51 protein-coding genes and 1 other RNA gene (2 of these 52 cut by a window edge) are annotated in these 56,526 nt (G+C 69.6%); 23 read left to right on the top strand and 29 right to left on the bottom strand.

From position 1 onward, the window contains the following. Window positions 1-780: the beginning of a S8 family peptidase gene (locus J7357_RS02785; protein WP_209244897.1), read on the bottom strand. 1,692 nt of this gene lie to the left of the window's left edge; only the first 780 of its 2,472 coding nucleotides appear in the window; the start codon lies at window positions 778-780; its stop codon lies beyond the left edge, outside the window. Between the two features lie 341 nt (window positions 781-1,121). On the opposite strand from J7357_RS02785, the gene ssrA reads away from it, so the two are divergent. Beyond that, window positions 1,122-1,473, top strand: a transfer-messenger RNA (tmRNA) gene (gene ssrA / locus J7357_RS02780). Window positions 1,474-1,853: 380 nt separating this feature from the next. Here ssrA and J7357_RS02775 read toward each other — a convergent pair. From J7357_RS02775 to J7357_RS02765, 3 genes are read right to left on the bottom strand one after another with little or no spacing between them, the layout of a single operon-like run. Further along, complete coding sequence (locus J7357_RS02775; RefSeq protein WP_209244735.1) at window positions 1,854-2,657, bottom strand: SDR family oxidoreductase; 804 nt, start codon at window positions 2,655-2,657, stop codon at window positions 1,854-1,856. 38 nt (window positions 2,658-2,695) lie between these two features. Then, entirely contained in the window at window positions 2,696-4,219 is a 1,524-nt protein-coding gene (locus tag J7357_RS02770) for a GMC family oxidoreductase (protein ID WP_209244733.1), read from the bottom strand. After that, window positions 4,216-5,574 carry an alpha/beta fold hydrolase gene (locus J7357_RS02765; protein WP_209244731.1) on the bottom strand — a complete coding sequence of 453 codons (1,359 nt, stop codon included), beginning with the start codon at window positions 5,572-5,574 and terminating at the stop codon, window positions 4,216-4,218. Before J7357_RS02765 ends, J7357_RS02770 begins: the two co-directional genes overlap by 4 nt. 222 nt (window positions 5,575-5,796) lie before the next feature. On the opposite strand from J7357_RS02765, the gene J7357_RS02760 reads away from it, so the two are divergent. From J7357_RS02760 to J7357_RS02745, 4 genes are all read left to right on the top strand, one after another. Further along, window positions 5,797-7,650 carry a glycoside hydrolase family 15 protein gene (locus J7357_RS02760; protein WP_209244730.1) on the top strand — a complete coding sequence of 618 codons (1,854 nt, stop codon included), beginning with the start codon at window positions 5,797-5,799 and terminating at the stop codon, window positions 7,648-7,650. Then, window positions 7,647-8,540 carry an SDR family oxidoreductase gene (locus J7357_RS02755; protein ID WP_209244723.1) on the top strand — a complete coding sequence of 298 codons (894 nt, stop codon included), beginning with the start codon at window positions 7,647-7,649 and terminating at the stop codon, window positions 8,538-8,540. Before J7357_RS02760 ends, J7357_RS02755 begins: the two co-directional genes overlap by 4 nt. Window positions 8,541-8,967: 427 nt before the next feature. Beyond that, window positions 8,968-9,141, top strand: a complete 174-nt coding sequence (locus J7357_RS02750; RefSeq protein ID WP_010344278.1) for a hypothetical protein — start codon at window positions 8,968-8,970, stop codon at window positions 9,139-9,141. A 511-nt stretch (window positions 9,142-9,652) separates the two neighbouring features. Then, window positions 9,653-10,645, top strand: coding sequence for a GGDEF domain-containing protein (locus J7357_RS02745; protein ID WP_209244721.1), 993 nt, complete (start codon window positions 9,653-9,655; stop codon window positions 10,643-10,645). Window positions 10,646-11,025: 380 nt separating this feature from the next. Here the strand turns inward: J7357_RS02745 and J7357_RS02740 are convergent, their stop codons facing one another. From J7357_RS02740 to J7357_RS02715, 6 genes are all read right to left on the bottom strand, one after another. Further along, window positions 11,026-12,486, bottom strand: coding sequence for an efflux transporter outer membrane subunit (locus J7357_RS02740; RefSeq protein ID WP_209244719.1), 1,461 nt, complete (start codon window positions 12,484-12,486; stop codon window positions 11,026-11,028). Then, window positions 12,480-13,214 carry an SDR family oxidoreductase gene (locus J7357_RS02735; protein WP_010344281.1) on the bottom strand — a complete coding sequence of 245 codons (735 nt, stop codon included), beginning with the start codon at window positions 13,212-13,214 and terminating at the stop codon, window positions 12,480-12,482. The genes J7357_RS02740 and J7357_RS02735 overlap by 7 nt, the downstream gene beginning before the upstream one ends. Before the next feature lie 31 nt (window positions 13,215-13,245). Further along, on the bottom strand, window positions 13,246-16,416 hold the full coding sequence (locus tag J7357_RS02730) for a multidrug efflux RND transporter permease subunit (protein WP_209244716.1): 3,171 nt from the start codon (window positions 16,414-16,416) through the stop codon (window positions 13,246-13,248). A 135-nt stretch (window positions 16,417-16,551) separates the two neighbouring features. Further along, window positions 16,552-17,760 carry an efflux RND transporter periplasmic adaptor subunit gene (locus J7357_RS02725; protein ID WP_209244709.1) on the bottom strand — a complete coding sequence of 403 codons (1,209 nt, stop codon included), beginning with the start codon at window positions 17,758-17,760 and terminating at the stop codon, window positions 16,552-16,554. After that, window positions 17,757-18,530 carry an SDR family oxidoreductase gene (locus J7357_RS02720; protein ID WP_209244707.1) on the bottom strand — a complete coding sequence of 258 codons (774 nt, stop codon included), beginning with the start codon at window positions 18,528-18,530 and terminating at the stop codon, window positions 17,757-17,759. The genes J7357_RS02725 and J7357_RS02720 overlap by 4 nt, the downstream gene beginning before the upstream one ends. After that, window positions 18,527-18,751 (bottom strand): hypothetical protein, encoded by a 225-nt coding sequence (locus J7357_RS02715; RefSeq protein ID WP_209244705.1) that lies wholly within the window; start codon window positions 18,749-18,751, stop codon window positions 18,527-18,529. The genes J7357_RS02720 and J7357_RS02715 overlap by 4 nt, the downstream gene beginning before the upstream one ends. 126 nt (window positions 18,752-18,877) lie before the next feature. On the opposite strand from J7357_RS02715, the gene J7357_RS02710 reads away from it, so the two are divergent. Then, window positions 18,878-19,975, top strand: coding sequence for a LysR family transcriptional regulator (locus J7357_RS02710; RefSeq protein WP_209244703.1), 1,098 nt, complete (start codon window positions 18,878-18,880; stop codon window positions 19,973-19,975). A gap of 90 nt (window positions 19,976-20,065) precedes the next feature. Here the strand turns inward: J7357_RS02710 and J7357_RS02705 are convergent, their stop codons facing one another. From J7357_RS02705 to J7357_RS02695, 3 genes are all read right to left on the bottom strand, one after another. Next, complete coding sequence (locus tag J7357_RS02705) at window positions 20,066-20,773, bottom strand: OmpA family protein (RefSeq protein ID WP_209244701.1); 708 nt, start codon at window positions 20,771-20,773, stop codon at window positions 20,066-20,068. Between the two features lie 91 nt (window positions 20,774-20,864). After that, window positions 20,865-22,319: a wax ester/triacylglycerol synthase family O-acyltransferase gene (locus J7357_RS02700; RefSeq protein ID WP_209244699.1), complete on the bottom strand. Its 1,455-nt coding sequence runs from the start codon at window positions 22,317-22,319 to the stop codon at window positions 20,865-20,867. Window positions 22,320-22,414: 95 nt separating this feature from the next. Continuing rightward, window positions 22,415-23,836 (bottom strand): deoxyribodipyrimidine photo-lyase, encoded by a 1,422-nt coding sequence (locus tag J7357_RS02695; RefSeq protein WP_209244697.1) that lies wholly within the window; start codon window positions 23,834-23,836, stop codon window positions 22,415-22,417. Between the two features lie 499 nt (window positions 23,837-24,335). Between J7357_RS02695 and J7357_RS02690 the strand changes: the two genes are divergently transcribed. Next, complete coding sequence (locus J7357_RS02690; RefSeq protein WP_010344426.1) at window positions 24,336-24,830, top strand: hypothetical protein; 495 nt, start codon at window positions 24,336-24,338, stop codon at window positions 24,828-24,830. Window positions 24,831-24,916: 86 nt separating this feature from the next. Here J7357_RS02690 and J7357_RS02685 read toward each other — a convergent pair whose 3' ends face one another. The 6 genes from J7357_RS02685 to J7357_RS02660 form a co-directional block, all read right to left on the bottom strand. After that, complete coding sequence (locus tag J7357_RS02685; protein WP_209244695.1) at window positions 24,917-26,335, bottom strand: replicative DNA helicase; 1,419 nt, start codon at window positions 26,333-26,335, stop codon at window positions 24,917-24,919. A gap of 267 nt (window positions 26,336-26,602) precedes the next feature. Continuing rightward, the gene (locus J7357_RS02680; protein WP_209244693.1) at window positions 26,603-27,157 is read right to left on the bottom strand and encodes an NADPH-dependent FMN reductase; all 555 of its coding nucleotides are present in this window, start codon (window positions 27,155-27,157) and stop codon (window positions 26,603-26,605) included. 52 nt (window positions 27,158-27,209) lie between these two features. Continuing rightward, window positions 27,210-27,887 carry a glutathione S-transferase family protein gene (locus J7357_RS02675; RefSeq protein WP_209244691.1) on the bottom strand — a complete coding sequence of 226 codons (678 nt, stop codon included), beginning with the start codon at window positions 27,885-27,887 and terminating at the stop codon, window positions 27,210-27,212. A 37-nt stretch (window positions 27,888-27,924) separates the two neighbouring features. Next, window positions 27,925-28,464 (bottom strand): GNAT family N-acetyltransferase, encoded by a 540-nt coding sequence (locus J7357_RS02670; protein WP_209244689.1) that lies wholly within the window; start codon window positions 28,462-28,464, stop codon window positions 27,925-27,927. Between the two features lie 49 nt (window positions 28,465-28,513). Then, on the bottom strand, window positions 28,514-29,689 hold the full coding sequence (locus J7357_RS02665) for an acyl-CoA dehydrogenase family protein (protein WP_209244687.1): 1,176 nt from the start codon (window positions 29,687-29,689) through the stop codon (window positions 28,514-28,516). A 98-nt stretch (window positions 29,690-29,787) separates the two neighbouring features. Continuing rightward, entirely contained in the window at window positions 29,788-30,603 is an 816-nt protein-coding gene (locus tag J7357_RS02660) for a glycine zipper 2TM domain-containing protein (RefSeq protein WP_209031238.1), read from the bottom strand. A gap of 172 nt (window positions 30,604-30,775) precedes the next feature. On the opposite strand from J7357_RS02660, the gene J7357_RS02655 reads away from it, so the two are divergent. From J7357_RS02655 to J7357_RS02645, 3 genes are all read left to right on the top strand, one after another. Further along, entirely contained in the window at window positions 30,776-31,012 is a 237-nt protein-coding gene (locus tag J7357_RS02655) for a DUF6116 family protein (protein ID WP_209244685.1), read from the top strand. A gap of 6 nt (window positions 31,013-31,018) precedes the next feature. Then, window positions 31,019-31,813: a TatD family hydrolase gene (locus J7357_RS02650; protein WP_209244683.1), complete on the top strand. Its 795-nt coding sequence runs from the start codon at window positions 31,019-31,021 to the stop codon at window positions 31,811-31,813. A gap of 470 nt (window positions 31,814-32,283) precedes the next feature. Next, window positions 32,284-33,723, top strand: a complete 1,440-nt coding sequence (locus tag J7357_RS02645) for an EAL domain-containing protein (protein WP_019800172.1) — start codon at window positions 32,284-32,286, stop codon at window positions 33,721-33,723. Here J7357_RS02645 and J7357_RS02640 read toward each other — a convergent pair. Continuing rightward, window positions 33,720-34,532, bottom strand: coding sequence for a tRNA threonylcarbamoyladenosine dehydratase (locus J7357_RS02640; protein ID WP_019801736.1), 813 nt, complete (start codon window positions 34,530-34,532; stop codon window positions 33,720-33,722). The genes J7357_RS02645 and J7357_RS02640 overlap by 4 nt on opposite strands. Window positions 34,533-34,648: 116 nt before the next feature. On the opposite strand from J7357_RS02640, the gene J7357_RS02635 reads away from it, so the two are divergent. Next, window positions 34,649-35,083, top strand: a complete 435-nt coding sequence (locus tag J7357_RS02635; protein WP_209244681.1) for a hypothetical protein — start codon at window positions 34,649-34,651, stop codon at window positions 35,081-35,083. Window positions 35,084-35,392: 309 nt separating this feature from the next. Continuing rightward, complete coding sequence (locus J7357_RS02630; protein ID WP_010344410.1) at window positions 35,393-35,875, top strand: glycine zipper 2TM domain-containing protein; 483 nt, start codon at window positions 35,393-35,395, stop codon at window positions 35,873-35,875. 87 nt (window positions 35,876-35,962) lie between these two features. Here J7357_RS02630 and J7357_RS02625 read toward each other — a convergent pair whose 3' ends face one another. After that, window positions 35,963-36,181 carry a cold-shock protein gene (locus tag J7357_RS02625; RefSeq protein ID WP_019801734.1) on the bottom strand — a complete coding sequence of 73 codons (219 nt, stop codon included), beginning with the start codon at window positions 36,179-36,181 and terminating at the stop codon, window positions 35,963-35,965. Window positions 36,182-36,420: 239 nt separating this feature from the next. Between J7357_RS02625 and J7357_RS02620 the strand changes: the two genes are divergently transcribed. Both J7357_RS02620 and J7357_RS02615 read left to right on the top strand, forming a co-directional pair. Continuing rightward, complete coding sequence (locus J7357_RS02620) at window positions 36,421-36,906, top strand: DUF456 domain-containing protein (protein ID WP_209244679.1); 486 nt, start codon at window positions 36,421-36,423, stop codon at window positions 36,904-36,906. 142 nt (window positions 36,907-37,048) lie between these two features. After that, entirely contained in the window at window positions 37,049-38,200 is a 1,152-nt protein-coding gene (locus tag J7357_RS02615) for a phospholipase A (protein WP_043092216.1), read from the top strand. Window positions 38,201-38,254: 54 nt separating this feature from the next. Here J7357_RS02615 and J7357_RS02610 read toward each other — a convergent pair whose 3' ends face one another. The 4 genes from J7357_RS02610 to J7357_RS02595 form a co-directional block, all read right to left on the bottom strand. Continuing rightward, complete coding sequence (locus J7357_RS02610; protein ID WP_209244677.1) at window positions 38,255-40,309, bottom strand: TonB-dependent copper receptor; 2,055 nt, start codon at window positions 40,307-40,309, stop codon at window positions 38,255-38,257. A gap of 35 nt (window positions 40,310-40,344) precedes the next feature. Beyond that, the gene (locus tag J7357_RS02605) at window positions 40,345-40,749 is read right to left on the bottom strand and encodes a DUF2946 family protein (RefSeq protein WP_209244896.1); all 405 of its coding nucleotides are present in this window, start codon (window positions 40,747-40,749) and stop codon (window positions 40,345-40,347) included. Window positions 40,750-41,114: 365 nt separating this feature from the next. After that, window positions 41,115-41,750: a glutathione S-transferase family protein gene (locus J7357_RS02600; RefSeq protein WP_209244675.1), complete on the bottom strand. Its 636-nt coding sequence runs from the start codon at window positions 41,748-41,750 to the stop codon at window positions 41,115-41,117. Between the two features lie 109 nt (window positions 41,751-41,859). Further along, window positions 41,860-43,380: a fumarate hydratase gene (locus J7357_RS02595; RefSeq protein ID WP_017912810.1), complete on the bottom strand. Its 1,521-nt coding sequence runs from the start codon at window positions 43,378-43,380 to the stop codon at window positions 41,860-41,862. A 100-nt stretch (window positions 43,381-43,480) separates the two neighbouring features. Between J7357_RS02595 and J7357_RS02590 the strand changes: the two genes are divergently transcribed. From J7357_RS02590 to J7357_RS02580, 3 genes are all read left to right on the top strand, one after another. After that, window positions 43,481-44,365, top strand: coding sequence for an RNA polymerase sigma-70 factor (locus J7357_RS02590; RefSeq protein WP_209244673.1), 885 nt, complete (start codon window positions 43,481-43,483; stop codon window positions 44,363-44,365). A gap of 85 nt (window positions 44,366-44,450) precedes the next feature. Beyond that, complete coding sequence (locus J7357_RS02585; protein WP_209244895.1) at window positions 44,451-44,891, top strand: carboxymuconolactone decarboxylase family protein; 441 nt, start codon at window positions 44,451-44,453, stop codon at window positions 44,889-44,891. 301 nt (window positions 44,892-45,192) lie between these two features. Next, window positions 45,193-46,095, top strand: a complete 903-nt coding sequence (locus J7357_RS02580; protein WP_209244671.1) for an arginine deiminase-related protein — start codon at window positions 45,193-45,195, stop codon at window positions 46,093-46,095. A 124-nt stretch (window positions 46,096-46,219) separates the two neighbouring features. On the opposite strand, the gene J7357_RS02575 is transcribed toward J7357_RS02580, so the two are convergent. Next, window positions 46,220-46,480, bottom strand: coding sequence for a hypothetical protein (locus J7357_RS02575; RefSeq protein ID WP_209244669.1), 261 nt, complete (start codon window positions 46,478-46,480; stop codon window positions 46,220-46,222). A 149-nt stretch (window positions 46,481-46,629) separates the two neighbouring features. Between J7357_RS02575 and J7357_RS02570 the strand changes: the two genes are divergently transcribed. The 3 genes from J7357_RS02570 (at window position 46,630) to J7357_RS02560 (ending at window position 49,820) form a co-directional block, all read left to right on the top strand. After that, window positions 46,630-48,513, top strand: coding sequence for an ABC transporter ATP-binding protein (locus J7357_RS02570; protein ID WP_209244667.1), 1,884 nt, complete (start codon window positions 46,630-46,632; stop codon window positions 48,511-48,513). 25 nt (window positions 48,514-48,538) lie between these two features. Continuing rightward, window positions 48,539-48,937: a hypothetical protein gene (locus tag J7357_RS02565; RefSeq protein WP_209244665.1), complete on the top strand. Its 399-nt coding sequence runs from the start codon at window positions 48,539-48,541 to the stop codon at window positions 48,935-48,937. A gap of 103 nt (window positions 48,938-49,040) precedes the next feature. Next, complete coding sequence (locus J7357_RS02560; RefSeq protein ID WP_209244663.1) at window positions 49,041-49,820, top strand: ferredoxin--NADP reductase; 780 nt, start codon at window positions 49,041-49,043, stop codon at window positions 49,818-49,820. Window positions 49,821-50,070: 250 nt separating this feature from the next. Here J7357_RS02560 and J7357_RS02555 read toward each other — a convergent pair whose 3' ends face one another. Continuing rightward, on the bottom strand, window positions 50,071-50,562 hold the full coding sequence (locus J7357_RS02555; RefSeq protein WP_209244661.1) for a glutathione peroxidase: 492 nt from the start codon (window positions 50,560-50,562) through the stop codon (window positions 50,071-50,073). Between the two features lie 331 nt (window positions 50,563-50,893). On the opposite strand from J7357_RS02555, the gene J7357_RS02550 reads away from it, so the two are divergent. Further along, window positions 50,894-53,080, top strand: a complete 2,187-nt coding sequence (locus tag J7357_RS02550; protein ID WP_209244660.1) for a M3 family metallopeptidase — start codon at window positions 50,894-50,896, stop codon at window positions 53,078-53,080. Window positions 53,081-53,258: 178 nt separating this feature from the next. Here the strand turns inward: J7357_RS02550 and J7357_RS02545 are convergent, their stop codons facing one another. Both J7357_RS02545 and J7357_RS02540 read right to left on the bottom strand, forming a co-directional pair. Then, on the bottom strand, window positions 53,259-54,041 hold the full coding sequence (locus J7357_RS02545) for a hypothetical protein (RefSeq protein WP_209244658.1): 783 nt from the start codon (window positions 54,039-54,041) through the stop codon (window positions 53,259-53,261). Between the two features lie 104 nt (window positions 54,042-54,145). Then, window positions 54,146-55,414, bottom strand: a complete 1,269-nt coding sequence (locus tag J7357_RS02540; protein ID WP_244667189.1) for a S8 family serine peptidase — start codon at window positions 55,412-55,414, stop codon at window positions 54,146-54,148. Window positions 55,415-55,558: 144 nt separating this feature from the next. On the opposite strand from J7357_RS02540, the gene J7357_RS02535 reads away from it, so the two are divergent. Both J7357_RS02535 and J7357_RS02530 read left to right on the top strand, forming a co-directional pair. Beyond that, window positions 55,559-56,056, top strand: a complete 498-nt coding sequence (locus J7357_RS02535) for an RNA polymerase sigma factor (RefSeq protein WP_010344386.1) — start codon at window positions 55,559-55,561, stop codon at window positions 56,054-56,056. Then, a protein-coding gene (locus J7357_RS02530) for a hypothetical protein (protein ID WP_244667188.1) crosses the window boundary here: on the top strand, window positions 56,053-56,526 show its 5' portion. 309 nt of this gene lie beyond the right edge of the window; only the first 474 of its 783 coding nucleotides appear in the window; its start codon is at window positions 56,053-56,055; its stop codon lies off the right edge, out of view. Before J7357_RS02535 ends, J7357_RS02530 begins: the two co-directional genes overlap by 4 nt.

Genomic DNA, 56,526 nt, shown 5'->3' with positions numbered 1-56,526 from the left:
CAGCAGCGACACCTCGCAGTCCTGCGGCTGCAACTCGCGCAGCACGTCGTAGGCGATCAGCGACCCCTGGCTGTGCGCGACGATCACGAATGGGCCGCCACCGGCGCGAATGCGCTGCAGCAGGCTGTCGCGCATCTGCTCACGTCGCGCCGGCACGAAGAAGAAATCATGCACGTCCTGCAGCAGCGCCGCGGAAATCAACTTGAGCAGCGCGCGATTGAACACGTCGATCACGCCCTGCGCATGCACCTCGGCAGTCCCCACCGCCGGTGGCGGCGCCGCCGTCTCCACCTCGTCCAGCACCTGGTGCAAGCGCGCGCGCTCGGCGTCGCTGCTGGCCAGAGTGTCGGCGAGCTGGCGCAGATCGGCCAGTTGCGGGGTCACGCCGAGCGCGCTGAGCACGCGCTGCTCGGCCTGGTTCAGAACCGGGCCGCGGTCCTGATCCTGACAGTCTCCAGGCTCCGGCAACGGATAGCGTTCGCGGTTGACCCAGTAGGCCATACGCGTGCGCTCGCCCATCGCGCGGCCGAACAGGGCGCGGTCCCACTGGCAACGCAACACCTCGGCCGGCGGCTTGTTGCCGATGCCATGGATGTAGACGACCGTGCGTGCCGGACCCTGCGCCAGCGAGCCTTCGCCGGTGGCCTTGGGCCGCAGCGCGTTGCGCGCTGGCGGCGTCGCGGCGCGCGCCGCCGAGGCAGGCCTGCCGGCGTCGGGAGCCGAGACGTGGGAGCTGGACGCTGTTGCCGGCCTTGCCGACGCAGCCGCTCCTGCCGGCATCGTCTTCTGCGCTGGCTTGGCAGCACGTACGCCGCCTGCCGCCGTCTTGCGCGCTGCCGCCCTCGGCTTGGCGGCGGATGTCGCCTGCGCCTTGGCCGGCGTCTTGCCGGGCTTGGAGGTCGAGGACGTGACGGGTGCCTTGGGCGCGCGTCCGCTGCTGCTGCGGCCACGCGGCTGTCTGCTTGCCATTGCGCTGCTCCATGCCTGGGGGAATGCCTGGGGGACGGCGGCGTGACGGGCCGGCGTCGCAGTGAAGCCAGCTTAAGCGCGGCCTGTCTCAAGACTTGTGACTGCCCTCCCCGATCCCTACACTGTGCAGGTCAGCGTTTGACGTTGTCCCCGGGGGTGCACTGGTTTCGACGGGGGTTGCAAAATCGCTTGGCGCATGCCGAGGGGGCAGCTTTCCTCGTAAATCCAGCCGCAAACTTATAGTTGCCAACGACGACAACTACGCTCTGGCCGCTTAAGGCCTAGCCCCGAAATCGCTTGTGTCCGTGCTCGCGACGTAGGGTCATTATCACGGAATCGCCGGTGGTGGCTGCCTGTCAGCCATTGGCTAAATCAAGCAGGCTGGTCCCGGGATGCGCTTCGCACATCGTGCTGTTCCGGGGCGAGATCCAACGATGAGCTAAGCATGTAGTGCCGGGGATGGAGTGCCTTCGGACGGCGGTTCGATTCCGCCCACCTCCACCAATGAAGAGACCGAGCAGGTCTGAGAAAAGCCGGGAACCCCCATAAAACAAGGGTTTCCGGCCTTTTTTGTGCTCCGAGCAGCACGACCCAATGCATGCAAGTAGGCGCGTGGCGTCCCGGATCTGGTACCCCCAACCTCTCTCACATGCCACACATCGGCGGACAAAGCGACGCGCATGCAGCACGATGTACCGAGCAGGTATAGCCCACGTTTCGGATAACGACGAAGGCGCCCTACCCGCCAGACGGCTTGGCGCCGGCCCTTGCCGGAGCGAAAGCCGCTGGTCGGCGACTGAGCTCCCGAAAACACCTCCAGCGCCGACCATCCGCTCCCGCGAAACGCGCAGGAGCATCGCCGTCGTCCCGATGTCAGTTCCGGCTCACCCCGCGATGGTCTGCACCGACCCCGAATCGACCCGGATCCCGGCGCCATTGATGAAGCTGGCGCGCTCGGAGCACAGAAACGCGACCGCCGCCGCCACCTCTTCCGGTCGGCCACGCCGCTTCAGGACCATGCCGGGACGCTCCTCGTCGAGGAAAGACGCCACCGCTTCATCGAAGGTCATGCCCTTCTCCTTGGCGCGCTTGTGCATCATCGCGTCGGTCATCGGGGTATGGATGAACGCGGGCGACACCGTGTTGACCAGCACGTTGTCGCCGCCGTACGCCTTCGACAGGCCCTTGGCCAGGCTCAGGATCCCCGCCTTCGACGCGCAATAGGCCAGCTCGTCCACGTAGGGCTGCACAGCGTCCTCGGACGCGAACAGGACGATGCGCCCCCAGCCGTTTCGACGCATCGCGGGAATCGCTTCGCGGCACATCCGCACCGCGCCCATCAGGTTGATGTCCAGCGTTTCCAGCCACCCGGCATCGCTCACGTCGAGGAAGTCGCCGGTCGCGCCGGTGACACCGGCCGCGTTGACGTAGATGTCCGGATCGCCCAGCTGTGCCCGGACCTGCGCCCAGATCTCCGCGACATCGTTCGCACGCGTGACGTCGCCTTCGACGGCGATGACCTCGCCCAGGCCCGACAGCTCGGACAGCGCCTGATCGAGCGTGCCGTCCGCACGGTCGGTGATCGCCACGCGTACGCCGGCCTGCAGCAGTTGGCGGGCGGTCTCCTTGCCCATGCCCGAGTCGGCGCCGCTGATCAGGGCAATCCGCTGGTTGATTCCAAGGTCCATGTCGTTTTTCCTCGTTGGGTGGAAGGGAAGGCAGGCGCCTAGTGCGCGAGAAACCGCTCGGCCGTGCGCAGGCCGAGTGCCATCTGCGTCAGGGCCGGATTGGCCGCCAAGGCGCTGGGAAAGACCGAGTTGTCGCAGACGTAGAGATTGCCGATGTCGAACGAACGGCCATCCGCATCGACCACGGCCTGCGCGGGATCGCGGCCCATGCGGCAGGTGCCGAGCGTGTGCGCCGAGCGCGCGGCGGCGAAGATGTCCTCGGCGCCGGCCGCCGCCCAGATCGCCTGCAGCGTGCGCCTGGCATGGGCATCGATCGCCTGTTCGTTGGGGCCGTAGCTGAAGTCGACCCGCGCCTTGCGCATTCCGAAGGCATCGCGCTCGTCGGCGAGCGTCAGGCGATTGGCGTCTTGCGGCAGGCATTCGCCATTGATGCCGATACCGGCCAGGCGGTTGTAGCGCGTCATGGTCTGCACCAGCGCCGCGCCCCAGCGACCGGCGCCGCGCGCCAGCGTATTGGCGAGGGTCACGGGCTGCACGCCCAGGCTCTGGATCAGATAGCCGCCGGCAAACTCGGCCTGCGCCGGACGCAGCATGTCCTCGCTCATCAGCGACGAGGGGTAGCCGCGGTTCATGCGCATGTCCACGTCGAACGTGCCCCAGACCTGGGTCGCGACATGCGCCATGAAATTGCGCCCGACCTGCCCGCTGGAATTGGCCAGTCCCAGGTTCAGCAGCAAGCGCGGCGTTTCCACGCCGCCGGCGCACAGGAACAAGGCCGCGCAACGCTGGCGCAGCTCGCGCTCGCCCTGCCGGTAGACCACGCCGGTAACCGCGCCCAGGCCGTTGCGCTCGATGCCGACGACCCGACAATCGCTGCGCAGGTCCGCACCGTGCGCGCGGGCCAGCGGCAGCCAGGTCGTGTCCACGCTGACCTTGGCGCCGTTGCTGCAGCCCTGATGACACGCACCGCAGTTGTTGCAGGCCACGCGCATGCCCCAGTGCGGCTGCTCGTGCGTGCGTGTGACCAGCGCGGCCGGTGCATCGGCGGCGGTGATGCCGAGGGCACGGCAGCCGCGCTCCATCGCCTCGGCGGGTGCGTTGCGCTGGGCCGGCGGGAACGCATAGCAGCGCTCGCTGTCCCAGGGGTAGACCGCCGGCCCGGACACGCCGATGAAGCGTTCGACGCGCTGGAGGTAGGACAGCAGCTCCTGGTGCGGGATCGGCCAGTCTTCGCCCTGGCCGGTCTGCGTGCGCAGCTGCAGATCGCGCGGGTCCGGGCGCGGGCAGAACGCGCCCCAGTGCAGCGTCGATCCGCCGAGCCCCGTCCCGGAGTTGTTCGGGCCGAACGCGGTCGGCGTGCGCCCACCGCTGAGGCGTTCTTCCATCCAGTAGATGTCTGTCGCCAGTTCGTCCGCGCGGTGCGCGTGCGGGCCGAACGCGGCGCCGGCTTCCAGCACCACCACCGAGACGCCGGCCTGCGCCAGCCGCGCGGCCAGCGGGCCGCCGCCGGCACCGCTGCCGACCACCACCGCATCCACCGCCGCAGGCGATGCGGCGGTCATGGATGCGCCTTGGGCAGCAGCTGCCAGGCCTCGCGTCGACCGGCGGCGGTTTCCTGATAACCGGGACTGCCCGCGCCCAATCCGCCCACGGCGAACCCGTCGTAGCCCAAGGCGGCCATGGTGACGGGAAGGCTCGTCCAGACCCGCACCGTCTCGGCGCGCACGTCTTCGAACCAGGCGGCGAGTTGCGCCGCGCTCCATCCGCACGCGGGACAGTCGCCTGCCTCGTGCACGGAAATGGCGTGCAGCCAGTGGTCCTGGTCCTGGGCAGGCAAGGCGGCGAAGCCGCCGGACAACGCGTCCAGCGCATCCAGCCCCATCGGCCAGGCGAGACGATCGGGCGGCAGGTCGGCGAACCGCCATCCGTCTCCCACCCCGTTGGCGAGATCGACGTCGATGCGGCGTGCGATATCGCCGGCGTCGCCCGCACCATCCAGGACGCGCTCGATCACCGCGGCAAGCGTGCCGAACTGGCGCTCGCTCAAGATCCCTTTCGCCGCGCGGGACGGCCCGGCATGGCGATGCAGCAGCGTCTTGCGCATCGTCGGGGCGACGCGGTCGGCGTTGAGCAATGCCACGAAGTCGTCGGGCAGCCGGCGTGCCGCGGTGCCATCGACATGCGCGGCGATCAACGCCGCGAGCGCCTGCGGTCGCTCGTAGGGAATCAGGTGCGCTGCCTGCGCCACCACGGTGAGGCGCGCATCGCGGTAATGCGGCAGGTTCCAGCGCCGTTGTGCCGCCTCGTCCAGATCGCCGTCCTCGCTGCCGGCGACGATGAGGGCGGGCACTTCGATGCAGCCGGCGTGCGCCGCGCAATCCTCGCGGCTGCCATGGGTGAGCCAGGCGTTCCATGCGCGCGCGCTGCTGCGCAGGACGTCGTCGACGGCACCGTCGCGCGGCGGCGTCGGCAATGGCGCCGCGCAGTTGTCGTCGATGAACTGCTCGGCCTGCTGCCGCGTGGGGCCGGCACCCTCGAACCACGATAACATGGTCTGCCGCCGGGATTCGTCCATCGGCTCGGGCGCGGGCGGCGATGCCGCCACCAGCACGACGCCGGCCAGGCCGGCGAGTCCGGCCACGCCATCGCGGGCGCGCGAGGCGGTCAGCGTGACGATCTTTCCGCCCATGCTGTGGCCCACCACATACCAGCACTCCGGCCTGTCGCGCGCGACCTCGCCTGCGAACCAATCGACCAGCGCCGCGACATCGGGGCGGTCCAATGCCGGCGCATCACCGAAGCCGGGAATATCCAGTGCGATGCAATCGAAGCGCGCGCCCAGGAGATCGATCACCGAAGACCACTCGCGTCTGCTCGAACCGAGCGCGTGCAGGAAGTACAGGACCGGTGTTGCCATGGCGCACCTCGATGACGGTCACGCACGATGGAACAGCCCTCGTCCACGCCACGTGCAGGCCGCCGTAGGCGCGTGCCGTCTTCACCGGGCCTCGGCGGAGAGGCCACTACCGTCGGGCTGCCCTCCCCTTCGCACCTGCCCCCATGCTTCCTCGACACGTCATGCTGGAATCGACGACGCCCCAGCGCGGCCTTGGCATGTGTTGGCGTGGAACCTGAGCACGTGTCGACGACCGCCCGGCCACGCCGCTCGACCTCCAACGTCGACCGCAGCGAGGGCGTACTGCCGATCGAGCAGTACGGCGCGCTTGGCGAAGGACGCTCGGTCGCCCTGACCGGGACAGACGGATCGATCGATTGGTGGTGCGCGCCCAACATGGACAGCGCGCCACTGTTCGACCGGCTGCTGGATGCCGAACAAGGCGGCTACTTTATCCTCGCCCCGGACCAGCCGTTCCGCACCGAGCGGCACTATCGCAAGGACAGCAATGTCCTGGTCACCACATTCACCACCGCCTCCGGCCAGGCGACGCTGACCGAGTCGCTCAACAGCGGCCATGCGGGCCGACTGCCCTGGTGCGAGCTTGCACGACGCATCGAATGCCAGCGCGGGAAAGTGCGCTTCCGGCTGGAGCTGAAATTCAGCCTGCGGGCGCAGAACGCCAGCCCCTATTGCGCGGCCATCGGCCCGCACACCGTGTTCCATGTCGACCGCCTGCTCGGCGTCATGATCCACGACGACAGGCTGAGCTGCGCGTGGTCGGACCATGGCGTTCGCGGCGACATCACCGTGGCGAAGGGACAACGCGCGACGATCGCCCTAGTCGTCGGCGAGGACGAGCCGCTGGTCGCGCCCACCATCGAGGAGATCGACAGCCGCATCGATCTGACCGACAAGGAATGGCGGGCATGGTCGAAGAACGTGACCTTCCCGCGCGCGGGCCGGGATTTTTTCGTGCGCAGCGCGCTTGCGCTCAAGTTGCTGCTCTACTCGCCCTCCGGCGCCATCGCCGCTGCCGCGACGACCTCACTGCCCGAACGCATCGGCGGCGACAAGAACTTCGACTATCGCTATGCCTGGGTCCGCGATGCCGGCTACACCATCCAGGCGTTTCTGGCCGCGGGCCTGGAAGCGGAATCGAAGGCAGCGTTCACCTGGCTGATCCGGCAACTGCGCCAGCACGGGCCGAAAGTCGTGTTCACCCTGGACGGCGGACTGGTTCCCAACGTCACCGAACTGGAGGCCTCCGGCTACCGCAACACCGTGCCGGTGGTGCGCGGCAATCTCGCCGGTGGGCAGCACCAGCACGGCATCTACGGCGACATCTTCGAGACCGCCTATTGCTTCGTGAGCCGCGGCAACATCCTGGACGCCTCCAGCGCCGAACTGCTGTCCCGGCTCGCCGACCAATGCGCCGATCGCTGGCGCAAGGCGGACTCGGGGATCTGGGAGTTGCCCGAACTGCAGCACTACACCATGTCCAAGGTCAGCTGCTGGCAGGCGCTGGCCAGAGCCGTCGAACTGGCCGACCAGGGCCAGTTGCCGACGACGTGTCGCGATCGCTGGGAACGGGAGCGCGACAGGATCAAGGACTGGATCGAAGTCCACTGCTGGTCGGATGCGCAGCAGGCCTTCGTGATGTATCCGGGCAGCGACAAGCTGGATGCGTCGGTGGCGCTGGCCGCACGGTTCCGCTTCGACGGCAAGGAACGCCTGCTGGCGACGCTCGACGCGATCGACCGCGCATTGGGCGTCGGCGCGTTCCATTACCGCTACTCCGGCATGGCGCAGGAAGAAGGCTGCTTCGTCGCCTGCTCCTACTGGATCGCCGAAGCCTATGCCCGCCTGGGACAGAAAGCCAAGGCCAAAAAACGGCTGACACAGCTCAACGCCGCGCTCGATCGCTGCAACGGCCTGTTGAGCGAGATGATCGATCCGCACTCCGGCGGATTCCTCGGCAACTTTCCGCAGGGACTGAGCCATCTCGCGCAGATCATGGCGATGTCGAGCATCGAGAACACGAAAACCAACCCGGTAAAACTGCAACCACACGCCAAGAAGAGGAAGACGCGATGAACGATCGACTGAAGATGCAGGACCCGCGCGAACAGTACCCCAAGCCGCCGTTCCCGCCGCAGCCGCAACCGGTGCCGGGCAAGGCCTCGGAGATGGACCCGGTGCCCGACCACGGCGAGACCAGCTATCGCGGATCGGGCAAGCTGACGGGCCGCCGGGCGCTGGTGACCGGCGGCGACAGCGGCATCGGCCGCGCCGCGGCGATCGCGTTTGCACGCGAGGGCGCCGATGTGGCCATCTCCTTCCTTGCCGAGGAAGCGTCGGACGCACAGGAGGTCATCGCCCTCATCGAGGCCGAAGGGCGCAAGGCGATCAGCCTGCCCGGCGACATCACCGATCGGCAGTGGTGCGCGGCATTGGTCGATAAAGCGGTGGCCGGCCTGGGTGGCCTGGACATCCTGGTGATCAACGCGGGTCGGCAGCAATATCGGGAAGAAATCAGCGAGGTGAGCGACGAGGATTTCGACAAGACGCTCAAGACCAATCTCTACGCCATGCACTGGATCTGCCGCGCCGCAGTGCCGCACCTGCCGCCGGGCGCGGCGGTGATCACCACCGCCTCCATCCAGGCGTACGATCCGTCGGCGATCCTGCTCGACTACGCGACCACCAAGGCCGGCATCGTCGCCTACACCAAGGCGTTGGCGGCACAGCTGAGCGAAAAGGGCATCCGGGCGAACGTGGTGGCCCCGGGTCCGTTCTGGACCGCGCTGCAGTCCTCCGGCGGCCAACCGATGGAGGCGGTCACCCAGTTCGGTTCGAAGACGCATTTCAAGCGCCCGGGCCAGCCGGTCGAAATCGCACCGCTGTATGTGCTCCTCGCCAGCCAGGAAGGCAGCTACCTGACCGGCGAAGTGTTCGGCGCGACCGGCGGGGCCGGCGTCGCCTGACGTCTGGCGAGATCGATACGTCCTCCACACGATGACGCGCCCAGGCGCGTCATCGCGTGTCTGGCGGCGGCCTGTCCTCGACGCACGGGCACAAAACAGCATCGGCAGGCCAGTGGGCCTGCCGATGCGGGAGAAGGTGGTCCAGCCGCGGATGCCTGCATCCTTGAAGCAGCCCCAGGCATCGCCCCGGCCGCACAGCTGGTAGGCGCATCATGCGTGGGAGTGCGTTACGCCGGCGTCCTCGAGGCGTTGCGGAATGATGTCGGCGGCGTCGTGGCCGTGCGACGAGACCGGCGGTGCCGTCCTTCCTCGCCACGATCACCCGCACCGGCGTCGGCAATCGTGACACCCCCCGGCAACGCACCGACATGTCCGTCACCGGCGGTCTGTAGGGTGGAATGCCCTTTCCGATCCGAGACTGCCCGCCATGCCCTTGACCCAGGAACAACTGCGCATCCTGCAGGACATCCACGCCACCACACCGGTCAGCGAAGCGGAAGCGAACTGGGCGGTGCGCGAAAATTATGCGGCGCAAGGCGAGGACGGCGATCTGGCGCTCAGCCAGAAAGGGCTGAAGGCCATCGACGGCAGCGAAGCGTAGCCCGTCCCCGGCGGGCAGATTGCGCTCATCCCCTCGCTGATAACGCGACCGGTGCCGGCGTGGCACGCCAGCGCCGCAGCCTGCTCCGACGTGGATGCAATCGCCCCCGATACGACCGCGGCATGCCCAGTGCGGGCCAGGCGTTGCCCGCACGCTCCATGCGGCGCTGTACGCCACCTTCTCACGTGAGGAGCGTTGGGGCAAAGACACCAGGCGAGCTTGCGTCAGCAGCGCTGCCCGCCCGCCGCGGCCAGACACCGAATGCCGCGTGACGCAGTGCCATCGGTGCGACGCCACTCCCTGCGCCAACGTGAGGCCGTTGCGGCGCCCTTGGTGTGGGCACTGCCGCCTTTCCCGGGTCAGCACGGGATACCCACCACAAAAGAAATCCAGGCATGAAACTTGCCTCTGGCATTGCAACACTCTTCCGCCACTCTGACGTCGCCATGTTCGCCGCCCGCCCCACTTCATCCGCCCGCCATGACCGTGCGCCGTGCCGGAGCGCTTCTCCGTGAGCGCGGGCCTGACCCTGCGCCGGCACTTCCGGCTCGGCATCATCAAGGTCCTGGGCCCGTCCACGGCGGCGGTGCTGCTGCTGTTCGCCGTCTACCAGATGGCGATCGGCGCGCCGTCGACCGCCCTGGCCGGCACCGCGCTGGCCGGATTGGCCGCGCTGGCGACGTGGCTGGCGCTGCATCGCGGCGATGGCCGCATGGACCCGTTGCTGTCGCTGAGCTGGCTGCTGGGCAGCGCCCTGGCCTGCCATGCGCTGCGCCATGCCGCGGTGCCATGGCTGTACCTGGTGATGATGAGCAACTTCTTTGCGGTGACGCGCCATGTCGCCTTGGCCTGCAACGCCACCCTGATTGCGGTGCTGCTGGTGGTCACGCCGAGCACGCTCGGCGCCGAGCATTTCTTCTCGATGGTGTCGGTCTCGCTGCTGATCACCGGGCTGGGCTACATGCTGGCGTTGCGGGTGGAAGGCGACCGCGTGCAACTGGAACAACTGGCATCGCACGACTCGCTGACCGGGCTGCCGAACCGGCGCATGCTCGAGCGCAGCCTGTCGCAGCGGGTGGCCGATCCGCGCCGCGCGACCCGCCGGCATGGGCTGATCGTGCTCGACATCGATCATTTCAAGGAGGTCAACGACCTCTATGGCCATGCCGAGGGCGACCGGGTGCTGGTCGAGCTGGCCACACTGCTGCGTGCGCAAGTGCGCGCGCCGGACGAGGTGTTCCGGTTCGGCGGCGAGGAATTCGTGGTGGTGGCGCGGCTGCAGTCGGCGACCGAACTGTCGGCCTTCGCCAGGCGCCTGCACGACGCGGCACGTACCGCGTTGCACGGTCCCAACGGCACGATCACCGTGTCGCTGGGCGCGGCCATGCTCTGCGACGAGGCACAGTGGCACGACTGGTTCTCGCGCGCCGACACCGCGCTGTACCAGGCCAAGAACAACGGACGCGACCGCTACGTGATCGCCGAGGACGTGGCGCAGGATTGAGCGGCCGGCACCGGCGGCGATCTGCCGCGTGCCCGGCTGGTTTTCGGTCCGGTCGCCGTCAGCAGGAGGACTCTAATGGCAGGAAGCCCCCTGTGGGCGTCAATTGTCATGCCGCGCGAAGTGGTGTGCGTTCTGGATGGCGCAATGCGTCGGGACTGAAGTCCCTCCCACAGTGCACACGGAGGGCGCGCCGCAAGCGATGGGGGGAGTCAACTGTCATGCAACCGCGACGGGCTCTACCGGGAACGCCCGTCGCGGCTGAAGCCGCTCCTGCAGGAAACCCGCACCGGCCTGATGCTGGCAAAAAGCAGATGAGAGAGGTGCCGAGAAGGCCTCGGTGCGTGCAGTCGGCCCGCACCGCGGCCTTTGCGGCCTACAACTCAACGCGCCTGCACCGCAGCCGCCGCCCCCGCGGTGGTCGCGACGTCCCTGCTGCCGGCGTCGGTGCCCGCATCCTGGCCCCAGCCGCCGAGCGCTTTGTACACCCGCACCACGCCAATGTTCACCGCTGCCTCGGCGTCGGCCAGGGCGGCCTCGGCGGTCAGTTGCGTGCGCTGCGCATCGAGCAGGGTCAGGAAATCCTCCGACCCCTCGCGGTAACGGATCTGCGCCAGCGCCTCGGCGCGCTGCGCGGCCTGCGTCTGTTCGGCCACGATCGCCAGCCGCGCCTGTTCGTGGGCGTACGCGGTCAAGGCGTTCTCGGTGTCCTCCAGCGCACCGAGCACGGTCTTCTCGTAGTCGGCGGCGGCGCCGTCGGCCTGCGCCTCGCTCGCGCGCAGGCGCGCGCGCACGCTGCCCAGGTCGAACGCCGCCCACTGGATCGAGGGCGTCAGCGACCAGGCCTTGCTGCGGCCGTGCAGCAAGGCGCCGGCATCGCCGGACAGGAAGCCGACGAAGCCGGACAGGCTGATCCGCGGGAAGAGATCGGCGGTGGCCACGCCGACCCGCGCGGTCGCCGCTGCCAGGCGACGTTCGGCGATGCGCACGTCGGGACGCCGGCGCAGCAACTGCGTGGTGTCGCCCAGCGGCAAGGCCCGCGCATAGGCCGGGGTCGGCTGCGGCGCCAGCAGCGCGTCGAGCGTGCCCGGCGGCTTGCCTAGCAGCACCGCCAGCCGGTGTCGCGCCTGCGCGGCGTCGACTTCCAGCAACGGAATGTCGGCCTCGATCGCCTTCAGCCGCGCACGGCTGCTCTGCACGTCCAGCTCGCTGCCCGCGCCCAGCCGCCAGCGGGTCTCGGTCAGGCGCTGGGTGTCGCGCAGGTTGTCCAGCGTGGTGCGCGCCAGGGCGATGCGCTTCTGGGTGCCGCGCAGCGCGAAGTAGTTGCGTGCGACCTCGGCGGCCACGGTGACCTGGGCGTCGGCCAGGCCGGCCTGTTCGGCCTCCAGGTTCGCGCGCGCGGCTTCGCTGGCACGGCGCTGGCGCCCGAACAGGTCCAGCTCCCAACCGGCATCGAAGCCGAGCCTGTAGCTCTCGGTGAGCACGCGCGCACCGCCGGCATCGGCATCCGGGGCCTTGCCGCGGGTGTAGTCGCCGCCGGCGGTGACGTGCGGCGCCCGGTCCAGGCGCTGCTCGGCGAAGACCGCGCGCGCCTCGTGCACGCGCGCCAGGGCGATGCGCAGGTCGAGGTTGGCGACCAGGCCGTCGTGCACCAGTTGTTCCAGCACCGGATCGTCGAACTGCGCCCACCAGGAGGCGACCGGCGAATCGGTCGCGAACACCGGCGACGCGGTTCCCTGCAACGTCACCGGCGGCTGCGCCGGTGCATGGTAGTCGGGACCGACGCTGGCGCAGGCGCTGAGCAGCGCCAGCGCCAGCGCGCCGAGTGCGGGCCGGATCACCATGGCAGCACCTGTCCGACATGGGTGTAGCTGCCGGTGGGGCCGTCCGCGTCGAGCAGCGCCATCATCACGCTGCTGCGCGCGCCGTCGGCCACCTCCAGTTCGCCCTCGCCCGCGTTCATGTCGGTCTTCACGTAGCCGGGGTGGATGGTGTTGACCTTGATCGGGGTCTCGCGCAGTTCGTAGGCCAGCTGGATGGTCCAGGCGTTTACCGCGCTCTTGGACACGTTGTACGCCGGCACCTTGAAGTCGTAGATCGGCGAGCCCGGCTGGCTGTGCAGCGTCAGCGAGCCGAGCAGGCTGGAGACGTTGACGATGCGCGCGGCCGGGGCCTCGCGCAGCAGCGGCAGGAACGCCTGGGTGACCGCGATCAGGCCGAACAGGTTGGTGTCGAAGGTCTCGCGCCATGACTCCAGCGACTGCTGCGACACGCTCAGGCGCAGGTCGTCGCGCAGGATGCCGGCGTTGTTGACCAGGATGTCCAGCCGCCCGTGGCGGGCGCGCACCGTCTCCACCGCGGCGGCGATGCTGGCGGCGTCGGTGACGTCCAGGGTCAGCGGCTCCACCGGCAGGCCCTCGCCCTGCAGTTCCAGCGCCGCGGCGCTGGCACGGGTCGCGTCGCGCCCGGCCAGCAGCGTGTGCACGCCGGCTTCGGCCAGTTGGCGCACGGTGTGCAGGCCGATGCCGCGGGTGGCGCCGGTGACCAGGGCGATCTTGTGTGCTGCGTTCATTGCGAAACTCCTGAGAAGGATGGGAAAAGGATCAGCCGTGCGCCGGCGCGTCGGCGTGGGCCGGCGCATGCGAGACCAGCGGCCGCCCGGCCAGCTTGCGCAGGGCGACATAGAACACGGGGGTAAGGAACAGACCGAACAGGGTCACGCCCAGCATGCCGGCGAACACGGTGATGCCGGTGGCAGAGCGCACTTCCGCGCCGGCGCCATGCGAGAACACCAGCGGCACGGTGCCGGCGATGAAGGCGATGGAGGTCATCACGATCGGGCGCAGGCGCAGGCGGCAGGCCTGCAGCGCCGATTCGACGATGCCCTTGCCCTGCAGTTCCAGCTCGCGGGCGAACTCGACGATCAGGATCGCGTTCTTGCACGCCAGACCCATCAGCACCACCAGGCCCACCTGCACGAACACGTTGTTGTCGCCGCCGCTCAGCCAGACCCCGAACAACGCCGACAGCAGGGTCATCGGCACGATCAGGATCACCGCCAGCGGCAGGGTCCAGCTCTCGTACAGCGCGGCCAGCACCAGGAACGCCAGCAGCACCGCCAGCGGGAACACCACCAGGGCCGCATTGCCCTGGGTCGCCTGCTGGTAGCTCAGGTCGGTCCACTCGATCTCCATGCCGTTGGGCAGCACCTGCTTGGCGATCTGGGTGATCTTGGCCATCGCCTCGGCCGAGGACAGCGCACGCGCATCGGCTTCGCCGGCCAGGTCGGCGGCCGGATAGCCGTTGTAGCGCAGCACCGGGTCCGGGCCGTAGGTCTGCTTGATGGTGACCATCGAGCCGATCGGCACCATTTCGCCGTTGGCATTGCGGGTGCGCAGCCGGGCGATGTCCTCCACGCTCTCGCGGAACGGCGCATCGGCCTGGGCGATCACCTGCCAGGTGCGGCCGAACTGGTTGAAGTCGTTGACGTAGGTCGAGCCCAGGTAGGTCTGCAAGGTATCGAACAGATCGGTCAGGGCCACGCCCTGGGCCTTGGCCTTGACCCGGTCGACCTCGGCGTCGAGCTGCGGCACGTTGGCCTGGTAGGTGCCGATCGGGAAGCTCATGCCCGGGGTCTGCGCCACCGCCCCCTGCATCGTGCTGACCGCGTTCTGCAGCGCGCCGTAGCCGAGGTTGGCGCGGTCCTCGATGAACAGCTGGTAGCCGTTGCCGTTGCCCAGGCCGAGGATCGGCGGCGGCATGAAGGCGAACGACATGCCCTCGCCCAGCTGCGAGATGCGCTGGTTGATCTCGGCATTGATCTCCAATGCGCTGCGGTGGCGCTGCGCGAACGGCTTCAGCGGCAGGAACACCACGCCGGTATTGGGCGTGTTGGTGAACTGCAGCGCGTTGAGGCCCGGGAACGAGATCGCGTGGGCCACGCCATCGGTCTGCATGGCGATGGTGGCGACCTTGCGCAGCATCGCGTCGGTGCGCTCGATCGAGGCGCCTTCCGGCAGCTTCACACCGGCGATCAGGTACATCTTGTCCTGGGTCGGGATGAAGCCGCCCGGCACCGCCTTGAACATCAGCCCAGTGACCAGCAGCAGCACCACGTACACCGCGAACACCGCGCCGCGGCGGCCGAGGATGCGCGACACCGCGCCCTGGTAGCGGTCGGAGCTGCGGTGGAAGAAGCGGTTGAACGGGCGGAACAGCCAGTTGCCGAACAGCCGCTCCATGCCGCGCGACAGGCGGTCCTTGGGCGCGTCGTGGCTTTGCAGCAGGCGCGCGGCCAGCGCCGGCGACAGGGTCAGCGAGTTGATCGCCGAGATCACCGTGGAGATGGCGATGGTCACCGCGAACTGCTTGTAGAACTGCCCGGTCACCCCGGACAGGAACGCCATCGGCACGAACACCGCGCACAGCACCAGCGCGATCGCGATGATCGGCCCGGACACCTCGCGCATCGCCTGGTGCGCCGCCGCCAGCGGGCTCAGCCCCTCCTCGATGTTGCGCTCCACGTTCTCCACCACCACGATCGCATCGTCGACCACGATGCCGATCGCCAGCACCAGCCCGAACAGGGTCAGCGTGTTGATCGAGAAGCCCAGCAGGTACAGCGCGGCGAAGGTGCCGACCACCGACACCGGCACCGCGATCAGCGGAATGATCGAGGCACGCCAGGTCTGCAGGAACAGGATCACCACCAGCACCACCAGCAGCACCGCCTCCAGCAGGGTGTGCACCACCGCGCTGATCGAATCGCGCACGAAGATGGTGGTGTCGTACACCGCCTCGTACTTCACGTCGTCCGGGAACTGCTTGGTCAGCTCGTCCATCTTGGCGATGACCTGGTCGCGAATCTGCAGCGCATTGGCGCCCGGCGCCTGGAAGATGCCGATGCCGACCGCGTTCTTGCCGTCCAGCTGCGCGCGCAGGGTGTAGTCGCCGGCGCCCAGTTGCAGGCGGGCGACGTCGGACAGGCGCACGGTCTGGCCGTCGGCACCGACCTTGAGCACGATGTCGCCGAACTCCTGTTCGGTGCGCAGGCGGCCCTGGGCGTTGATCAGGGTCAGGAACTTGCTCTGCGGCATCGGCTCGGCGCCGAGCTGGCCGGCGGAGACCTGCACGTTCTGCTCGCGCATCGCCGCGACCACGTCGCTGGCGGTGAGCCCGCGCGCGGCCACCCGCTCCGGGTCCAGCCAGGCGCGCATCGCGTAGTCGCCGCCGCCGAACACCTGCGCATCGCCCACGCCCTGGATCCGCGCCAGCGCGTCCTTGACGTGCAGGCGCGCGTAGTTGCGCAGATACAGGCTGTCGTACTTGCCCTTGGGCGAGGTCAGGTGCACCACCATCAGGAAGGTCGGCGACTGCTTCTGCGTGGTCACGCCCTGCCGGCGCACGTCCTCGGGCAGGCGCGCCTGCGCCTGCGCGACGCGGTTCTGCACCTTGACCGCGGCATCGTCCGGATCGGTGCCCGGGCGGAAGGTCACGGTCATCTGCAGCACGCCGTCGGAGCCGGCGACCGACTTGATGTACATCATGTTCTCGACGCCGTTGATCGCTTCTTCCAACGGCGTGGCGACGGTCTCGGCGATGACCTTGGGGTTGGCGCCCGGATACACCGTGCGCACCACCACCGAAGGCGGCACCACGTCCGGGTATTCGCCGATGGGCAGCAGCGGGATGGCGATCAGGCCCGCGGCGAAAATGACGATCGACAGCACGGCGGCGAAGATCGGCCGGTCGATGAAGAATCTGGAAAAGTCCATGGGTGGTGGTCCTGGAAACGGTTGAAACGGGGGGCCAGGCGCGGACGCAGGCAAGCTGGTGGCGGCGCCGGGCCATGGCGGGCCCGGCGGGTATGGCCGGTACGACCCGGCCGGTGCTGCGTCGGCGCCCGCGACTCAGTCGAGGGCGACGGCCTGCGGCGGTGCGGCCGGGGACGTGGTCTGCAGCGCGATCGGCTTGGCCTGCACCGGCATGCCGGGCATGAACACCTTCTGCACGCCATCGACGATGACCTTGTCGCCGGCGGACAGGCCGCTGCGCACGATGCGCAGGCCCTCGGCGCTGCGGCCGAGCTGCACGTCGCGCCGCTGCGCCTTGCCGTCCTTGTCGACCACGTAGACGTACTTGCGGTCCTGGTCGGTGAGCACCGCGCGGTCGTCGATCAGCACCGCGTCGAAGCGGCCGCTGCCGAGCAACCGCACCCGCGCGAACAGGCCGGGGGTGAAGCGACGATCGGCGTTGTCCAGCAGCGCGCGCACGTGGATGGTGCCGGTGCTGCGCACCAGTTGGTTGTCGAGGAAATCGACCTTGCCGGCGTGCGGATAGCCGTCCTCGCCGACCAGGCCGACCTGCACCGGCAGGCTGCCGTCGCGTTCGCTCGGGCGCTGGCCGTCGCGCGCCATCTGCGCATAGCGCAGGAAGGTGCCTTCGTCGGCATCGAAGTACACGTGCACCTTGTCCAGCGACACCAGCGTGGTCAGCACGCTGGCGCTGTCGCCGGCGGTGACCAGGTTGCCGGCGGTCACCATCGCGCGGCCGGCGCGGCCGTCGATCGGCGCGCGCACCTGGGTCCATTCCAGGTTCAGGCGCGCGGTATCCACCGCCGCCTGCGCGGCCAGCACGTCGGCCTGCGCCTGCTCGGCGGCGGCGCGCCGCTGCTCCCAGCTTTCGGTGGAGATGGCCTGCTGCTCGGACAGGGTCTTGGCGCGCGCGGCCTCGCTGGCACTGAGCTTGGCCTGGGTGCGCGCACGCGCCAGGTCGGCCTCGGCGCGCGCCAGCTCGGCGCGGTAGCTGCGCGCGTCGATGGTGAACAGCACCTGGCCCTTCTTCACTTCCTGGCCTTCGACGTAAGCGACCTTGTCGATGTAGCCGGACACGCGCGGGCGCAGATCGACGTGCTCGACCGCCTCGACGCGACCGCTGAACTCGTCCCACTGGCTGATCTGCTTCTGCAGCGCGGGCGCCACGCCCACGCTCGGCGGCGGCGGCGCGCCCTGTTCGTTGGCCTGGCTCCCGCAGGCGGCCAGCGTGGCGACCAGCAGCGCCACCGCCAGCGGGCGCAGGGCGCCCGGCAGCAGGCGCGACGGCATCGGAATCGGATTCATGGAGAGACCTCGTGGGTGGAGAAGGAAAACGGCAAGGGGGTGAGCAAGGCGCTGCGCGGCTGGGCGAAGTGGCGGCGGTCGATCTCGACCAGCGCACGGTCCGGCCGCTGCGGTTCGGCCAGCAGGTGGACCACGGCGCGGCCGACGCCGAGGGTGGTGAACCACTCCGGGCAGTCGTCGATGGCGGTGTCGCTGCGGCACACCGGTTCGGACAGCGACAGCAGATGCACGTGCACGCCCAGCGGCTTGGCTTCCTCGTGCAGCACCTGGGCGAGCATGCGGATCGCCGACGCCGCCACCGAACTGTCGCCATGCCCGGACCACGCGCGCAGCGCGCAGGGACTGCCCAACAGCACGTAGCGGGCGCCGCGCTCGTGCTGCGCCAGCAGCGGCAGCAGATGCCGGGCGGCAGCCAGGTGCGGCAGCAGGTCGGCATCCAGGCGTTTGCGCAGCGCGCCCAGCGGCCGCTCCAGCAGGCGCCCCGGCCGCAGCGGGCTGCCGAGCGCGGCGACCACCCCGGCCAGCGGCCGCGGCCGCTGCGCGACCTCGGCGACCAGGGCGGCGGCAGCTGCGTCGGTGCCGACCGAGCCGCACAGCACGTCCAGGCCAGGCTCGTCGCGGTGGCGTTCGCGCAGCGCGGCCAGGCGGGCGCGGTCGCGCGCCACCGCCAGCACCGGGCTGCCGGCTTCCAGCAGCGCCTGCACCACGCCCTGCCCGACCGTGCCGCTGCCGCCGAGAACCAGGACCTCGGGGGCCAACATCCCGCTCACGGGACTTTTCCTCCCGCCGACGGGACAATCGCGATGCGACCCAACCGGTCGTTGCCGGACGCGCCCAGGCGCAGACTGCTTCCGCCCTGCCGCCGCGGCGGCGGCGTGAACTCGCGAAACGCTTTCGGATAAAGGGATTGCGCCGTCGCCACGGACGCGGAACGGCGCCGCGGCTGGCGATCGGGGCAGGCGAAAAACTGGAACAGGGTGCGCATCGACATGGGCAAAGACCGTCGGTGATGGCGAATGCGGACAAATTAGGCGCCAAAGCCGCACTTGATTAGTCCGAATTAAGGGGAATAATCGTCCCGCTACCGGTCCAATCGCCTCCACCTCAAGGAACCGCCATGAGCCACGATCTCAACGACACCCTGATCTTCGTCAAGGTGGTCGAGCAAGGCAGCTTCATCGCCGCGGCCAACGCCCTCGGCCTGCCCAAGACCACCGTCAGCCGCAAGGTGCAGGATCTGGAAGCGCGGCTGGGCGCGCGCCTGCTGCACCGGACCACGCGCCGGCTCGGACTGACCGAGGCCGGCGCGGTCTACCACGAGCATTGCCAGCGCATCGCCCGCGAACTGGAGGAAGCCGAGAGCGCGGTGGGCCAGTTGCAGGCCGGCCCGCGCGGCTGGCTGCGCTTCAGCGTGCCCTATTCCGCCGGGATTTCCTGGGTGGCGCCGATCCTGGGCGAATTCCACCGCCAGCACCCGGAAGTGCGGCTGGAGATGATCATGACCAGCGACAAGGTCGACCCGATCGCCGAAGGCGTGGACGTGGCCCTGCACATGGGCACGCTGCCGGATTCGACCATGGTCGCGCGCAAGCTCGCCACCTTCCGCACCCAGGTCTTCGCCAGTCCCTACTACATCGAACGCCACGGCGAACCGCTGCATCCGGACGACCTGCAGCACCACCGCACGTTGGCGCTGAGTAACGGCCGCGGCGGCGGCAACCGGCTGTGCTGGCCGCTGCGCAACGGCAAGCAGAGCGGCGAGTTCCTGGTCCAGCCGATCCTGCTGGCCAACGATTCGGCTGCGCTGATCGGCGGCCTGGTCTGCGGCGAAGGGCTGGTGCTGGCCAGCGACGCGACGATCAAGCCGCTGATCGAGGCCGGCAAGGCGCGGCGCGTGCTCGGCGGATGGGTCGGGCCGGACCTGGACTTCAACGCGGTGTTCCCGGGCGGGCGCATGCTTTCGCCGAAGGTGCGCGCCTTCGTCGACTTCCTGGTCGACAAGCTCAACTTCGACGTCAGCTACATGATGGCGCAGTGCCCGGCCAAGCTGGCCACACAGCAGGCCGAGGACGGCGCCGAGTTCACCCTGTGCAGCGGCGTGGCGATGAACACGCAGTCGCTGGCCACCCTGCCGCGCGTCGCCGCCGCACCTGCACCAGCGGATGCGGCAGCGGAAACCGAAGCCGAGGACGAAGAGGACGCCGCGCTGGTCTGAGCCGCGCGGCCCACGGCGCTGCGCATCGGCAGCACGGAAACGCGAACGGGCCGCAGTGCGGCCCGTTCGTGGTTGCAGTCGGCGGGTCGGTCAGCCGGCAGTGGAGCGCAGCGGCACCACGCGGATCTCCACGCGGCGGTTCTGCGCGCGGCCGGCCTCGGTGCTGTTGTCGGCGATCGGATACTTCTTGCCGGCGCCCAGGGTCTGGATGCGCTCGGGCTGCACGCCCTGCGCGGTCAGGTACGCGGCCACCGACGACGCGCGCTGTTCGGACAGGCGCTGGTTCACCGCATCGCTGCCGATGCTGTCGGTGTGGCCGACCACTTCGATCATGGTCTGGTTGTACTCGCCCAGGGTCTGGGCCACGCCGTTGAGCGCCGAATAGAACTGCGGCTTGAGCGTGGACTGGTTGAAGTCGAAGGTGATGCCGTCGGGCAGGTTGAGGGTGATGTTGTCGCCGTCGCGGCGCACGTCGATGCCGGTATTGGCGGTGCGCTCGCGCAGCGCGCGCTCCTGGCGATCCTGGTAGTTGCCGATCGCCGCGCCGCTGAGCGCGCCGATGCCGGCGCCGATCATCGCGTGCTGGCGGCGCTCGGTGGCACTGCTGCCGCTGAGCAGGCCGGCGGCCACGCCGACCGCGGTGCCGATCAGCGCGCCGCGGCCGGTGCGGTTCTGCTGCTCGGTGGGATTGCCGTACTGGTCGCGCTGCACGTAGGAGCCGCCGGTGGCGCAGGCGGACAGCACCAGCGCACTGGCCAGGGCCACGGATAGGCCGCGAAGGGCGGTCGTTTTCATCATGTTCTCTCCGAACCTGGATGGACGTGGCCGCAGCATAAACAGCGCCACGCGAGGCGCGGATGAACGCGGCGCGGCGCGCGATGCGCCAGGTTCAGGAAGACGGCAGCAGGGTCTCGGCGTCGGCCGCGCTCAACGGCTGCTCCCAATCGCCCATCAGCGCCAGGTACAGCAGCTTCTCGAATTCGGCGCCGACCCGCCGCATCACCGCGTCCGGATCGGGAATCAGCCGCGCATCGCCGATCAGGCCGAAGTGCACGCGGTGGTTGTAGCTCATGATCGACACGCCGACGCCGATCGAGCCGGTCTGCGGCACCCAGAACATCATCTCGCGCACGCGGCTGCCGGCCAGGTACAGCGGCTGCTGCGGCCCCGGCACGTTGGTCGCCACGGTGGTGGCCTTGCGGCTGAACAGGTCCAGCGCCGCCGACTGCAGCGCCGCCGGCGCCATGCCCACTGCCGCGAGCAGGCCGAACACCACCATCGCCTGCCGCGACTGCTTGAGCTGCTGCATCGACTCGGCCACGCATTGCAGCCGCCGCACCGGATTGGCCTCGCCCACCGGCAGGTCCAGGAACACCAGGCCGAAGTGGTTGCCGAGCTTGCGCGCGTGCTCCAGCGGGCGCAGGTTGACCGGCACCGTGGCGCGCAGGGTCACCCCGTCCAGGCGTTCGCCGCGCTCGAGCATGTAGTCGCGCAAGGCGCCGGCCATGGTCGCCATCAGCACATCGTTGACCGTGCAGTCGCAGGCGCGGCCGACCGCCTTGACTTCGTCCAGGTCCAGCGGTTCGGCCCAGGCCACGCGCTTGCTGACGCCGAGGCGGCCGCGCAGCAGCGTCGGCGGATCGTCGGCCAGCAGCAAGGCATTGACCAGTTCGCGGCCGATCAGCCCGCCTTCGCGCGCCAGCATCTGCGGCAGGTTCGGGTCCTGCGCCATCGCCCGGCCCTTGTCGAGCATGCGCCCGCCGAGCTTGAGGTAACGGTCCACCGCACCGACCCGGCGCACCACTTCCTTGCCATCGTCCTTGAGCCAGGCGCGCTCGAGCTGCGCCGACGGCTCCGGAGTGCGCTGGGTATCGGTCAGCGACAGCAGCACCTGCACCAGGGCGATGCCGTCGGCGTAGCTGTGGTGGATCCGCGCCACCAGCGCCGAGCCGCCTTCGTAGCGTTCGATCAGGTGGAACTGCCACAGCGGCTTGGTCTTGTCCAAGGGCGTGGACGCCATCTGCCCGGCGAAGCGCTCCAGCGCCTTCTTCTGCCCACGCCCGGGCAAGGCCGACAGGCGTACGTGCCAGTCCAGATCGAAATCGTCGTCGCGCTGCCAGTAGGCGCCGGTGGCGGTCTCCACCGGCTTCTGCAGGAACCGCGGGAAGGCCAGGAAGCGCTTGCGCACCAGTTGCTTGAGCGCAGGCAGGGTCAGCGGCTCGTCGAACATCAGCACGCCGGTGATCATCATCGGATTGGTCGGCCGGTCCATTCGCAACCAGGCGGTATCCACGCGCGACATCGGTTCGCGCTGCGGCTTGCGGCGAGCTGAGCTGGTGGCCATGCGGGCTCCTGTCCGAGCCCGGAGTGAATCATGGCCCCGCGAAGGGCGTCAATCGCGCCTGCCCCCGTGCTGCGCCGCGCCACACGGCGCGTTGCTCAACCGGTGGCGGTTTCGCGGTACGCGGCCAGCGCCGCGTCGCGGCCGGCGGCCAGGTCCACGATCGGCTGACGCGGATACTGCGTCGCAGCCTGCGCCAGCCGCTGCGGCGCCTGCCAGGGCGCGAAGCGATCGGCCACCGGCAGCGCCGCCAGTTCCGGCACCCAGCGCGCGATGTACTCGCCCTTCGGATCGAACTTCTGCGCCTGGGTCACCGGATTGAACACGCGGAAATAGGGCGCGGCGTCGGCGCCGGTCCCGGCCACCCACTGCCAGCCCAGCGTGTTGTTGGCCAGGTCGGCGTCGACCAGGGTGTCCCAGAACCAGCGCGCGCCCTCGGACCAGTGCACGCGCAGATGCTTGCACAGGTAGCTGGCGACGATCATGCGCACGCGGTTGTGCATCCAGCCGGTGTGCCACAACTCGCGCAGGCCGGCATCGACGATCGGCACGCCGGTGCGTCCGCGCTGCCAGGCATGCAACTGCGCGGGATCGGGCGTGGCCCAGCGGAAGCGCTCGAAACGCGGATTGAGGTTGCGCTCGGGCGTGTCGGGAAAATGGTGCAGCAGGTGATGGGCGAAGTCGCGCCAGCCGAGCTGGCGGATGTAGCCGTCGATGGCCGCGGCGGTGGCGGCACGGCGATGGCGCTCCAGGGTGGCGACGATGCGCCACGGGGCGATCTCGCCGAAATGCAGGTGCGGCGACAGCCGCGAGGTGCCGACCTGGTCCGGGCGGTCGCGGCCGTCGAGGTAGTCGCGCAACGCGCCGTCGACGAACACGTCCAGCGCCTCGTGCGCCCCCGCCTCGCCCGGCTGCCAGACCTCCCAGAAGCCGCGGTCCCAGTCCAGCGCCGGCGCCAGGCCGAGCCGCTCCAGCGGCAGGCTGTCCAGCTTCGCGGGCGGCGGTGGCAGCGTCTTCGGCGCGGCCTGCAACGCCGGCACCTGCCAGTGGCTCAGCGCGCTGCGCCAGAACGGCGTGAACACCTTGTACGGGCCGCCCTGCTGCGTCGCCAGTTGCCAGGGCTCGAACAGCAGCGCGCTGTTGTGGCTGTGTACGTCCAGACCCTGTTCGCGCAGTTCGCGCTTGAGCCGCGCGTCGCGCGGTTGCGTGGCCGGCTCGTAGCGGCGGTTCCAGTACACCGCCACCGCGCCGCAGTCGGCAACCACCTGGCGCAACGCGGTCTCGGCCGGACCCTGGCGCAGGATCAGGCGCGAACCGCGCGCGCGCAATTGCGCATCCAGCGCCGCCAGCGAACGCTGCAGCCAACTGCGCGAGGCCGCGCCCGCGGCCCAGGCGCCCTCGTCTTCCGGGCTGTGCAGGTACACCGGCACCGGCGTATGCCCGGCGTCCAATGCGGCCTGCAGGGCGGGTTGATCGTGCAGGCGCAGGTCGCGCCGGAACCAGACGATGGCGTAGCTCATGCGAGGAGACGCAGCGAAGGACGCGCCATGATACGGATCGGGTGCAGCGGCCAGGTGAGCATGCGGCGACGCAACCCGCACGTGCCTGCACCCTGTCGTCCCTGGCCCGATGCGGTCGCACTGACCGGATTTCGTAGACATCGCCACGCGCCGCGCACGTGCGCCTCATCCGCCCTGCTATAACGCCGAGGCGGGCGCCGTCATGTCGAAGCGGCGCCGCGACCGCTGCTGTTGGACGACGTTCCGGGGAAGGACGTCATCCGTGCTTTCGCTGCACCGCGCACGACACGGCCACGGCCGTCTCGCGCGCACGGGGAACATCCGCCATCGCTTCTGCGACCTCACGGCAACCACGGCCGGCGAGCGCGGCTGCGTGCGGCCCGAACCGCCCGCGCCCGGACCTGCATCGACAGGGCCGCGGCGCGCTGCGGGCAGCCAACGGCGCAGCACGGTCATGCCCATCGCCGACATCCGCAACACCCTCAGGAGAGCAAGACCCATGGACAAGCGCATCGCAAAAGCCGCCCTCACCCTCGCGCTGAGCCTCGCCGCCCCGCTGGCGATGGCCTGCAGCACCGAGATCGAGGAAGGCCCGGGATCGTGCGGTTACCAACCGCCGGGCAGCGGCGGCGGCAGCACGCCCGTCTACACGCTGCAGGGCGTGATCCAGAACCAGGGCTACGAGTCCGACAACCGCCCGGCCGGCGGCAAGCGCCTGAAGATCCGCGCCTACTCGCGCTTCGCCAACGCCAACAACGACCGCGTCGACGCCAACTACATCAACGTGCGCTGCAACGCCTACGACCCGTACGGCAACGGCTACACCACCGATTACGACGAGGAAGGCAACGGCGCCCTGGTCGACGTGCACTTCACGTCGAACTTCGTCTACGGCGCATACCGCAAGATCACCGTGGTCTGCACGCATCATGCCGAGTACGGCGCCAACACCTACGACACCACCAGCAACGCCCAGATCGACATTCCCTACTGATCCTCGTTGCCTCCGCACCACGCCGGCGTCCGCAGCCTTGCGGGCGCCACGCGTCGCGACCGCTGCCCGCAGGTGCGGGCGGCGGCTTACTCGAACGCGCCCACCGAGTCGTGCGCGAGATTGTCGAAGCGGGTGTATTCGCCGAAGAACTTGAGCTTGCACGACCCGGTCGGGCCGCCGCGGTGCTTGCCGATGATGATTTCGGCCAGGCCCTTGTCCGGCGAGTTTTCCTTGTTGTAGTAGTCGTCGCGGTAGATGAACACGATCATGTCCGCGTCCTGCTCGATCGCGCCGGATTCGCGCAGGTCGGCCATCACCGGGCGTTTGTCGGTCCGCGTTTCCAGCGAGCGGTTGAGCTGCGACAACGCGATCACCGGCACGCCGAGTTCCTTGGCCAGGCCCTTGAGCGAGCGCGAGATCTCCGAGATCTCGGTCGCGCGGTTCTCGCTGTTGCCGGGCACCGACATCAGCTGCAGGTAGTCGATCACGATCAGGCCCAGGTCGTGCTCGCGCTTGAGCCGGCGCGCCTTGGAGCGCAGCACTTCCGGCGACACGCCCGGCGTATCGTCGATGAAGATCTTGGTCTCCTTGAGCATCTTGATCGCACCGGTGACCCGCGCCCAGTCCTCGTCCTCGAGCTGGCCGGTACGCAGGCGTTGCGCGTTGATGCGGCCGTTGGAGGAGATCAGGCGCATCGCCAGCTGCGAGGCCGACATTTCCATCGAGAACACCGCCACCGCCTTCTTCGACTTGATCGCCGCGTACTCGGCGATGTTCAGCGCGAAGGTGGTCTTGCCCATCGCCGGACGCGCGGCGAGGATGATCAGGTCGGTCGGCTGCAGGCCGGCGGTCATCGCATCGAAATCGTTGTAGCCGGTCGGCAGGCCGGTGATGTTGCCGCCGTTCTCGAAGCGGTTGCGCAGTTCCTCGAACGCGTCCTTCAACGCGCCCGGCATCGCCACGAAGTCGCTGCGTCCGCGCGCGCCGGCCTCGGCGATCTGGAACACCGCTTTTTCCGCCGACGCCAGCAGCTCCGAACTCTCGCGCCCTTCCGGCTGGAAGCCGTCGTTGACGATGGTGGTGCCGACCTCGATCAACTGCCGCAGCACCGCCTTGTCGCGGACGATCTCGGCGTAGGCGACGATATTGGCCGCCGACGGCGTGGTGCTGGCCAGTTCGATCAGGTAGGCGCCGTCGCCGACCATCTCCAGCTTGCCCTGCGATTCGAACCACTCGCCCAGGGTCACCGCGTCGAACGGGCGGCCCTTCTCGGCCAGTTCGCGGATCGCGCGGTAGATCAACTGGTGGTCGCGCCGGTAGAAATCGTTGTCGGTGAGCTGGTCGTTGACCCGATCGTAGGCGTCCGGCGCCAGCATCAGGCCGCCGAGCACGGCCTGTTCGGCCTCGGTCGAGTGCGGTGGCACGCGCAACTGGTCGAGACGCGGCTCGCTGCGTTCGTTGCGCTCGCTTTTGCGATCGCCGCGGTAGCCGGGACGGGCGGACATAGGCTGGGTCTTCTCTGTGGGGCGCGGGTCTGCGTGGCGCGGGCGCCGGGCGCGGCCTCACCGCGGCCCGGGCGCAGATTTTAGTCCCCGCGCCCGGCTGGGGCTAGGGCGAGGAGCCCGCGCGATCAGCCGGGCGTGGGCCACCGCAGCCCACCAGCGCTGGGGACAAGTCTGGGGACAAGCGGTTGAGAACGTCGCCTACGCCCTGCCGCACCAGGGCCGCCCTGCCCCTGCGCACGCCACCGACGGAGCGCGCCGTGGCGGCGTTCAGGCCTGCAGTTCGTCGATCCAGGCGATGAACTTGTCGACGAATCCGGCAAGGAATTTGCGCGTGCGCTCGTCGTCGATGGCGCCGTCCTCGGCGATCAGGCCCTCCTTGAACTGCAGAAAGATCTCCGGCTGGCCCAGCACCGGCATGTCCAGGTAGGCCAGCACGTTGCGCAGGTGCTGCTGCGCCAGGGCGGTGCCGATCGCACCGGGCGAGGTGCCGCACACCGCCGCCGGCTTGCCGGCGAAAGCGCTCTCACCGTACGGACGCGAGCCCAGGTCGATGGCGTTCTTGAGCACGCCGGGGATGGAGCGGTTGTATTCCGGGGTGACGAACAGCACCGCATCGGCGTCGCTGACCTGCGTCTTCAGGCGCCGGCCCTGCGCCGGATAGTCGTGGTCGTGGTCCTGGTTGTACAGCGGCAGGTCGCCGATCTCCACGTACTCGAAACTGGCACGGTCGCCGGCAAGTCGCTCCAGCGCGTGCGCCAGGCGCCGGTTGAACGACTCCTTGCGCAGGCTGCCGACAAAGACGGCGATGCGGTACTGGCTCATGGCGTTGCTCCAGACTGAATGGATCTTCAGGCTAGCCGCCGCCGCGCGGCAGTCAGGTGAACGCTGCTGCCGTCCCGGCCAGCGCCAGGCGCGCGCGCACCTCGTCCGGCAGCGGCGGCAGCGCCACGAAGCCCGGCGTCGCGCGCACCCGCTGCAGCCAGTCGCACAGCGCCGGATACTGCGTCAGCGCGATGCCGGCATCGCCAGCGCAATGGGTGTAGGCGAACAACGCGATATCGGCGATGCCGTAGGTCGGGCCGGTGAACCAGGCCTGCGCCTGCAGGTGCTGCTCCATCACCGCCAGCGCCCGCATCGCGCCCTCGCGCAGGCGTGGGAGTTCGGCGCGCCGCGGCGAATCGGGCGGCGTCCAGCCGCAGACGAAGCGTGCCACCGCCACGTAGGGCTCGTGGCTGTACTGCTCGAAGAACAGCCAGCTCAGCGCCTGCGCGCGCTGCCAGGGATCGGCGGGCAGATAGCCGGTGCCCTCGGCCAGCCAGCACAGGATGGCGTTGGATTCGGCCAGCACGCGGCCGTCCTCGCGCTCGAGCAGCGGCACCTTGCCGTTGGGATTCTTGGCCAGGAAGGCCGGGGTGCGGGTCTGGCCGTTGGCGCTGTCGATCTCGACCCAGCGGTAGCCGCAGCCGAGCTGGTCCAGCAGCAGCCGCACCTTGTAGCAATTGCCGGACAGCGCCATGCCGTACACGGTCAGGGGAAAACGTTCGGATGCCATGCGCCGCTCCTGTGTCGAATGCCGCTGTCGTGCTGGTTCAGCGCCGCGCCTGCCATTGCGCGCGCGACTGGCCCCACACCTCCACCTCGAACGCCTGCAGCGGCTCGGGCAGGCGGTCCTGGCGCAGGTAGCGCGACCCGAGCTTGCCCGCCACCGCCTTGGAGTTGGCGTTGTCCGGCACGATGGTGTGGATCACCTCGCTCCAGCCCAACTGCGCGAACGCCCAGTCGATCGACGCGGTCGCCGCTTCCGGCGCATAGCCCTGGCCCCAGAACGCACGCGCGATGCCCCAGCCGACTTCCGGGCCCGGCCAGTCGTGCGGCTGCCAGGGGCCGACCCGGCCGATCCACTGCCCGCTGCGCTTCTCGATCACCGAGAACATCGCAAATCCCTGCAACTGCCAACTGCCGACCAGCGAGGTCAGGCTGCGCCAGACCACCGACGGCACCTGCACGCCACCGAGGTGGTGCATGGTCTGCGCATCGGCGGAAAAGGCGCAGAGCGCCGCGAAATCCTCGGCAGTGGGCGGGCGCAGCAACAGGCGCTCGGTCTCCACACGTACATCGAACACGCTCATCGTCGGTCCTCCTGCAGAACGGGCCCGCAACCGCGCGCGGGCCAGGGGTTCAAAACGCGTTGATGCCGGTCAGTTCGCGGCCGACGACCAGTTGGTGCACGGTCTCGGTGCCTTCGTAGGTGATCACCGATTCCAGGTTCAGGGCATGCCGGATCGCGCCGTAGTCGGTGGTGATGCCGGCGCCACCGAGCAGGTCGCGGCACTCCCGTGCGATGTCCAGCGCCATGCGCACGTTGTTCCACTTGGCCAGCGAGACCTGCGCCGGCTGCAGCGTGCCGGCGTCCTTGAGCCGGCCCAGCTGCAGCGCGAGCAACTGCGCAGCGGCGATACGCCGCGCCATGTCGGCCAGCTTGATCTGCGCGCTCTGCGTCGCCGCCAGCGGCCGTCCGAACAGCATGCGTTCGCCGGCATAGGCCAGCGCCTCGCGCAGGCAGGCGACGGCCGCGCCGATCGCGCCCCAACTGATGCCGTAGCGGGCCTGGGTCAGGCAGCCCAGCGGGCCCTTCAGTCCGCGCACGCCGGGCAGGCGCTGGCTATCGGGCAGGCGCACGTCGTCGAAGAACAGCGCCGAGGTCACCGAGGCGCGCAGGCTCATCTTGTGCGCAATGTCCTGGGTGCCGAAGCCCGGCGCGCCGGCCTCGACCAGGAAGCCCTGGATGCCGTCGTCGGTCTGCGCCCACACGATCGCCACGTCGGCGATGCCGCCGTTGGTGATCCACATCTTGCTGCCGCTCAGGCGCCAGCCGTCGCCGTCGCGCACGGCACGGGTCTGCATCGCCGCCGGGTCGGAGCCGCCCTGGGACTCGGTCAGGCCGAAGCAGCCGATCGCGGTGCCGGCGGCCATCGCCGGCAGCCAACGCTGGCGTTGCGCGTCGCTGCCGTAGGCGTGGATCGGGTACATGCACAGCGAGGACTGCACGCTGACGAAGCTGCGCAGGCCGCTGTCGCCGCGCTCCAGCTCCTGGCAGATCAGGCCGTAGCAGACCGCGTTGAGGCCGCCGCCACCCTGTCCCGCCGGCAGGCTGGCGCCGAGCAACCCCAGCTCCGCCAGGTCCGGCACCAATTCGCGTGGGAACCGCCCCTGGTCGAAGGCCTCGCCGATCACCGGCAACACCTTGGCGTCGACGAAACGCGCCACCGCCTGCTGGATCGCGCGCTCCTCCTCGCTGAGCAGCGCGGCAACATTGAACAGATCATCGCAAGGCAACGGCATGGCGGCGTCCACGGCGAAAACCGCATTGTATCGGCCCCGCCCCTGCCGCCGCCGCACATGCGAAGGCCGGCGCAAGCGCCGGCCTTCGGGGTGTGCAACGAAACTGCGACTCAGCGCTGGCTGACGGCGACGTCGCCGGCCGAGGCGGTCTGGGTGACCAGGCGGCCATCCAGTACCGGCAGGCGGTCGCTGTTCGGGCGGTCGTCCATGCGCACGGTCTTTTCCTGGCCGTCGTAGCGGTAGGTCACGTCGTAGCCCTTGACCACGTCCTGCGTGCCCATGGCGATGCGGTTGCCCGGCTTGCTGTCCATGCGCATGGTGCCGGTGGTGCCGTCGTCGTTGCGGTAGGTCACGTTGTAGCCGGTGATGGTCGAGGACTGCGCGGTGCTGTTCTCGGTGTGGCACTGGCGCTCGGTGCGGTCGACCACGCGGCCGCCGACGTGGTTCTGGTCGATGCGGTTGCCGATGAAGCCGCCGGCCACCGCGCCGGCCGCGGTCGCGGCCTTGCGGCCGTTGCCGTGACCGATCTGGTTGCCGAGCAGGCCACCGACCACCGCGCCGACCACGGTGCCGCCGACGTTGCCGTCGCGCTCGGGCAGGCGCTCCTGCACCACCACGTCGTTGCACACCTGGCGCGGCGTGGTCGTGGTGGAGGTCTCGCGCAGCGGCTCGGTGCCGATCACCTCGGCATAGCGCTGCTGCTTCTGGGTGATCGGATCGACCCGCACCACGTCGGCGTACTCGAGCTTGCCGCCGACGCTGTTGTCCATCGCGCTGTCGCCGCGCGTATTGTCCAGGGCCGGGCGCACGTCGCTGCTGGCGACGTCCACCGGTTTGTCGCGATTGTTCATGAAGGCCGCGGTGGCGACGCCGCCGACCAGCAAGGCGCCAGCCGCGACCAGAACGGTTGTCGTAGTGCTTTTCATGTGTGCTCTCCTGCGGGCTGACCGCGTTGTCTACGGTGCTGTGATTACCATGCCGAAGCTGAACCGATCCGCTCCCTATTCAGTAACGCGGCGTACACACGGCTGGTAACGCCCGCGGAACGTCGCCATATCGAGGCTGTTAGCGTTTCCACCGCTCCCCGGAGGACGTGCCGTGCCCAATCCGATCGTGTATCCGCTGCTGCGCTGGGCGGGCAAATTGCGCTACCCGACCCTGTTCAAGATCACCGCCGGCCTGTTCGTGCTGAGCGTGCTGCTGCCCGACCCGGTGCCCTTCATCGACGAGATCGTGTTCGGCCTGGGCACGCTGCTGCTGGCCAACTGGAAGACCCGCACACCGGCGCAGGCCACGGCGCCATTGCGCTCGACCGCACAGCGCGTGCGCCGCTGAGCGCCGATGCAGTTGATCGACAGCCATTGCCACCTGGACGCGGCGGAGTTCGATCCCGACCGCGACGCGGTGATCGCGCGCGCGCAGGCGGCGGGCGTGCAGGCGCAGGTGGTGCCGGCGGTGACCGCGGCGTCCTGGCCCAAGCTGCGCACTGTCTGCGCGGCAACGCCCGGGCTGTACCCGGCGTATGGCCTGCATCCGCTGTTCCTGGCCGAGCATCGCCCTGACGACCTGCAGGCATTGGAAGACTGGGTCGCGCGCGAGCGGCCGCGCGCGATCGGCGAGTGCGGCCTGGATTTCTTCGTCGACGGGCTGGACGCGGCCGAGCAGCACCGCTACTTCGTCGGGCAACTGCAGCTGGCGCGCACATTCGACCTGCCGGTGATCGTGCACGCCAGGCGGGCGGTGGATGCCGTGATCCTGGCGATCCGCAAGGTCGGCCGGGTGCGCGGCGTGGTGCACAGTTTCGCCGGCAGCGCCGAACAGGCCGCACAGTTGCGATCGCTGGATTTCCTGATCGGCCTGGGCGGGCCGGTCACCTACGAACGCGCGCAGCGCCTGCGTCGGCTCGCCGCCACGATGCCCCTGGAGCAATTGCTGCTGGAAACCGATGCGCCGGACCAGCCCGACGCGGCGATCCGCGGGCAGCGCAACGAACCGGCGCGGCTGCGCACGGTGCTGGACACCATCGCCGAACTGCGCGACGCACCTGCCGCCGCCATCGCCGCGCAGACCACAGCCAACGCGCGGCGCCTGTTCGGCCTGCCCGACACGCGCGCCGGCACGCCCGTCGTCGCCTGACGCAGCGCGTTTCTGCACACCGCACATTCCGACGCTGCGCGTCGCTTTTTGACCCACTGACACAGGAACAGACGCCATACGTCGGCCGCGCAATGCGTGACTGCAAGGCGGTCGATGCGGCACATCGCCTGGCAAAACGGCTTTCGTCCGAAACTGTGACCTGGGCAGGCGGATGCACGCCTTTCGACCGGGTTTCGGCGCACTTGCTTCTGCTACTGTGCACCGCGCTGAAACGGCGAGCGGCGCTTTGTCCGCCAGGTACCGGAGTGTGAACCCGTTCGCTCTCAGCGAAGGCTCGGCGGCCGGCTCGATGGCACGCGTTCTGGCAGATCGGATCATCCTGGCGTGAAACAGTCGGCAAGCCGCATTCCCTACCCGCTTCTCCCCAGCGCGCGGCGCCCGCGTGCGATCGCCTCCTCCGCGGCCGCTCCGGCGCGAACGGCGCCGTCGCGCATGCGAGCGCTGCGGCAATGAAGAGCGGCGCAGCTTCGGAAAAACACGCCTCCAACGGCGAAAGCTGGGTCTCGCTGAAATTCCGCGACAGCAATCGCAGCCGCAAGATGCGCAGCACCATGACCCTGGCCGGGGTCTCGTGCACCTCGCTCGGCGCGTTGTGGACCGTGTGCTACCTGTACTACGGCCGGCCGGAACTGGCGATCGCCTTCGTCGGGCTGACGGCGGTCGGCCTGCTCGCGCTGGGCCGCCGCCGCCACTGCGACGAGGGCTCGCTGTCGCTGGTGGCGCACGGCGTCTTCGTCGTGGTCCTGGTGATCTCGATCATCGACGCGCCGATCGGCACGGTGCCGCGGTCCGTGCACACCTTCTTCCTGCCGCTGGCGGCCGGCGCACTGTTCGTGTTCGACCGCAGCCGCCGCTACCGCGCGCTGGTGTTTCCCATGGCGTGCCTGGCCGCCTTCGTCGCCTTCGGCTCGGGCGAACTGGACTGGCTGGCGCCGCATGACTCGCCACCGCAGCGGATGCGCCGGCTCGGCGCCATCTGCAACATGGCCTGCGCCGCCGGCCTGCTGGCGGCGATCCTGCACATCTACCGCAACGACGTGAACGCACGCATCTCGCTGGAGCGGGAACTGGCGCGCGCGGTCGGCAACGGCGAGATCGAGGTGCTGTACCAACCGCAGGTCAACGCGAACGGCAGCATGCTCGGCGCCGAGGCGCTGGTGCGCTGGCGCCACCCCAACGGCAAGCTGCTGACCCCGGACAAGTTCATCCCGCTGGCCGAAGAGAGCCAGCTGATCCGCGACGTGGGCCTGGAAGTGCTGCGCCAGGCCTGCGCTACGCTGCGACGCTGGTCGCACGACCCGGACCTGCGTGCGCTGGTGGTCGCAGTGAACGTCAGCCCCGTGCAGTTGCTCGATCCCAATTTCGTGTCCACGGTGAAGCAGGTGATCACCAGCGAAGGCGTGGCGCCAGCGTCGCTGGAATTCGAACTGACCGAATCGGCGCTGTACGTGGATACGGCCGGGGTGCGCGCCAAGATGCACGAACTCAAGGCGTTCGGCATCGGCTGGGCGCTGGACGACTTCGGCACCGGCTTCTCGTCGCTGGCGATGCTCCGGACGCTGCCGGTCACCAAGCTCAAGATCGACCGGCAATTCGTCAACGACGCCAGGGCCGACGAGTCCTCGCGGCGCCTGCTGGCCAAGATCGTGGAGATCTCCGAGGTGATGGGCATGGTCGCACTGGCCGAAGGCATCGAGGATGCGCAGCAGTGCGAGATGCTCTCGGCGATGGGCTGCCGGCACTTCCAGGGCTTCCTGTTCGGCCGGCCGCAGCCGGCGCAGGACCTGGAACGGCTGGCGCTCCTGCAGGCCAGCACCGAGCGCAACCTGATGAGCGGCGCGGCGGCCCACCCAGCGGATGCGCCGCAGCCGCACACCGGCAGGCGCTAGGCGGCCGCGGCCTCGCGCGCCGCGGCGCGCTTCAACAGCATCTCCAGCGCCTTGCCGACCGCGGCGAAGGCGAACGCCCCGGTGATGTGGGTGGCCGCGCCCAGCCCGGCGCCACAGTCCAGGTTCAAGGCCGCATCCGGCCCCAGCGCCGGCCGCAGTCCGCAGACGCTGCCGTCGGCCTGTGGGTAGCGCACGTTCTCCAGCGAGTACACCGCCGGCACGCCGAAATAGCGCTGCGCGTTCTTGGGGAAGTTGAATTCGCTGCGCAGCTTCTTGCGGATCAGCGCCAGCATCGCGTCGTGCTCGGTCCGCGACACGTCGCGGATCCGCACCAGGGTCGGATCGGTGCGCCCGCCGGCCGAGCCGACGGTCAGCAGCGGCAGCTTGCGCCGGCGGCACCAGGCGATGGTCTCGACCTTGACCCGGAAGCTGTCGCAGGCGTCGATCACCAGGTCGAAGCCGGCGTCGAGCAGTTCGGCGATATTGGTCGGGGTCAGGAAGGCCTCGACCGCCACCGCCTCGATCTGCGGATTGATCGCCACGCAGCGCTCGGCCATCGCCACCGCCTTGTTGCGCCCGTACTGCCCGGCCAGCGCCGGCAGCTGCCGGTTGGTGTTGGACACGCAGATGTCGTCGGCGTCGATCAGGGTCAGATGCCCGACCGCCGAGCGGGCCAGCGCCTCCACCACCCACGAGCCGACCCCGCCCATGCCCACCACCGCCACCCGGCACTGCGCCAGCCGCGCGATCGTGCCTTGTCCGTAGAGCCGGTCGATGCCGGCAAAGCGCTCGCGCCATTGTTCGTTCATCCGCCTATTTTAGGCCGGGATTCGGGATTCGGGATTACGCAGCTGGTCTGCGTGGGCGACGCCGGTGGCGACGGCGGGCGTACCATCGGCATTCCTTCCTGCCGCGCATGCCTGCCATGGCCAAGCCGCCCTCATCCCCGCCCGCCTCCACGTCCCGCTATCTGTTCGTGTTGCTGGCCGGGCTGCTGCTCGGCCTGGTGCTGACGGTGATGGCGTTGCGCGCGTTGCAGGCGCGCCAGGATCCGTTCCCGCGCAGCCTGATGCAGGTCATGGGCAAGCAACTAGCACTGCTCGAACGCGACGCCGCGCACCGGCAATGCAGCGGCGCCGGTCCGCAGGCGCGACTGCGCACGTTGCGCCTGCTCGGCGACGAACTGGACACCGCGCTCCCCGACCTGGCCGACGACAGTCGCTTCCGCGAGCATGCCGATGCGCTGCGCGCCGGCGTGGAGGCGGCGCTGGCGCAGCCGCCGGCCGACTGTGCGGCACTGGCGCAGGCCCGCCAGCAGATCGACGAACGCTGCGACGCCTGTCACCGCGATTTCCGCTGAGCGCCTGGCGAGATCGCTGCCGACGTGCGTGCCGGCGCCTGGCTGAATTCCCGTTGTCGAAGCCTGACGACGCCGCTGGCTGGGCGTGTGTGATCGTGCCGATTCGATACTCCGCTGGCAGCGGTCTCATGCTGTCCCGCATCGCGCTTTCGGATGAACGACCTTGCATGAATTGCCGCTGACGCCAGCCGCCGCGAGCCTGAACGGCGCCTGCCAAGGTTGGCGTTGCATTCACGCAGGGATGGACAGGATGCGTGCGAACGCGGCGCTGGCGCCGCGGTCCACCACTGTCTGTCGAGGAGAGCACCCATGAAGATCCAACTGATGGCCACCGCTGCCGTGGCGACCCTGGCGCTGGCAGGCTGCGCCACGTCCCCCGGCTATGGCGGCGGTTACGGCGGCGGCTACAGCCAGCCGGCGCGCGGCGGTTACACCCAGACCCGCTGCGCCGACTGCGGCATCGTCACCCGCATCGACACCGTGCCGTCGGGCCGCACGGCGCCATCGGCCACCGGCGCGATCCTCGGGGGCATCGTCGGCGCGGTCGCCGGCCACGAGATTTCCGATCATACCGGCGGCAGCAAGGGCAACCAGAACGTGTCGGCGGTGGCCGGTGCGGCGGCCGGTGCGCTGGCCGGCAACGAGATCCAGAAGAACGTCACCAGCGACACCTACGACGTGCACGTGCAGATGGACGACGGCCGGGTGATCGTGGTCAACCAGCGCGACCTGGCCGGCGTACGCGAAAACACCTACGTGCGCGTGGTCAACGGGCGCGTCGTGCCGCGCTGATCGGCCTCGCCGACCTGGCTTGAAACGCAAAAAGGCCCGCACCGCGGGCCTTTTTGCTGCGCTGCGCGCGATGCCGCGCGGCAACACTCAGAGCGGCTGCACCGCGTCGGCCTGCAGGCCCTTCTGGCCCTGCACCACGGTGAAGCTGACCTTCTGGCCTTCCTTCAGGCTCTTGAAGCCCTGGGTCTGGATGGCCCGGAAATGCACGAACACGTCCTCGCCGTTTTCGCGGCTGATGAAACCGAAACCCTTGGCGTCGTTGAACCACTTCACGACGCCGTTTTCGCGATTGCCAGTACCGGTCATGATCGACTTACTCCTTGGAACACGTCTCAGGGGTGGGTACGCCGTGGGGTGCGGCGGCTGGTTGCAAGGAGGAAGCGAGGTATAACGATGTAGCGGATCGATGGATCTACCGCATCAGGCCACGATTCACGGTGACCTTTGCAAACGCAGCGGCTGCAACTTACCCCGGTCAAAATGAAAATGCAATCAGCAAAAAGACCCCATCTGTCAACCCCCAAATCTCCCCCGCGGTGAGCCACGTGGACCCTGCGTTCATCTATTACGTCTGTGCCGGTCTCCTGGTTCTGGTCGGGCTGGCGGGGGTGCTGCTACCGGCCCTGCCCGGCACGCCGCTGATGTTCGCCGGGATGCTGCTGGCGGCCTGGGCCGACGGCTTCCAGCGGCTCGGCTGGCCGACGCTGACCGTGCTCGGCGTGCTCACCGCGCTGTCGCTGCTGGTCGACCTGCTGGCCACCGCGTTCGGCGCGCAGCGTGTCGGCGCCAGCCGCAAGGCCCTGTGGGGATCGGTGCTGGGCGGAATCGCCGGCATGTTCTTCATGCCGATCGGGCTGTTCGTCGGCCCCTTCGTCGGCGCCCTGGCCGGGGAGTACTGGCATGGGCGCGAGCTGCGCCAGGCGACGCGGGTCGGCGTCGGCACCTGGCTGGGCATCGTCCTGGGTACCGCCGCCAAGCTCGGCCTGGCGCTGGCGATTCTGGCGGTGTTCGCGGTGGCCTGGCTGCTCTGAAGCAGCACCCCTGAAGACGACGTCGGGGCGGCAGCATGAACGTGTGATGACCCTGTTGTCGTCACTTCCTGTATTTTCCCTGCCGGCCATTCACCCCGGCAGCGCACCACCCGCCCGCGCCGCCCGTTGCAGCGAGAACCGCATGTCCCATCGTCAGGTCCGTCCCCTGTTGCTGCTGTCGATCGCGGCCGTGCCGCTTGCGCACGCGCAGGAAGTCCTGCCCACCCCCGCCTCGCCGGAAGCCTGCGTGGCCATCTCCAGCGACGCCGCCCGCCTGGCCTGCTACGACCAGGCGCTGTCGCGCCGCACCGCCGACCCGCAGGCGGCCGACGCCGCGGCGCAGGCCGCCAGCGAACGCCAGAAGCAACAGCTGGACGCCAGCGTTCCGGAGGATGCCGGCGTCGCCGAGCGCACCCGCCAGCGCGCCGCCGCGCTGTTCAAGCAGGACCGCTACGACAACACCATCGCCAATGCCGGCAAGGGCTCGCTGCTGGACAGCCGCTGGGAACTGGCCAAGGACTCCAAGCTGGGCACCTTCCAGTTGCGTGCCTACAAGCCGGTGTACCTGCTGCCGGCGTTCTGGACCAGCAAGAAGAACGAGCTGCCGTCCTCGCCGAACCCGGTCAATACGGTGACCACCGCCGAGCCGCTGGACAGCGTGGAGGCGAAATTCCAGCTGAGCTTCAAGACCAAGATCGTGGAGAACATCTTCGGCGACAACGGCGACCTGTGGGGCGCCTATACCCAGAGCTCGCGCTGGCAGGTCTACAACGCGGAGCAGTCGCGGCCGTTCCGCGAGACCAACTACGAGCCGGAACTGATGCTGGTGTTCCGCAACAACTACAGCCTGTTCGGCTGGAAGGGACGGATGACCGGCATCCAGCTGACCCACCAGTCCAACGGCCGCAGCGATCCGCTGTCGCGCAGCTGGAACCGGGCGATGCTCAACATCGGCCTGGACCGCGACAACTGGGCGCTGGTGCTGCGCCCCTGGTACCGCATCCCGGAGAGCCGCAAGCAGGACAACAACCCGGACATCGAGGACTACATGGGCCGCGGCGACGCGACGCTGATCTACAACCGCAACGGCCACGAGGTGGCGCTGATGGCGCGGCATTCGCTGCGCGGCGGCGACCGCTCGCACGGCGCGGTGCAGTTGGACTGGGGCTTCCCGATCAGCAACCTGCTGCGCGGCCATGTGCAGGTGTTCGACGGCTACGGCGAGAGCATGATCGACTACAACCACCGCGCCACCTACGTCGGCGTCGGCATCTCGCTGCTGGAATGGTTCTGAGCGGCCACGCCTGAGCGACGCGCGCGGCGCCCGCCTGGGCGTCGCGTGCGTCGCTCAGAACCGGTAGTTGCCCTTCAGCCACAGGTTGCGGCCCGGTTCGGCGATACGCACCGGGTCGGCCGGGAAACCGAAATCGGCGCTGCCGGCCAGGTTGAGATGTTCGCTGTAGCGCCGGTCGAAGATGTTGTCGATGCCGGCGCTCAGCCGCAGTCCCTCGCTGACCCGGTAGCCGCCGCTCAGCCCCAGCGTGGCGAAACCGGCGCTGCGGCCGAGGTCGCGACCGACCACGTTGCCCTGATCCAACGCCACCCGCCCCTGCCGCGCGACCGCGCGCAGCAGCGCGCCGGCCGACCAGCGCTGCCCTTCCCACTCCATCCGCAGCCGCGACTCCAGCGGCGGCATCTGCGGCAACGGCGTGCCGTCGCTGCGGTTCTCGCCCCAGGCATAGGCCAGCGTGCCGCCGAGGGTGAGGCCGCGCAGTGGCTGCCAATCCATTCCCGCCTCGGCGCCGGCGATGCGCGCATCGACGTTGTCGACGCGGGTGGTGGTACCCATCATGCCGTCGTCGGCATAGGTGAACAGGATGAAGTCCTGCACCCGTCCGGCGTAGGCGGAAACCCATCCCTGCACGCTCGCGCCACGGTACTGCAGGCCGAGATCGAGCTGGGTGGTGCGTTCCGGGCGCAGCCCGGCGAAGGCATTGGCCGCGCCCATCGGGCCCATGTCGGCGGAGAACAGTTCCCAGTAGTCCGGCATGCGCGCGCTGCGGCCCAGGCCGGCATACCAGACCGTGTCGGCCGAGAGGCTGCGCTCCACGCGCAGGAAGCCGCTGCCCAGGTCTTCGCGGCGCGTCTGTCCGGCGGTGGGATTGGGCATGCCCATCATGCCGACGCTGCGGCGCGTGTCCTCGACCTGCGCGCGATCCAGGCGCAGGCCGGCGATCCAGCGTTGCGCCGTGCCGGCGCCGAACGTGAGTTCGGTGAAGGCACCCAGGTTGTCGAAGCGCGCGTCGGTGCGCCACGGCACGCTCCGGTACGCGCCCTCGCCGCTGGCGCTGCGGTCGCGGTGGCGACTTTGCTGGGTATCGACGCCGGCCTGGACCACGACCTGATCCCAGCGCCACTCCGATTCCACGCGCCCGCCGCGGGTGCGCCGGTCGACGTTGGAGGCCAGCGGCATCGGCATCGCCGACTGCGGATTGGGCCGGCGCAGCGTGTAGTTGTCCATCACGTGGTCGGCATCGTTGACATAGGCATTGGCGCGCAGCGCCTCCCAGGCGCCTGGTAGATCGGTGCGCTCGAAGCGCGCGGCATAGCTGCTGCGACGGAACTGGGTGCCGTCCATGCTGCGCCCGGCGTAGCGCGCCAGGCCGTCGCCGCTGCCGGCGGAGAACTCCAGCACGGTGTCCGGGTCTGGGGTCCAGCCGACCGCGGCATCGGCATTCCACTTGCGCCAGCGCGACGGCACCACCGCGCCATCGCCGTCGCGGTAGTCGCCGGACTCGGAGCGGTTGGCGTCCACGCGCGCGTAGCCGCTGCGGTTGCCGCCGCGCAGGTCCAGGTTCTGGTCGTTGCGGTTCCAGGAGCCGACCAGCGCGCTGGCCTCGCCTTCCAGGGTCGGCGCGGCGTAGTGCGGCGTGTCGCGCTCGAACCGCACGGTGCCGGCGGAGGCACCCGGCCCCCAGCGCACGGTCTGCGGGCCCTTGACGATGGTGAGCCGGTCGAAGGTTTCCGGGGCGATGTAGGACAGGGCGTTGTCCATCCGCGCCGGGCACGCCCCGACCAGGGTGCCGTCGTTGCTGAGCACGTTGAGCCGCGAGCCGAACATTCCGCGCAGCACTGGATCGCCGTTGGTGCCGCCGTTGCGGATCGCGGCGAAACCGGGGACGGTCTTCAGGTAATCGGCGCCGTCGCTGGCCGGCACCGGCTGCCGCGGCAGTTTCGGATCGACCGTCCAGGTCAGCGGCGCGACCGGGGCGGTGGCGGTGACCTGCATCCGGTCGAGGGTGGTGGCGTCGGGCGTCTCGGCGTGGCCGATCGCGGGAAACAGACTGGCGAGAATGCAGCACGACAACGCCGCCCGCGCGGGCGACGGCAGGAACTGGGACATGGATTGGACTCCAGAAAAGAACGGCGCCGGCGCGCCTAGCGCACCGGAAACAGGAGAGCGTTCTGGAGATTGAGTGGCGGTCCGCGCGCGGCGTGCGCGCGCCAGCGCACGGCGGCGTGGATACGGTGGCGCAATGGCGTCGCGGTTGCAGGCGCGGGCAGCGCAGCGGCCAGCAGCAGGACGATCGCCAGCCACGGCAGCAGCCGTGCGGCGAGCAGGCAGTAATCGCAGGCGGCATGTGCCGGGCCATGGTCGCGCTGCACGCCCGACGCGTCGTCATGACCGGCGTGGACGGCGCCGTGCGGCGGCGGCAGGTCCGCGTCGGCCTGCAATCCGGCCGCGGTGCACAACGGCACCGGCAGCGTCGCCGCCTCGAGCAGGCGGCTGGCCACCGGCGCGACCACCAGCAACAGCGCGGCCAGCAAGGCAGGCCAGCGCATCAGGCGGCGCAGTCGGGCGGGAGCACGAAGGACGGACACCGGGCCATTCTAGGCGGCACTGGCGGCAGCGAGCGGACCGGGGAAGCGGGTGCGACAACGTGACGCAGGCGGCAAGGCCGTGCGTTGCTCAGCGCTACTCGCCGCTCTCATGCGTGTGTGTGGCAAACCATGCGAACGGTCAGTGCGCCTGCCTTCGATCCATGCGGCGTCGATGCGACTCCCAGGTCGAAGGAGAGGAAAAAGCGCGCGCCAGTGCGGATGGCGCGAGCGCCGGCGCGATGCCCTGAGAATGCAGCAAAAAAGCCCGGCAATCGACGCCAGACACCGCGATCGCCGACGTCCGGCGCGACGCCCCGCGCCGCCACTCACACCCAGTCGGTAATGCCTTCGCGCCGATAGGTCTCGTGGAACGCCGGACGCGCCTTCATCCGCTCGGCCAGCGCCTTCAGCGCCGGCCAGGTGTCGGTGGGCCGCGGCATGTTGCGCGACCAGCGCATCAGCATGACCAGCACGAAGTCGGCGGCGCTGCAGTGCTCGCCGAGCAGGTAGGGGCCGCCCTGCTCCAAGTGGGCCGCCACCTCGTCCCAGGCCTTTTCCAGGAACGCGCGGGCACTGGCGCGCACGCGCTCGGCATTGTCGGCGCCGGCCGGTTCGTCGGGATAGAACCAGTCGCGGTAGGCCGGCATCAGGGTGTAGGCGCCGAACAGCATCCAGCGGTAGTAGGCCGCGCGCTCGGGCGTGCCGGGCGGCGGCGCCAGGCCGGCGTGCGGATACAGGTCGGCCAGGTGCATGGCGATGGCGACCGATTCGGTCAGCACCTGTCCGTCCAGGACCAGGGTCGGCACCCGCCCCTGCGGGTTGAGCGCCAGGTACTCGGGGCTCTTCTGCTCCTGGCGGTCGAAATCGAGCATGCGCAGTTCGAAATCGACCTGCAGTTCGATCAGCAACCAGTGCACGACGAACGAGGCGGTACTGGGCGAACCGTAGAGAACGATGGACACGACGCTTTCCCCGGAGACGGAACCAGCGCCGATTATTGCCGCGCCGCCGGCAAGTCGTCAGCGCGATGCGGAACGCCGGCGCCCGCGCCGGCGTTCGCGATGCGGCCGATCAGGCCTCGACCACCACCGGGATCTTGCCGATGCGCGCCTGCCACTCGCGCGGGCCGGTCTTGTGCACCGACTCGCCGCTGGCATCGACCGCCACGGTCACCGGCATGTCCTTGACCTCGAACTCGTAGATCGCCTCCATGCCCAGGTCTTCGAACGCCAGCACCTTGCTGGCCTTGATCGCCTTGGACACCAGGTAGGCCGAGCCGCCGACCGCCATCAGGTACACCGCCTTGTTGTCGCGGATCGCGGCGATCGCCGCATCGCCGCGCTCGGACTTGCCGACCATGCCCAGCAGGCCGGTCTGCTCCAGCATCTGCCGGGTGAACTTGTCCATGCGCGTGGCGGTGGTGGGACCGGCCGGGCCGACCACTTCGTCGCGCACCGGATCGACCGGGCCGACGTAGTAGATGAAGCGGTTGGTGAAGTCCACCGGCAGCGTCTCGCCGCGGTTGAGCATGTCGATCATGCGCTTGTGCGCGGCGTCGCGGCCGGTCAGCAGCTTGCCGTTGAGCAGGATCGTCTCGCCCGGCTTGAAGCTGGCCACTTCCTCGCGGGTGATGGTGTCCAGGTTCACCCGGCGCGCATTGGTCGGGTTGTAGGTGAGCTTGGGCCAGTCTTCCAGCGAGGGCGGATCCAGCATCACCGCGCCGCTGCCGTCCAGGGTGAAGTGCGCATGGCGGGTGGCCGCGCAGTTGGGGATCAGCGCCACCGGCAGGTTGGCGGCGTGGGTCGGATAGTCCTTGACCTTGATGTCCAGCACCGTGGTCAGGCCGCCCAGACCCTGCGCGCCGATGCCCAGCGCGTTGACCTTCTCGTACAGCTCCAGGCGCAGCTCCTCGGCGCGGTTGGACGCGCCGCGGGCCTGCAGGTCGACGATGTCGATCGGCTCCATCAGCGCTTCCTTGGCCAGCAGCATCGCCTTCTCGGCGGTGCCGCCGATGCCGATGCCAAGCATGCCCGGCGGGCACCAGCCGGCGCCCATGGTCGGCACGGTCTTGAGCACCCAGTCGACGATGGAGTCGGACGGATTGAGCATGGCGAACTTGCTCTTGGCCTCCGAGCCGCCGCCCTTGGCCGCGACGATGACGTCGACGGTGTCGCCGGGGACGACCTTCACGTTGACCACCGCCGGGGTGTTGTCCTTGGTGTTCTGGCGCTTGCCGGCCGGATCGGCCAGTACCGAAGCACGCAGCTTGTTGTCCGGATGGTTGTAGGCGCGGCGCACGCCCTCGTTGACCATGTCCTCCACGCCCATGGTGGCGTCGTCCCAGCGCACGTTCATGCCGATCTCGAGGAACACGGTGACGATGCCGGTGTCCTGGCAGATCGGCCGGTGGCCTTCGGCGCACATGCGCGAATTGATCAGGATCTGTGCGATGGCGTCCTTGGCCGCCGGCGACTGCTCGCGCTCGTAGGCCGCGGACAGGTTCTTGATGTAGTCGACCGGATGGTAGTAGCTGATGTACTGCAGCGCGTCGGCGACGGACTGGATGAGGTCTTCCTGCTTGATCGAGGTCACGGCTGGCTCTGCGGCTGGCGGGGGAAACCCGCCCATTTTAGGGCAAAGTGGCGGCCCCGCCCGCTGTCACGCCGGCACGCCCTGTTCCGTCCTGGTCGTCATGACCCACGATCCGACCTTCGAATCCCACCGCCCACGGCTGTTCGGCCTGGCCTACCGCCTGCTCGGCAGCCGCGCCGACGCCGAGGACACCGTGCAGGACGCCTGGCTGCGCTGGCAGGCCAGCGACCGCAGCGCGATCCGCGATCCCGAGGCCTGGCTGGTGACCGCCACCACCCGGCTCGGGCTGGACCGCCTGCGCGCGGCACGCAGCGCCCGCGTCCACTACGTCGGGCCGTGGCTGCCCGAGCCGCTGGAGATCGCCGACGCAGAAGACGCCGACCCGGCCGAGCGCCATGACCGCGCGGAGCAGATATCGCTGGCCTTCCTGGCGTTGCTGGAGCGGCTCGGCCCGCACGAGCGCGCGGCGTTCCTGCTGAAGGAAGCGTTCGACTACGACTACGCGCAGATCGGCCGCACCCTGGAGCGCAGCGAGGCCGGCTGCCGGCAACTGGTGCACCGGGCGCGCGAGCGGCTCGGCCAGGGCCAGGCGCGCTTCGCGGTCACGCCCGAGCGTCACCGCCAGTTGCTGGAGCGCTTCCTGCACGCCTCGCAGCGCGGCGACCGCGCCGCCATCGCCGCCCTGCTGCATGCCGACGCGCAGTTGCGCTCCGACGGCGGCGGCAAGGTCACCGCCAGCCTGCGCCCGCTGCACGGCGCCGAGCGCATCGGTCGGCTGTACTGGGCCGTGGCGCGGCGCAGCCTGGGCCTGCAGGCACGGATCGGCACGGTCAACGGCGAACCGGCGATCCTGCGCTTCCTGGGTCCACGGCTGCATTCGGCGACCGTGCTGGTGATCGACGGCGAGCGCATCGCCGAGGTGCTGACCCTGATGAATCCAGACAAGCTGCCGGTGCCGACGGCTCCGCCTGCCGCCGACGATTGAGCTGCGGCGGCACTGTCACGCCGGGACGCGCCGCCGCGTCCTGGAGGGGAAGGCGGCCATGGTGGCCGCCATGCTCGGACCCACCATGCCTTTCCACCGCATCGACTACACCCGCCACGAACCCGAGGCGTACCGCGCCCTGCTCGGCGCCAGCCAGCAGGTCCACGACGGCACGCTCGGCAGCACCCTCACCGAACTGGTATTCCTGCGCGTCTCCCAGCTCAACGGCTGCGCCTACTGCATCGACATGCATGCCACCGCCCTGCGCAAGGCCTGTACCGAACCACGCAAGCTCGACACCCTCGCCGCCTGGCGCGACAGCCGCTTCTTCGATGCCCGCGAGCGCGCCGCGCTGGACTGGGCCGAGGCGCTGACCACGCTGCCCGCTGGCGCGCCGCCGCAGGCCGTGTACGACGCACTGACGGCGCAGTTCGACCCGGCCGGGATCAGCGCGCTGACCATGGCCGTGGCGGTGATCAACGCCTGGAACCGGTTGGGCGTGGGACTGCAGCCGGAACTGCCGTAAAGGCGCTGCGCGTCGGGATTGGGGATTCGGGATTGGGGATTCGGAGGCAGGATCGCGTAGTCGGCAAGGATGAGTAGCGCTTGCGAATCCCGAGTGCTGGCACCTGGACGTACTACCCACACGCCAACGCCAGGCAGCCCCCAGCGCGCGCGGTTCTGCTTCCACGAATCCCCAATCCCGAATTCCTAATCCCCGGCTTTTCAGCAGCCGAATGGCTGATCATCCCGCAACACGTCCACCGACATGTCCCCGCAACACGCCGCCGCTAGCGTGGCGCGCATCCCCGACGCGGAGCGCGCGCATGATCGAGAACGTCCTTGCTGTCGGCCAGGCCGATGAGACCGACCTGGCCCTCGCCTCCCCCGAACCGCAGTCCCGTGCCGGCGCCAGCTACCGCCACCGCCTGCTGATGTGCGCGCCGCAGCACTTCGCGGTGGACTACGTGATCAATCCCTGGATGGAAGGCAACGTGCACGCCGCCAGCCGCGAGCGCGCGCAGGCGCAGTGGAATGCCTTGGTGGCCGCCGCCGAGGCAGCCGGCGCCCGCGTCGACTGCATCGCTGCGGCGCCGGGCCTGCCGGACATGGTGTTCAGCGCCAACGCCGGCCTGGTGCTCGGCGACCGCTTCGTGCCCAGCCGCTTCCGCCACGCCGAACGCCGTGGCGAAGAAGCCTTGTTCACCGCCTGGTGCCGCCAGGCCGGCCTGCGCATCTGCGAACTCCCCGAGCAGGTGTATTTCGAAGGCGCCGGCGACGCGCTGCTGGACCGCGGCGCGCGCCGGCTGTGGATGGGCCACGGCCACCGCAGCGACCTGGCCGCCGCGCACGACCTGACCGACCTGCTGGACATCGAGGTGGTGCCGCTGCGCCTGGTCGACGCGCGCTTCTATCACCTGGACACCTGCTTCTGCCCGCTGCGCGACGGCTACCTGCTGTACTACCCGCCCGCGTTCGACGCCGCCGCGCAGCAGGCGATCGCCCAACACATCCCCGCGTCGCGGCGCATCGTGGTTAGCGAGACCGATGCACTCGCCTTCGCCTGCAACGCGGTGGACCTGGACGACACCCTGCTGCTCAACCGCGCCTCGCCGGCGCTGTGCGCGGCCCTGGCCGCGATCGGCTACCGCGTGGTGCAGACCCCGCTGGACGAATTCCTCAAGGCCGGCGGCGCCGCCAAGTGCCTGACCTTGCGGCTGGACGAGTAAGCCGAAAGGCTCCCGCGAGCCACACAATCAGCCCCTCTCCCACCGGGAGAGGGGTTGGGGTGAGGGTACGAAGACGCCGCATGTCACGGCCGTCGCGCCGAGCAGACCTACCGCCTCCAACACGTCAGCCCAGACTGAGCACCGCATCGAGCACATCGCGCCATAGCTGACCGAGGTCCATGCTGCCGCGACCGCCGAACAGGCGAAACAGGCTGTAGCCAATCGCGAAGACGACATAGGACAGCGTCAACACCACCATGGTCGCGTCGCCCCACCGCAGCAGCGCGGCGGCGACCAGGACGAAGACCGCGCAACCGAGCAGTTCGCGCCACGACGGCAGGTGCGCACGCAGACGGGCGACGGCACGCGCAACGGAATCGGACATGGCAAGAGCCTCGGCTGGACGCCGACAAGGCTACCCCATGCCCCGCCCTCAGAAAGCGCGCGCCAGCCACCGGGGTCAGCGCCGGTGCAGCCGCCGCCCCGGCGCAGCCCACACTCCCCGCGCACACCCGCCCCCGGCACAATGCGCCGATGGCCTCCTCTTCCCCCTCCCATGGCGGCGCCCGCGCCGCGTCCCGCAGCGGCCCGAGCCTGCGCGAACGCTTCGACGCGATGCGCAACCTGCCGCCGTTCCTGCGCCAGATCTGGCAGACCAGCCGCTGGCTGACCCTCAGCAGCATCGGCCTGCGGGTGATCCGGGCGCTGCTGCCGGTGGCCTCGCTGTACATCGGCAAGCTGATCATCGACGAGGCCATCCACCTGGTCGGGCAGTCGCCCGGCTTCGATTCGCTGGGCCAGGCCCTGGCCAGCGGCCGCCTGAACCGACTGCTGGAACTGCTGGGCCTGGAGCTGGCGCTGGCGATCGCCTCGGACCTGCTCGGGCGGCTGGTCAGCTATGCCGACACGCTGCTGTCGGAACTGTTCAACAACACCACCAGCGTGCAGTTGATGGAGCACGCCGCGCAACTGGACCTGGAGGATTTCGAGGACCCGGAGCAGCAGGACCGGCTCGACCGCGCGCGGCGCCAGACCATGGGCCGGATGAACCTGATGAGCCAGCTGTTCGGCCAGGTGCAGGACGCGATCACCGTGGTCAGCTTCGCGGTCGGCCTGCTGGTCTACGCGCCCTGGCTCATCGCCCTGCTGGCGGTGGCGCTGGTGCCGGCCTTCATCGGCGAGGCGCATTTCAACGCGCTGGGCTACTCGCTCAACTTCCAGTGGACGGCCGAGCGCCGCCAGCTCGACTACCTGCGCCAGCTCGGCGCCAGCGTCGAGACCGCCAAGGAAGTGAAGATCTTCAACCTGCACAACTTCCTGATCACGCGCTACCGCGCCCTGGCCGACCGCTACTTCCAGGCCAACCGCGCGCTGGCGCGCAAGCGCATGCTGTGGGGCACCGTGCTGGCGGCGCTGGGCACGCTGGGCTACTACGGCGCCTACGGCTACATCGCCTGGCGCACCGTGCGCGGCGACTTCAGCATCGGCGACCTGACCTTCCTGGCCGGCAGCTTCCTGCGCCTGCGGCAGTTGCTGGAAGGCCTGCTGATCGGCTTCTCGCAGGTGGCCGGGCAGGCGCTGTACCTGGACGACCTGTATTCGTTCTTCCGCATCGTCCCGGAGATCCGCACCCGCCCCGGTGCGGTGCCGGTGCCGCGGCCAATCAGGCAGGGCTTCGTGTTCGAGAACGTCGGCTTCCGCTATCCGGACGCCGCACAGTGGGCGGTGCGGCACCTGGACTTCGCCCTGCGCGCCGGCGAAGTGCTGGCCCTGGTCGGCGAGAACGGCGCCGGCAAGACCACCCTGGTCAAGCTGCTGGCGCGGCTGTACGACCCGGACGAGGGCCGCATCCTGCTCGACGGGCGCGACCTGCGCGACTACGACCTGGACGACCTGCGCGCCAACCTCGGGGTGATCTTCCAGGACTTCGTGCGCTACCACTTCAGCGCCGGCGAGAACATCGGCGTCGGCCAGGTCGACGCACTGGACGACGCGGCGCGGATCCGTGCCGCCGCGCAGCGGGCGATGGCCGCCGAGCTGATCGACGGCCTGCCACAGGGCTACGCGCAGGTGATCGGGCGCCGCTTCAAGACCGGCGTGGACCTGTCGGGCGGGCAGTGGCAGAAGATCGCCATCGCCCGCGCCTACATGCGCGACGCGCAGGTGATGATCCTCGACGAGCCGACCGCCGCGCTGGACGCACGCAGCGAGTTCGAGGTGTTCCAGCGCTTCAAGGAGCTGTCCGACAACCGCACCGCGGTGCTGATCTCGCACCGCTTCTCCAGCGTGCGCATGGCCGACCGCATCCTGGTCCTGGCCGACGGCCGGATCGAGGCCAGCGGCACCCACGACGAACTCATGGCGCAGGGCGGCCGCTACGCGGAACTGTTCGAACTGCAGGCCGCTGGGTATCGTTAGCCCGTCCGCCCCTTCCGACACCGCCATGCTCCGTACCCTGCCCTGCCTGTTCGCCGCCGCCCTCGCCGTCCCGGCGCTCGCCGCTCCCGCCGCGGACACGCCGGCGCCGTCCGACTACGCCGCAGCCAAGGCCCTGGCCGACCGCGACGAGGCCGGCCTGCCGGCGGCGATGGAGGAACGCCTGCAGACCCTGCAGCGCGCGGCGCTGGACGAGGGCGTGGCCAGTTGCGCCACGCCGCGCCCGGACACCTCGCCGTTCACCGTGGTGGTGCAGGTGCAGGCCGACGGCAGCGTCGGCGCCAGCTGGCGCAACGGCACCACGCCGCTGGCCCTGTGCCTGGAGCGCTTCCTGCGCCAGCGCCCGCTGCTGGCGCCGCCCCAGGCACCGCTGTACCTGTCCTACGAGGTCTCGTTCGAGAAGTGAGCCGCAGCGTCGTGACCCGCCCCGCCCTCAAATGAGAGTTGATCTCATTTGAACCAGCATGGGGTAGAATGGCCGCCGTTCCTTCCCGATCACGATCAACGGCATGTCTTCCGCTTTTGGCCCCGAAACGGTGCTCGATGTCCGCCACTGGACCGAGGACTACTTCAGCTTCACCACCACCCGCAACGACGGCTTCCGTTTCGACAACGGCCAGTTCGTGATGATCGGCCTGGAGACGGAGACGCGGCCGTTGCTGCGCGCCTATTCCATCGCCAGCGCCAACTGGGAAGAGCAACTGGAGTTCTTCAGCATCAAGGTGCCGGACGGCCCGCTGACCTCGCGCCTGCAGCACATCAAGCCTGGCGATTCGGTGCTGGTCGGCAAGAAGCCCACCGGCACCCTGCTGATCAGCGACCTGCACCCGGGCCGTCACCTGTACCTGCTGGGCACCGGCACCGGGCTGGCGCCGTGGCTGTCGGTGATCAAGGACCCGGAAACCTACGAGCGCTTCGACAAGGTGATCCTCACCCACGGCGTGCGCTTCGAGAAGGACCTGGCCTACCGCGACTACTTCGAGAAGGAACTGCCGCAGCACGAGTTCCTCGGCGAGACCATCCGCGAGAAGCTGCTGTACTACCCGGCGGTGACCCGCGAGGACTTCCGCAATCGCGGCCGCCTCACCGAGTTGCTCGAGAGCGGCGAAATGCAGCGCACCCTCGGCCTGCCGCCGCTGAATCCGGAACACGACCGCGCGATGATCTGCGGCAGCCCGCAGATGCTGGCCGACCTGCGCAACACCCTGGACGCCCGCGGCTTCGTCGCCTCGCCGCGCATCGGCTCGCCGGGGCACTACGTGTTCGAGCGCGCCTTCGTCGAGAAGTAAAGCCGCCGCGCTTCTCCCGTCGTAGGAGCGGCTTCAGCCGCGACGGGCGTTACCGGTCACGCATCGCGGCTGAAGCCGCTCTACCGGCGTAAGCGACACGGCGGCAGGTCAAAGCGAAATAGTGGGGAGTATTTTGTGGGAGGGACTTCAGTCCCGACGCCTTTAACTCGAACGCGTCGGGACTGAAGTCCCTCCCACAAGAGCAAGCATCCAGCATTCAAGACCACGCCGAGCGTCCTCGGCCGAATCGTTACCCCAGCGCCCGCTCGATAGCGTCAGCCAGCGCTTCCGGCTTGTCGGTCGGCGCATAACGCGCCAGCACCTGGCCGTCGCGACCGACCAGGAACTTGCTGAAATTCCACTTGATCGCGGCGATGCCGAGCAGCCCGGATTTCTGCTGCTTGAGCCAGCGCCACAGCGGATGCGCGCCGTCGCCGTTGACCTGCACCTTGGCGAACATCGGGAAATCCACGTCGTAGCTGAGCGAACAGAACTGGCGGATCTCCGCGGCATCGCCCGGCTCCTGATGGCCGAACTGGTCGCAGGGGAAGCCCAGCACCACCAGCCCGCGCTCGCGGTAACGCTGCCACAGCGCCTGCAGCCCCGCGTACTGCGGGGTGAAACCGCACTTGGAGGCGACGTTGACGATCAACAGCACCTTGCCGGCGTATTCGGCGAGCGGCTGCTCCTGCCCGTCCAAGGTCGTCGCGGTGAAGGCATAGGCGGTGGTCGGCGTGTCCATGGGTCCTCGTGGCGCGGCGCGCCGCAGCGGCGCTGGTTCGACGCGATGCTACGCGGTGGCCGCAGGCGTCGCCAGCGGGCCGCAGCCGATGCGCGAGGCCGCGTTGCAGACGTCCGCGCGAACCAGCCAACACCCCGCCAGCGCACCACCGGTGCATGCCTGCACCGGCACAACCACGCCGGAGAGCGCACTGCATCAAGATTCACGCCAGATGCCGCAAAGCCCTGGGAAATAAGCGCCTATGCTGCAGTGCGCCCATGGCTTTCGTCACGGGTCACGCCTGCCGGCCTGGGGTAGCCTGCCCGATCACCATGATTGCGGATACCGCTTGATGACCTCTCGCCTCGCCCTTGCCCTCGCCGCCACGCTCGGACTCGCCATGCCCGCCTACGCCGCTCCGGCCACCACGCCCACCGCTGCAACCGCCGCCACGCAGGCCAACCCGTTCTTCGCCGAAAGCCCGCTGCCGCTGCACTACCCGCAGTTCGACAAGATCAAGGACAGCGATTTCGCGCCCGCGTTCGACGCCGGCATGGCGCAGCAGCTGCAGGAAATGCAGGCCATCGCCGAGCAGACCGCCAAGCCGACCTTCGACAACACCATCGTGGCGATGGAGAAGAGCGGGCAGGTCCTGGACCGCGCCACCACCGTGTTCTTCAACCTGGTCGGTGCCGACACCAACGACACCCGCAAGAAGCTGCAGGCCGAGTACGCCGGCAAGTTGGCTGCGCACCGCGATGCGATCGCGCTCAATCCCAAGCTGTTCGCGCGCATCCAGACCCTGTACGACACCCGCAACCAGCTCGGCCTGGACGCGGAAGGCGTGCGCCTGATCGAGAAGTACCACAGCGACTTCGTCCGCGATGGCGCCAAGCTCAACGACGCCGACAAGGCCAAGCTCAAGGCGATGAACGCCGAACTGGCCGAACTGGGCACCAAGTTCAGCCAGAACGTGCTGGCCGAAGTGAACGCCGCGGCGGTGGTGGTGGACGACGTCAAGCAGCTCGACGGCCTGTCCGACGCGCAGATCGCCGCGGCGGCCGAAGCGGCCAAGGCGCGCAAGCTCGATGGCAAGTACGTGATCGCCCTGCTCAACACCACCGGCCAGCCGCCGCTGGCCCAGCTCAAGGATCGCGCCCTGCGGCAGAAGATCTACGAGGCCTCGGTGTCGCGCGGCAGCCACGGCGGCCCGTACGACAACACCGCGCTGGTGTCGCGGATCATGACCCTGCGCGCCGACCGCGCCAAGCTGCTCGGCTACCCGAACCACGCCGCCTACTCGCTGGAAACCCAGACCGCCAAGACCCCCGAAGCGGTCAACGCCATGCTCGGCAAGCTGGCCCCGGCTGCGGTGGCCAACGCCAAGCGCGAGGCCGCCGACCTGCAGGCGATGATCGACCAGGAGCAGAAGGCCGCCGGCAAGCCCAGCTTCAAGCTCGAGGCCTGGGACTGGGCCTACTACACCGAGAAGGTGCGCCAGGCCAAGTACGACTTCGACGAGTCCCAGCTCAAGCCCTACTTCGAACTGAAGAACGTGCTGGAAAACGGCGTGTTCTACGCCGCCAACCAGGAATACGGGCTGACCTTCAAGCAGCGCACCGACCTGCCGACCTACCGCGACGACGTGCTGGTCTACGACGTGTTCGATGCCGACGGCAGCCAGTTGGCGATCTTCATCGCCGACATGTACGCGCGCGAATCCAAGCGTGGTGGCGCCTGGATGAGCTCCTACGTGTCGCAGTCGGCGCTGACCGGCGACAAGCCGGTGGTCGCCAACCACCTCAACATCCCCAAGCCGCCGGCCGGCCAGCCGACCCTGCTGACCTGGGACGAGGTCACCACCGCGTTCCACGAATTCGGCCACGCGCTGCACGGCATGTTCTCGAACGTGAAGTACCCCTACTTCGCCGGCACCAGCGTGCCGCGCGACTTCGTCGAGTTCCCCTCGCAGGTCAACGAGATGTGGGCCGACGATCCGGCCATCCTCAAGCACTACGCCAAGCACTACCAGAGCGGCGCGCCGATGCCGCAGGCGCTGCTGGACAAGGTGGTGGCCACCGCCAAGTTCAACCAGGGCTTCGCCACCACCGAGTACCTGGGTGCGGCCATGCTCGACCAGCGTTGGCATCAGCTCAGCCCCGGCCAGGTGCCGCCGGCCTCGGGCGTGATGGACTTCGAGGCCAAGGCGCTGGCGGCCGACGGCATCGCCTACCCGCCGGTGCCGCCGCGCTACCGTACGCCGTACTTCAGCCACATCATGGGCGGCTACGCGGCCGGCTACTACGCCTACATCTGGTCCGAGGTGCTGGACGCCAACACCCAGCAATGGTTCAAGCAGCACGGCGGGCTGAGCCGCGCCAACGGCGACCGCTTCCGCAAGACCCTGCTCTCGCGCGGCGGCAGCGTCGATGCGATGCAGTTGTTCCAGGACTTCGCCGGGCACGCGCCGCAGATCGAGCCCTTGCTGGAGAAGCGCGGCCTCAACGCCGCGCCGGCGGCGACGCCGAGCGCACGCTGAGGCGCACCGCGGCACGGCCCCGGCCGTGCCGCGACGTCGCGACGACGTCGTTGGGACGCTCCCACGACCAACCCGCATGACGCGAAACGCACGACGCCCGGCTCAGCCGGGCGTCGTGTTTTTTCAGCCTGCCATCGCGATGGCGACGCGCGGTAAGTCGCGCGTGGCCGTCAGCGGCTTACTGGCCGTCGCCGGAGGCGTTGATGCTGGCACCCAGCGAGGCATTGCCGCCGGCCTGGCCCTGCGCCTGACCGCTACCGGCCTGCGCACCGCCCTGGCCGCCCGCACCCGCCTGGCCCGACACCGACCCGCCATGCGTACCCGCGCTGTGCGAGGCGCTGCCGCTGGCCGCACCGTTGGCACTGCCGCTGCCGGACAGCGCCGGCACCGTCGGCAAGCTGCCGCCGCTGGCGGCGCCGTTGCCGTTGCCGTTACCGGCCGCACGCGACGCAGCACCGTTACCGGTCACGCCATTGACTGCACCGGCGGCATTGCCGGCGGTCGACAGCGCCGCAGTGGGATTGGCCGCGCTGGTCGCCGCGCCGAGCGCGCCGTCGGCCTGGCCCATCGCGCTACCGGCCGCGCTGCGTGCCGCCGCACTGCCACTGGCGGCGGCATTGCCGGCCAGCGTGCGGCCCTGGTTCACCGCAGCGCCGGCGGTTTGCGCCGCACCGTCCGCGGTGGCCGCGCCACGCGCCGCCGCCCGCTGCGCCGCCATCCGCGCACGCTGCGACGACTGCTCGATGCCACTACGCGCGGCATCCAGCGGCACTCCGGCGTCCAGGCGGCCGGCGCCCATGCCGTTGCCGCCGAGGCTGCCGCCGCCCAGGCCGCCCATGGTGCCGTTGACCGCACCGCCGACGCTGCCCGCACCGCCCAGCAACTGCGCGCCGGCCACGCCCGGGGTCAGCGCCACCGACGCCACCAGCACCGCGCTCGCCAACAGAGTCTTGCCGTTCATCGCATTCTCCTCGTGTCGCCGCAGGCCATCTGCGGCTCTCATGTCTCCCTACGAGTCGAGCGACGCGGAACATCCCGTGCAGGCGGGACGCAGACAGAATGCGTTCAGCCGCCCGGCGCGCGCTGCAGCGCCATGTCCGCACCGAGCAGGCCGGCGCCGTACACCGGATCGGCGCCGGGCGCACCGAGATCGCGCGCCTGCGCCTGCAACTGCGTGCGCAGCTGCGCGGCCGCCTGCGGATTCGGCTGCGACAGTGCCTGCGCCGCCAGCCGCGCCACCAGCGGCGCCGCGAAGGAGGTGCCGCGCTGCGTCTGCCAACGGCCCTGCGGCGCGGCGGCGATCAATTCGCCGACCGCGGCGAAGGCCACCTGCGGCCCACGCCCCGCCTCCGGCAAGACCCGCCCACGCGCATCCACCGCGGTGACGCCGATCACGCCGGGATAGGCCGCCGGATACAGCGGCGGTGCCGCCGGGCCGTCGTTGCCCACCGCCGCGACCAGCACGTGGCCGCGCGCGAGCATGCGCTGCACGGCGAGTTGCAGCGCGCGGTTGGGGCCGCCGATCAGGCTGATGTTGATCACCGGCACCTGCTGCTGCGCCATCCATGCCAGTGCCCCGACCAGCTCGACCACGGTGCCGCCATCGGCCTGGCCGCAATAGATGTCGGCCGCATACAGCGTGCGCGCGAACGGCCCGTGCGCCACCGCGCGTCCGGCCAGCAGCGAGGCGACGGCGGTGCCATGCGGCTGCGCGCGTACCTGCCCGTCGCAGCCCCAGGTCTGCACCTGCACGCCGGCCAGGGCCGGATGCGCCGCGTCCACGCCGCTGTCGATCAGCCCGACCACGAAGCTGCCCGTCGCGGCGCCAGCGGCTGCCGGAGCGGCGGACGCACCGGCTGGCGCCGGTGGCGCCGCCGCCGATCCGCTGTAGACGTGGTTGTAGTCGTACTCGCCCTGCGGATCGCGCTCGCGCAGTTGCTGCAGGGCGCGGCGCGTGGACAGGCCCGACGGCACCTGCAGCACCACCAGGCGCAGGCCGAATTCGCCGAAGCTGCGCTGTTCCAGCACCACGAAGCCGGCCGTCTGCGCCGCCTGCAGCGCCGCCGGCTCCGGTTCCAGCGCCACCACCTGCCCGCGCATCACCACCGCGCCGCCTTCGTCGCGCTCCAGCCCGCGCGGATCGCTGCGCAGCAGCGCCTGCAGGCGTTTCAGCCGCAGCCGTTCGAGATCGCCGCGCGCATCCTGCAGCGATTCTCCCAACCGATTCATGCCGCCCTGCATGCCCTGGGTGACGTCCTGCACCAGCCCGCCCGCCGACGGCAACGCCAGTTGCGCCAACGCCGGTGTCGCCACCGCCAGCCATGCCACGGCCATCCAGCGCATTCGCCTGCCCGTCGCCATGTCCCGCTCCGTTGTCCGCCCCTGTTGGCGTGCCACACTAATCCTGCCATCCCGACCCGCCGTGAACGCCGCGCCGCGCCCATGGAAGAAAATGCCTCCGCCGAACGTATCCCCCACATGCACGCCGATCCCACGGCCGCCGTCGGCGACGGCATCTGTACCCTGCTGCCGCAGTTGCGGCGCTTCGCGCGTGCCGTCGCCGGGCATCGCGAGGACGCCGACGATCTGCTGCAGATCGCGATCGAACGCGCCCTGCGCCGCGCCGCGCAATGGCGGCCGGAGACGCCGCTGCAGTACTGGCTGTACGGCATCATCCGCCACGCCTGGATCGACGAGGTGCGGGCGCAGCGGCGACGGCGGCAGGTGTTCGTCGATGCCGCCGAGGGCGAACACGTCGGCGACACGCCGCTGGAGCGGCAGCAGGACTGGATGGCGGTGCAGGCCGCGATGGCCGGCCTGCCCGAGGAACAACGCCTGGCGATCGCGCTGGTGCTGATCGAAGGCCTGTCCTACAAGGATGCCGCAGCGGTGCTGGAGATTCCGCTGGGCACACTCACCAGCCGGCTCGCGCGCGGACGCGAAGCCCTGCAGGCGTCACTGGAGGCGACCGCATGACCACCACGATCGATTCACTCACCCTGCAGGCCTACGCCGACGGCGAACTGGACGCGGCGCAGGCCGCGCAAGTGGAAGCGGCGCTGCGTACCGACCCGCAGTTGGCGCAGGCCCTGGAGCGACTGCGAAGCCTGCAGGCGCGGCTGCGTGCCGGCTTCGCGCCGGTGCTCGACGAACCGGTACCGGCGCGCCTGCTCGCCGCGGCGCGCGCACGGCCGGCCGACGCGCCCGACCAGGACGCCGATATCGCAGCGCGGCCGCTCTCGCCCATCCATGTGACGGCGCAGGCAAGCCGGCCGACGCCGCTGCGGCCGCGTGCGCGCCACCGCTGGGCGCTGCCGGCGGCCTTGGCGGCAGCGCTGCTGCTGGGGCTGTGGATCGCGCAGCGGCAATTGCCGCAGGGCGCCGCGCCAGGCCCCACGGTCGCGGCCACCCAGGGTGGCGTCGCCGAGGGCGCGTTGGCGCAGGCG

Source organism: Xanthomonas sp. D-109, from assembly GCF_017746095.1.
Lineage (GTDB): Bacteria > Pseudomonadota > Gammaproteobacteria > Xanthomonadales > Xanthomonadaceae > Xanthomonas_A > Xanthomonas_A sacchari.
This window is presented reverse-complemented; position numbering and strand designations above follow the sequence as displayed.

Excerpts from the sequence above, each read along its gene's own strand:
- J7357_RS02705 (WP_209244701.1), bottom strand. The coding sequence starts at position 20,773 with ATGATGAAAACGACCGCCCTTCGCGGCCTATCCGTGGCCCTGGCCAGT.
- J7357_RS02535 (WP_010344386.1), top strand. The coding sequence starts at position 55,559 with ATGCACGCCGATCCCACGGCCGCCGTCGGCGACGGCATCTGTACCCTG.
- J7357_RS02670 (WP_209244689.1), bottom strand. The coding sequence starts at position 28,464 with ATGAGCGTGTTCGATGTACGTGTGGAGACCGAGCGCCTGTTGCTGCGC.
- J7357_RS02560 (WP_209244663.1), top strand. The coding sequence starts at position 49,041 with ATGTCTTCCGCTTTTGGCCCCGAAACGGTGCTCGATGTCCGCCACTGG.
- J7357_RS02550 (WP_209244660.1), top strand. The coding sequence starts at position 50,894 with ATGACCTCTCGCCTCGCCCTTGCCCTCGCCGCCACGCTCGGACTCGCC.
- J7357_RS02590 (WP_209244673.1), top strand. The coding sequence starts at position 43,481 with ATGACCCACGATCCGACCTTCGAATCCCACCGCCCACGGCTGTTCGGC.
- J7357_RS02605 (WP_209244896.1), bottom strand. The coding sequence starts at position 40,749 with ATGCGCTGGCCTGCCTTGCTGGCCGCGCTGTTGCTGGTGGTCGCGCCG.
- J7357_RS02630 (WP_010344410.1), top strand. The coding sequence starts at position 35,393 with ATGAAGATCCAACTGATGGCCACCGCTGCCGTGGCGACCCTGGCGCTG.
- J7357_RS02680 (WP_209244693.1), bottom strand. The coding sequence starts at position 27,157 with ATGAGCCAGTACCGCATCGCCGTCTTTGTCGGCAGCCTGCGCAAGGAG.
- J7357_RS02770 (WP_209244733.1), bottom strand. The coding sequence starts at position 4,219 with ATGACCGCCGCATCGCCTGCGGCGGTGGATGCGGTGGTGGTCGGCAGC.
- J7357_RS02565 (WP_209244665.1), top strand. The coding sequence starts at position 48,539 with ATGCTCCGTACCCTGCCCTGCCTGTTCGCCGCCGCCCTCGCCGTCCCG.
- J7357_RS02690 (WP_010344426.1), top strand. The coding sequence starts at position 24,336 with ATGGACAAGCGCATCGCAAAAGCCGCCCTCACCCTCGCGCTGAGCCTC.
- J7357_RS02750 (WP_010344278.1), top strand. The coding sequence starts at position 8,968 with ATGCCCTTGACCCAGGAACAACTGCGCATCCTGCAGGACATCCACGCC.
- J7357_RS02675 (WP_209244691.1), bottom strand. The coding sequence starts at position 27,887 with ATGGCATCCGAACGTTTTCCCCTGACCGTGTACGGCATGGCGCTGTCC.
- J7357_RS02625 (WP_019801734.1), bottom strand. The coding sequence starts at position 36,181 with ATGACCGGTACTGGCAATCGCGAAAACGGCGTCGTGAAGTGGTTCAAC.
- J7357_RS02615 (WP_043092216.1), top strand. The coding sequence starts at position 37,049 with ATGTCCCATCGTCAGGTCCGTCCCCTGTTGCTGCTGTCGATCGCGGCC.
- J7357_RS02725 (WP_209244709.1), bottom strand. The coding sequence starts at position 17,760 with ATGAATCCGATTCCGATGCCGTCGCGCCTGCTGCCGGGCGCCCTGCGC.
- J7357_RS02710 (WP_209244703.1), top strand. The coding sequence starts at position 18,878 with ATGAGCCACGATCTCAACGACACCCTGATCTTCGTCAAGGTGGTCGAG.
- J7357_RS02695 (WP_209244697.1), bottom strand. The coding sequence starts at position 23,836 with ATGAGCTACGCCATCGTCTGGTTCCGGCGCGACCTGCGCCTGCACGAT.
- J7357_RS02635 (WP_209244681.1), top strand. The coding sequence starts at position 34,649 with ATGGCCAAGCCGCCCTCATCCCCGCCCGCCTCCACGTCCCGCTATCTG.
- J7357_RS02660 (WP_209031238.1), bottom strand. The coding sequence starts at position 30,603 with ATGAAAAGCACTACGACAACCGTTCTGGTCGCGGCTGGCGCCTTGCTG.
- J7357_RS02540 (WP_244667189.1), bottom strand. The coding sequence starts at position 55,414 with ATGGCCGTGGCATGGCTGGCGGTGGCGACACCGGCGTTGGCGCAACTG.
- J7357_RS02685 (WP_209244695.1), bottom strand. The coding sequence starts at position 26,335 with ATGTCCGCCCGTCCCGGCTACCGCGGCGATCGCAAAAGCGAGCGCAAC.
- J7357_RS02700 (WP_209244699.1), bottom strand. The coding sequence starts at position 22,319 with ATGGCCACCAGCTCAGCTCGCCGCAAGCCGCAGCGCGAACCGATGTCG.
- J7357_RS02650 (WP_209244683.1), top strand. The coding sequence starts at position 31,019 with ATGCAGTTGATCGACAGCCATTGCCACCTGGACGCGGCGGAGTTCGAT.
- J7357_RS02775 (WP_209244735.1), bottom strand. The coding sequence starts at position 2,657 with ATGGACCTTGGAATCAACCAGCGGATTGCCCTGATCAGCGGCGCCGAC.
- J7357_RS02715 (WP_209244705.1), bottom strand. The coding sequence starts at position 18,751 with ATGTCGATGCGCACCCTGTTCCAGTTTTTCGCCTGCCCCGATCGCCAG.
- J7357_RS02735 (WP_010344281.1), bottom strand. The coding sequence starts at position 13,214 with ATGAACGCAGCACACAAGATCGCCCTGGTCACCGGCGCCACCCGCGGC.
- J7357_RS02740 (WP_209244719.1), bottom strand. The coding sequence starts at position 12,486 with ATGGTGATCCGGCCCGCACTCGGCGCGCTGGCGCTGGCGCTGCTCAGC.
- J7357_RS02610 (WP_209244677.1), bottom strand. The coding sequence starts at position 40,309 with ATGTCCCAGTTCCTGCCGTCGCCCGCGCGGGCGGCGTTGTCGTGCTGC.
- J7357_RS02755 (WP_209244723.1), top strand. The coding sequence starts at position 7,647 with ATGAACGATCGACTGAAGATGCAGGACCCGCGCGAACAGTACCCCAAG.
- J7357_RS02730 (WP_209244716.1), bottom strand. The coding sequence starts at position 16,416 with ATGGACTTTTCCAGATTCTTCATCGACCGGCCGATCTTCGCCGCCGTG.
- J7357_RS02545 (WP_209244658.1), bottom strand. The coding sequence starts at position 54,041 with ATGAACGGCAAGACTCTGTTGGCGAGCGCGGTGCTGGTGGCGTCGGTG.
- J7357_RS02555 (WP_209244661.1), bottom strand. The coding sequence starts at position 50,562 with ATGGACACGCCGACCACCGCCTATGCCTTCACCGCGACGACCTTGGAC.
- J7357_RS02585 (WP_209244895.1), top strand. The coding sequence starts at position 44,451 with ATGCCTTTCCACCGCATCGACTACACCCGCCACGAACCCGAGGCGTAC.
- J7357_RS02575 (WP_209244669.1), bottom strand. The coding sequence starts at position 46,480 with ATGTCCGATTCCGTTGCGCGTGCCGTCGCCCGTCTGCGTGCGCACCTG.
- J7357_RS02645 (WP_019800172.1), top strand. The coding sequence starts at position 32,284 with ATGAAGAGCGGCGCAGCTTCGGAAAAACACGCCTCCAACGGCGAAAGC.
- J7357_RS02580 (WP_209244671.1), top strand. The coding sequence starts at position 45,193 with ATGATCGAGAACGTCCTTGCTGTCGGCCAGGCCGATGAGACCGACCTG.
- J7357_RS02765 (WP_209244731.1), bottom strand. The coding sequence starts at position 5,574 with ATGGCAACACCGGTCCTGTACTTCCTGCACGCGCTCGGTTCGAGCAGA.
- J7357_RS02570 (WP_209244667.1), top strand. The coding sequence starts at position 46,630 with ATGGCCTCCTCTTCCCCCTCCCATGGCGGCGCCCGCGCCGCGTCCCGC.
- J7357_RS02640 (WP_019801736.1), bottom strand. The coding sequence starts at position 34,532 with ATGAACGAACAATGGCGCGAGCGCTTTGCCGGCATCGACCGGCTCTAC.